At 69.4% G+C, this 54,740-nt stretch carries 63 protein-coding genes and 3 tRNA genes (2 of these 66 running past the window's edge); 60 read left to right on the top strand and 6 right to left on the bottom strand.

The window, feature by feature from the left end:
* Positions 1–900, top strand: the 3' portion of a protein-coding gene (locus MM438_RS12410) for a pyrophosphate--fructose-6-phosphate 1-phosphotransferase (RefSeq protein WP_241452888.1). 303 nt of this gene lie to the left of the window's left edge; only the last 900 of its 1,203 coding nucleotides appear in the window; its start codon lies off the left edge, out of view; the stop codon is at positions 898–900.
* A 151-nt stretch (positions 901–1,051) separates the two neighbouring features.
* Here the strand turns inward: MM438_RS12410 and MM438_RS12405 are convergent, their stop codons facing one another.
* A complete protein-coding gene (locus MM438_RS12405; protein ID WP_241452887.1) occupies positions 1,052–2,140 on the bottom strand; it encodes a 2-oxoacid:ferredoxin oxidoreductase subunit beta in 1,089 nt (362 codons plus the stop codon).
* A complete protein-coding gene (locus tag MM438_RS12400) occupies positions 2,137–4,044 on the bottom strand; it encodes a 2-oxoacid:acceptor oxidoreductase subunit alpha (RefSeq protein WP_241452886.1) in 1,908 nt (635 codons plus the stop codon). Before MM438_RS12400 ends, MM438_RS12405 begins: the two co-directional genes overlap by 4 nt.
* Before the next feature lie 313 nt (positions 4,045–4,357).
* On the opposite strand from MM438_RS12400, the gene MM438_RS12395 reads away from it, so the two are divergent.
* The 6 genes from MM438_RS12395 (at position 4,358) to MM438_RS12370 (ending at position 6,871) form a co-directional block, all read left to right on the top strand.
* Positions 4,358–4,430: transfer RNA gene (locus MM438_RS12395), tRNA-Thr, on the top strand.
* 32 nt (positions 4,431–4,462) lie between these two features.
* Positions 4,463–4,539: transfer RNA gene (locus tag MM438_RS12390), tRNA-Met, on the top strand.
* 58 nt (positions 4,540–4,597) lie between these two features.
* Positions 4,598–4,768, top strand: coding sequence for a 50S ribosomal protein L33 (gene rpmG, locus MM438_RS12385; RefSeq protein WP_338155550.1), 171 nt, complete (start codon positions 4,598–4,600; stop codon positions 4,766–4,768).
* A gap of 114 nt (positions 4,769–4,882) precedes the next feature.
* Positions 4,883–5,335, top strand: coding sequence for an FAS1-like dehydratase domain-containing protein (locus MM438_RS12380; RefSeq protein ID WP_241452885.1), 453 nt, complete (start codon positions 4,883–4,885; stop codon positions 5,333–5,335).
* Entirely contained in the window at positions 5,332–5,778 is a 447-nt protein-coding gene (locus tag MM438_RS12375) for a MaoC/PaaZ C-terminal domain-containing protein (protein ID WP_241452884.1), read from the top strand. Before MM438_RS12380 ends, MM438_RS12375 begins: the two co-directional genes overlap by 4 nt.
* A 19-nt stretch (positions 5,779–5,797) precedes the next feature.
* Complete coding sequence (locus MM438_RS12370; protein WP_241452883.1) at positions 5,798–6,871, top strand: UDP-N-acetylmuramate dehydrogenase; 1,074 nt, start codon at positions 5,798–5,800, stop codon at positions 6,869–6,871.
* A 112-nt stretch (positions 6,872–6,983) separates the two neighbouring features.
* On the opposite strand, the gene MM438_RS12365 is transcribed toward MM438_RS12370, so the two are convergent.
* A complete protein-coding gene (locus tag MM438_RS12365) occupies positions 6,984–8,012 on the bottom strand; it encodes an adenosine deaminase (protein ID WP_241452882.1) in 1,029 nt (342 codons plus the stop codon).
* Between the two features lie 94 nt (positions 8,013–8,106).
* On the opposite strand from MM438_RS12365, the gene MM438_RS12360 reads away from it, so the two are divergent.
* From MM438_RS12360 to MM438_RS12285, 16 genes are all read left to right on the top strand, one after another.
* Positions 8,107–9,237 carry a CapA family protein gene (locus MM438_RS12360; RefSeq protein WP_241452881.1) on the top strand — a complete coding sequence of 377 codons (1,131 nt, stop codon included), beginning with the start codon at positions 8,107–8,109 and terminating at the stop codon, positions 9,235–9,237.
* 89 nt (positions 9,238–9,326) lie between these two features.
* Positions 9,327–9,399, top strand: a tRNA-Trp gene (locus MM438_RS12355).
* Between the two features lie 33 nt (positions 9,400–9,432).
* Positions 9,433–9,675 carry a preprotein translocase subunit SecE gene (gene secE, locus MM438_RS12350; RefSeq protein WP_241452880.1) on the top strand — a complete coding sequence of 81 codons (243 nt, stop codon included), beginning with the start codon at positions 9,433–9,435 and terminating at the stop codon, positions 9,673–9,675.
* 72 nt (positions 9,676–9,747) lie between these two features.
* Complete coding sequence (gene nusG / locus MM438_RS12345) at positions 9,748–10,560, top strand: transcription termination/antitermination protein NusG (RefSeq protein WP_241452879.1); 813 nt, start codon at positions 9,748–9,750, stop codon at positions 10,558–10,560.
* 86 nt (positions 10,561–10,646) lie between these two features.
* Positions 10,647–11,087: a 50S ribosomal protein L11 gene (gene rplK / locus MM438_RS12340; protein ID WP_241452877.1), complete on the top strand. Its 441-nt coding sequence runs from the start codon at positions 10,647–10,649 to the stop codon at positions 11,085–11,087.
* Positions 11,088–11,217: 130 nt separating this feature from the next.
* Positions 11,218–11,937, top strand: coding sequence for a 50S ribosomal protein L1 (gene rplA / locus MM438_RS12335; RefSeq protein WP_277627970.1), 720 nt, complete (start codon positions 11,218–11,220; stop codon positions 11,935–11,937).
* Positions 11,938–12,037: 100 nt separating this feature from the next.
* Positions 12,038–13,117, top strand: coding sequence for a hypothetical protein (locus tag MM438_RS12330; protein WP_241452876.1), 1,080 nt, complete (start codon positions 12,038–12,040; stop codon positions 13,115–13,117).
* A 319-nt stretch (positions 13,118–13,436) separates the two neighbouring features.
* A complete protein-coding gene (rplJ, locus tag MM438_RS12325) occupies positions 13,437–14,045 on the top strand; it encodes a 50S ribosomal protein L10 (protein WP_241452875.1) in 609 nt (202 codons plus the stop codon).
* A gap of 69 nt (positions 14,046–14,114) precedes the next feature.
* On the top strand, positions 14,115–14,507 hold the full coding sequence (gene rplL, locus MM438_RS12320) for a 50S ribosomal protein L7/L12 (protein ID WP_241452874.1): 393 nt from the start codon (positions 14,115–14,117) through the stop codon (positions 14,505–14,507).
* A 543-nt stretch (positions 14,508–15,050) separates the two neighbouring features.
* Positions 15,051–18,536 carry a DNA-directed RNA polymerase subunit beta gene (gene rpoB / locus MM438_RS12315; RefSeq protein WP_241452873.1) on the top strand — a complete coding sequence of 1,162 codons (3,486 nt, stop codon included), beginning with the start codon at positions 15,051–15,053 and terminating at the stop codon, positions 18,534–18,536.
* A 188-nt stretch (positions 18,537–18,724) separates the two neighbouring features.
* Positions 18,725–22,609, top strand: coding sequence for a DNA-directed RNA polymerase subunit beta' (locus MM438_RS12310; protein ID WP_241452872.1), 3,885 nt, complete (start codon positions 18,725–18,727; stop codon positions 22,607–22,609).
* 1,242 nt (positions 22,610–23,851) lie between these two features.
* Positions 23,852–24,226 (top strand): 30S ribosomal protein S12, encoded by a 375-nt coding sequence (rpsL, locus tag MM438_RS12305; RefSeq protein ID WP_050347836.1) that lies wholly within the window; start codon positions 23,852–23,854, stop codon positions 24,224–24,226.
* Complete coding sequence (gene rpsG, locus MM438_RS12300) at positions 24,226–24,696, top strand: 30S ribosomal protein S7 (protein ID WP_241452871.1); 471 nt, start codon at positions 24,226–24,228, stop codon at positions 24,694–24,696. Before rpsL ends, rpsG begins: the two co-directional genes overlap by 1 nt.
* Positions 24,697–24,804: 108 nt before the next feature.
* Positions 24,805–26,907 carry an elongation factor G gene (fusA, locus tag MM438_RS12295; RefSeq protein WP_241452867.1) on the top strand — a complete coding sequence of 701 codons (2,103 nt, stop codon included), beginning with the start codon at positions 24,805–24,807 and terminating at the stop codon, positions 26,905–26,907.
* A gap of 135 nt (positions 26,908–27,042) precedes the next feature.
* Positions 27,043–28,236 (top strand): elongation factor Tu, encoded by a 1,194-nt coding sequence (gene tuf, locus MM438_RS12290; protein WP_241452866.1) that lies wholly within the window; start codon positions 27,043–27,045, stop codon positions 28,234–28,236.
* 150 nt (positions 28,237–28,386) lie between these two features.
* Complete coding sequence (locus MM438_RS12285; RefSeq protein WP_241452865.1) at positions 28,387–29,199, top strand: enoyl-CoA hydratase/isomerase family protein; 813 nt, start codon at positions 28,387–28,389, stop codon at positions 29,197–29,199.
* Between the two features lie 42 nt (positions 29,200–29,241).
* Here the strand turns inward: MM438_RS12285 and MM438_RS16795 are convergent, their stop codons facing one another.
* Together MM438_RS16795 and MM438_RS12275 are read right to left on the bottom strand one after the other, a co-directional pair.
* Positions 29,242–29,661: a DUF2599 domain-containing protein gene (locus MM438_RS16795; RefSeq protein WP_241452864.1), complete on the bottom strand. Its 420-nt coding sequence runs from the start codon at positions 29,659–29,661 to the stop codon at positions 29,242–29,244.
* Between the two features lie 239 nt (positions 29,662–29,900).
* Positions 29,901–30,650, bottom strand: coding sequence for a DUF2785 domain-containing protein (locus tag MM438_RS12275; protein ID WP_241452862.1), 750 nt, complete (start codon positions 30,648–30,650; stop codon positions 29,901–29,903).
* Positions 30,651–31,091: 441 nt separating this feature from the next.
* On the opposite strand from MM438_RS12275, the gene rpsJ reads away from it, so the two are divergent.
* The 32 genes from rpsJ to MM438_RS12115 all read left to right on the top strand — a co-directional run bounded on the left by rpsJ (position 31,092) and on the right by MM438_RS12115 (position 48,930).
* Entirely contained in the window at positions 31,092–31,400 is a 309-nt protein-coding gene (gene rpsJ / locus MM438_RS12270; protein ID WP_012867945.1) for a 30S ribosomal protein S10, read from the top strand.
* A gap of 10 nt (positions 31,401–31,410) precedes the next feature.
* Entirely contained in the window at positions 31,411–32,070 is a 660-nt protein-coding gene (rplC, locus tag MM438_RS12265; RefSeq protein ID WP_241452860.1) for a 50S ribosomal protein L3, read from the top strand.
* 5 nt (positions 32,071–32,075) lie between these two features.
* The gene (rplD, locus tag MM438_RS12260; RefSeq protein ID WP_241452858.1) at positions 32,076–32,735 is read left to right on the top strand and encodes a 50S ribosomal protein L4; all 660 of its coding nucleotides are present in this window, start codon (positions 32,076–32,078) and stop codon (positions 32,733–32,735) included.
* Positions 32,732–33,031: a 50S ribosomal protein L23 gene (rplW, locus tag MM438_RS12255; RefSeq protein WP_241452856.1), complete on the top strand. Its 300-nt coding sequence runs from the start codon at positions 32,732–32,734 to the stop codon at positions 33,029–33,031. The genes rplD and rplW overlap by 4 nt, the downstream gene beginning before the upstream one ends.
* A 42-nt stretch (positions 33,032–33,073) precedes the next feature.
* The gene (gene rplB, locus MM438_RS12250) at positions 33,074–33,910 is read left to right on the top strand and encodes a 50S ribosomal protein L2 (protein WP_241452854.1); all 837 of its coding nucleotides are present in this window, start codon (positions 33,074–33,076) and stop codon (positions 33,908–33,910) included.
* A gap of 15 nt (positions 33,911–33,925) precedes the next feature.
* Positions 33,926–34,207, top strand: a complete 282-nt coding sequence (gene rpsS, locus MM438_RS12245; protein ID WP_050347847.1) for a 30S ribosomal protein S19 — start codon at positions 33,926–33,928, stop codon at positions 34,205–34,207.
* 26 nt (positions 34,208–34,233) lie between these two features.
* Positions 34,234–34,608, top strand: coding sequence for a 50S ribosomal protein L22 (gene rplV, locus MM438_RS12240; RefSeq protein ID WP_241453477.1), 375 nt, complete (start codon positions 34,234–34,236; stop codon positions 34,606–34,608).
* Positions 34,608–35,441 carry a 30S ribosomal protein S3 gene (gene rpsC, locus MM438_RS12235; RefSeq protein ID WP_241452852.1) on the top strand — a complete coding sequence of 278 codons (834 nt, stop codon included), beginning with the start codon at positions 34,608–34,610 and terminating at the stop codon, positions 35,439–35,441. The genes rplV and rpsC overlap by 1 nt, the downstream gene beginning before the upstream one ends.
* Positions 35,441–35,860, top strand: a complete 420-nt coding sequence (rplP, locus tag MM438_RS12230; RefSeq protein ID WP_241452849.1) for a 50S ribosomal protein L16 — start codon at positions 35,441–35,443, stop codon at positions 35,858–35,860. Before rpsC ends, rplP begins: the two co-directional genes overlap by 1 nt.
* Positions 35,860–36,105: a 50S ribosomal protein L29 gene (rpmC, locus tag MM438_RS12225; protein ID WP_241452848.1), complete on the top strand. Its 246-nt coding sequence runs from the start codon at positions 35,860–35,862 to the stop codon at positions 36,103–36,105. The genes rplP and rpmC overlap by 1 nt, the downstream gene beginning before the upstream one ends.
* On the top strand, positions 36,102–36,404 hold the full coding sequence (gene rpsQ, locus MM438_RS12220) for a 30S ribosomal protein S17 (RefSeq protein ID WP_241452846.1): 303 nt from the start codon (positions 36,102–36,104) through the stop codon (positions 36,402–36,404). Before rpmC ends, rpsQ begins: the two co-directional genes overlap by 4 nt.
* 121 nt (positions 36,405–36,525) lie before the next feature.
* Positions 36,526–36,894: a 50S ribosomal protein L14 gene (gene rplN, locus MM438_RS12215; RefSeq protein ID WP_241452843.1), complete on the top strand. Its 369-nt coding sequence runs from the start codon at positions 36,526–36,528 to the stop codon at positions 36,892–36,894.
* Positions 36,895–36,897: 3 nt separating this feature from the next.
* Complete coding sequence (gene rplX / locus MM438_RS12210; RefSeq protein WP_241452841.1) at positions 36,898–37,239, top strand: 50S ribosomal protein L24; 342 nt, start codon at positions 36,898–36,900, stop codon at positions 37,237–37,239.
* A gap of 2 nt (positions 37,240–37,241) precedes the next feature.
* Positions 37,242–37,811, top strand: coding sequence for a 50S ribosomal protein L5 (gene rplE, locus MM438_RS12205; protein WP_241452835.1), 570 nt, complete (start codon positions 37,242–37,244; stop codon positions 37,809–37,811).
* A 2-nt stretch (positions 37,812–37,813) separates the two neighbouring features.
* Positions 37,814–37,999, top strand: coding sequence for a type Z 30S ribosomal protein S14 (locus MM438_RS12200; protein WP_050347855.1), 186 nt, complete (start codon positions 37,814–37,816; stop codon positions 37,997–37,999).
* A 111-nt stretch (positions 38,000–38,110) separates the two neighbouring features.
* Entirely contained in the window at positions 38,111–38,509 is a 399-nt protein-coding gene (gene rpsH, locus MM438_RS12195; protein ID WP_241452834.1) for a 30S ribosomal protein S8, read from the top strand.
* Positions 38,510–38,536: 27 nt separating this feature from the next.
* A complete protein-coding gene (rplF, locus tag MM438_RS12190; protein ID WP_241452833.1) occupies positions 38,537–39,076 on the top strand; it encodes a 50S ribosomal protein L6 in 540 nt (179 codons plus the stop codon).
* Positions 39,077–39,079: 3 nt separating this feature from the next.
* Positions 39,080–39,457 (top strand): 50S ribosomal protein L18, encoded by a 378-nt coding sequence (gene rplR, locus MM438_RS12185; protein WP_241452830.1) that lies wholly within the window; start codon positions 39,080–39,082, stop codon positions 39,455–39,457.
* Between the two features lie 40 nt (positions 39,458–39,497).
* Entirely contained in the window at positions 39,498–40,154 is a 657-nt protein-coding gene (gene rpsE, locus MM438_RS12180; protein ID WP_241452829.1) for a 30S ribosomal protein S5, read from the top strand.
* Positions 40,154–40,336, top strand: coding sequence for a 50S ribosomal protein L30 (rpmD, locus tag MM438_RS12175; protein WP_050347860.1), 183 nt, complete (start codon positions 40,154–40,156; stop codon positions 40,334–40,336). Before rpsE ends, rpmD begins: the two co-directional genes overlap by 1 nt.
* Positions 40,337–40,338: 2 nt before the next feature.
* Entirely contained in the window at positions 40,339–40,839 is a 501-nt protein-coding gene (rplO, locus tag MM438_RS12170) for a 50S ribosomal protein L15 (RefSeq protein WP_241452828.1), read from the top strand.
* Positions 40,840–40,950: 111 nt separating this feature from the next.
* Complete coding sequence (gene secY, locus MM438_RS12165; protein ID WP_241452827.1) at positions 40,951–42,279, top strand: preprotein translocase subunit SecY; 1,329 nt, start codon at positions 40,951–40,953, stop codon at positions 42,277–42,279.
* Complete coding sequence (locus MM438_RS12160; protein ID WP_241452825.1) at positions 42,279–42,842, top strand: adenylate kinase; 564 nt, start codon at positions 42,279–42,281, stop codon at positions 42,840–42,842. The genes secY and MM438_RS12160 overlap by 1 nt, the downstream gene beginning before the upstream one ends.
* The gene (map, locus tag MM438_RS12155) at positions 42,842–43,702 is read left to right on the top strand and encodes a type I methionyl aminopeptidase (protein WP_241452824.1); all 861 of its coding nucleotides are present in this window, start codon (positions 42,842–42,844) and stop codon (positions 43,700–43,702) included. The genes MM438_RS12160 and map overlap by 1 nt, the downstream gene beginning before the upstream one ends.
* 177 nt (positions 43,703–43,879) lie before the next feature.
* On the top strand, positions 43,880–44,101 hold the full coding sequence (gene infA, locus MM438_RS12150) for a translation initiation factor IF-1 (RefSeq protein ID WP_006946284.1): 222 nt from the start codon (positions 43,880–43,882) through the stop codon (positions 44,099–44,101).
* A gap of 88 nt (positions 44,102–44,189) precedes the next feature.
* A complete protein-coding gene (gene rpmJ, locus MM438_RS12145) occupies positions 44,190–44,303 on the top strand; it encodes a 50S ribosomal protein L36 (RefSeq protein WP_019286332.1) in 114 nt (37 codons plus the stop codon).
* A 248-nt stretch (positions 44,304–44,551) separates the two neighbouring features.
* On the top strand, positions 44,552–44,932 hold the full coding sequence (gene rpsM / locus MM438_RS12140; protein WP_241452823.1) for a 30S ribosomal protein S13: 381 nt from the start codon (positions 44,552–44,554) through the stop codon (positions 44,930–44,932).
* Positions 44,933–45,040: 108 nt separating this feature from the next.
* Positions 45,041–45,445, top strand: coding sequence for a 30S ribosomal protein S11 (rpsK, locus tag MM438_RS12135; protein ID WP_241452818.1), 405 nt, complete (start codon positions 45,041–45,043; stop codon positions 45,443–45,445).
* Positions 45,446–45,468: 23 nt separating this feature from the next.
* On the top strand, positions 45,469–46,074 hold the full coding sequence (gene rpsD, locus MM438_RS12130) for a 30S ribosomal protein S4 (protein ID WP_241452814.1): 606 nt from the start codon (positions 45,469–45,471) through the stop codon (positions 46,072–46,074).
* 191 nt (positions 46,075–46,265) lie between these two features.
* Positions 46,266–47,282, top strand: a complete 1,017-nt coding sequence (locus MM438_RS12125) for a DNA-directed RNA polymerase subunit alpha (protein ID WP_241452812.1) — start codon at positions 46,266–46,268, stop codon at positions 47,280–47,282.
* 79 nt (positions 47,283–47,361) lie between these two features.
* Positions 47,362–47,919 (top strand): 50S ribosomal protein L17, encoded by a 558-nt coding sequence (rplQ, locus tag MM438_RS12120; protein WP_241452811.1) that lies wholly within the window; start codon positions 47,362–47,364, stop codon positions 47,917–47,919.
* Between the two features lie 132 nt (positions 47,920–48,051).
* Positions 48,052–48,930, top strand: a complete 879-nt coding sequence (locus MM438_RS12115) for a tRNA pseudouridine synthase A (protein ID WP_241452810.1) — start codon at positions 48,052–48,054, stop codon at positions 48,928–48,930.
* 93 nt (positions 48,931–49,023) lie between these two features.
* On the opposite strand, the gene MM438_RS12110 is transcribed toward MM438_RS12115, so the two are convergent.
* The gene (locus tag MM438_RS12110) at positions 49,024–49,623 is read right to left on the bottom strand and encodes a helix-turn-helix domain-containing protein (RefSeq protein ID WP_241452808.1); all 600 of its coding nucleotides are present in this window, start codon (positions 49,621–49,623) and stop codon (positions 49,024–49,026) included.
* 237 nt (positions 49,624–49,860) lie between these two features.
* Between MM438_RS12110 and rplM the strand changes: the two genes are divergently transcribed.
* From rplM to MM438_RS12085, 5 genes are all read left to right on the top strand, one after another.
* Complete coding sequence (gene rplM / locus MM438_RS12105) at positions 49,861–50,304, top strand: 50S ribosomal protein L13 (protein ID WP_241452806.1); 444 nt, start codon at positions 49,861–49,863, stop codon at positions 50,302–50,304.
* 45 nt (positions 50,305–50,349) lie between these two features.
* Positions 50,350–50,853 (top strand): 30S ribosomal protein S9, encoded by a 504-nt coding sequence (gene rpsI / locus MM438_RS12100; RefSeq protein ID WP_241452804.1) that lies wholly within the window; start codon positions 50,350–50,352, stop codon positions 50,851–50,853.
* A gap of 198 nt (positions 50,854–51,051) precedes the next feature.
* Positions 51,052–52,407, top strand: coding sequence for a phosphoglucosamine mutase (glmM, locus tag MM438_RS12095; RefSeq protein ID WP_241452803.1), 1,356 nt, complete (start codon positions 51,052–51,054; stop codon positions 52,405–52,407).
* A 145-nt stretch (positions 52,408–52,552) separates the two neighbouring features.
* Entirely contained in the window at positions 52,553–53,773 is a 1,221-nt protein-coding gene (locus MM438_RS12090; protein WP_241452799.1) for a thiamine pyrophosphate-dependent dehydrogenase E1 component subunit alpha, read from the top strand.
* Positions 53,770–54,740, top strand: the 5' portion of a protein-coding gene (locus MM438_RS12085) for an alpha-ketoacid dehydrogenase subunit beta (RefSeq protein WP_241452797.1). It continues 112 nt past the right edge of the window; the window shows 971 of its 1,083 coding nt (coding positions 1–971); it begins with the start codon at positions 53,770–53,772; the stop codon falls past the right edge of the window. The genes MM438_RS12090 and MM438_RS12085 overlap by 4 nt, the downstream gene beginning before the upstream one ends.

The following is a 54,740-nucleotide window of genomic DNA, read 5'->3' as shown; positions in this document are numbered from 1 at the left end:
GAGGTCGCCGCCAACCGCCTCAAGGAGGACGGCGTCGACGTCCTGCACACCATCGGCGGCGACGACACCAACACCACCGCGGCCGACCTGGCCGCCTTCCTGCACGAGCAGGGTTACGAGCTGACCGTGGTCGGTCTGCCCAAGACGATCGACAACGACATCGTCCCGATCCGGCAGTCGCTGGGCGCCCAGACGGCCGCCGAGCAGGCGTCGATCTTCGCGCAGAACGTCATCGCCGAGCACGGCTCCAACCCGCGCATGCTCATCGTCCACGAGGTCATGGGCCGCAACTGCGGCTGGCTGACCGCGGCCGCCGCCAAGCACTACATGGAGTGGCACGGGCAGCAGCAGTGGCTCCCGCAGGCCGGCCTGACCCCCGAGCGCTGGGCCATCCACGGCGTCTACGTCCCCGAGGTGCACGTCGACCTGGACCGCGAGGCCGAGCGCCTCAAGAAGGTCATGGACGAGATCGGCAACGTCAACATCTTCCTGTCCGAGGGCGCGGGCGTCGACGACATCGTCACGGCCATGGAGGCCGCGGGCGAGGAGGTCCAGCGCGATCCCTTCGGCCACGTCAAGCTGGACACCATCAACCCCGGCAGCTACTTCGCCAGCCAGTTCGCGGACAAGCTGCAGGCGGAGAAGAAGATGGTCCAGAAGTCCGGCTACTTCTCCCGCTCGGCCAAGGCCAACGACACCGACCTCGCGCTGATCAAGCAGATGTGCGACGTCGCCGTCGAGGCCGCCCGGGCCGGCACCCCCGGCGTCGTGGGTCACGACGAGGAGCGCGGCGACGAGCTGCGGGTCATCGAGTTCCCGCGGATCGCGGGCCACAAGGCCTTCGACGCCTCGCAGCCGTGGTTCCAGGAGCTGCTGCGCCAGATCGGCCAGGAGGCCTGACCCCGCCTCGGGCCCGGTCCTTCGGCGTACGGCGAAGGACCGGGCCCTCGCCATTTCCCCGCCCAGCGGCTCAGGCCACCGGCCTGCCCCACGGCCTGGCGGTGGGCGGCCCGCTGTCCACCGCGCTTGCGGACCGGCCCGAGGAGCGAGGTCAGCCGATGGTCCAGGTGTCCTTGCCGCGCAGCAGCGCCTCGACGTCGGCGTCGCCGGCGGGCCTGCCCACCGATGCCTGGGCGCCGGCGATCTGGCCGCGGACGAGGTCGTCGTACGTGGGCCGGGTCACGGACCTGAAGATCCCCATGGGCACGTGCAGCTGGTCGCCGACGTCCAGGCGGGACAGCGCGAACGCCGCGGTCGGGTCGGCGGCGTCGGTGTGGTGCACCACGATCCGCGAGCGACCCGCCTCGTCCAGGGAGGCCTCGTCGGTCACCTCGAGGGAGCCGTCCTCGCGGCGGACGACGACCTGGTGGGCGCCGACCCGGACCGGCTGGCCGTCCTCGAGGTGCACGAGCCGGACGGCGGCCTCGCCGCGGTCCTTGAGCATCTGGAAGGCGCCGTCGTTGAAGATCGGGCAGTTCTGGTAGATCTCCACGAAGGACGTGCCGCGGTGCTCGGCGGCGGCGCGGAGCACCGCGATCAGGTGCTTGCGGTTGGCGTCCATGGTGCGCGCCACGAAGGTCGCCTCGGCGCCGAGCGCCAGGGAGACCGGGTTGAACGGCGCGTCGACCGACCCCGCGGGCGTGGACTTGGTGACCTTGCCGACCTCGCTGGTGGGGGAGTACTGCCCCTTGGTGAGGCCGTAGATCTGGTTGTTGAACAGCAGGATCGTCATGTTGACGTTGCGGCGCATCGCGTGGATCAGGTGGTTGCCGCCGATGGACAGCGCGTCGCCGTCACCGGTGACGACCCACACCGACAGGTCTGGGCGGGCGGTGGCCAGGCCGGTGGCGATGGCGGGGGCGCGGCCGTGGATCGAGTGCATCCCGTAGGTGTCCAGGTAGTACGGGAACCGCGAGGAGCACCCGATCCCGGACACGAAGGCGATGTTCTCCCGCTTCAGGCCCAGGTCGGGCAGGAAGGACTGCACGGCGGCCAGCACGGCGTAGTCCCCGCACCCGGGGCACCAGCGCACCTCCTGGTCGGAGGTGAAGTCCTTCTTGGACTGGGCGGGCTCGCCGTCGTCCAGGCGCGGGACGCCCGCGAGGCCGTGGTTCGGCATACCGAGGTCGATGGTCGTCATGAGCGGGCCTCCTGCCCAGGGGTCACGCGGGGGGTGTGCTGCGGGTCGAGCTCGCGCAGCGCGTCGTGGACGGCGTCGGCCAGCGCCGCGGCGGTGAACGGCAGACCGCGCACCTGGGTCAACGCCCGGACGTCCACGAGGTATGCCGCGCGCAGCAGCGCGGTGAGCTGCCCGAGGTTCATCTCGGGGCAGATCACCCGGTCGTAGCCGCGCAGCACGTCACCGAGGTTGGCGGGGAAGGGGTTGACGTGCCGCAGGTGGGCCTGGGCGACGGTGGCCCCGGTCGCGCGGGCGTGCCGGATCCCGGCGCTGATCGGGCCGTACGTCGAGCCCCACCCCAGCATCAGCACCCGCGCGTCGCCGGTGGGGTCGTCGACGACCACGTCGGGCACGGTGACGCCGGCGACCTTGGCGGCCCGCAGGCGGGTCATCCGGTCGTGGTTGTCGGGGTCGTAGGAGATCTCCCCGGACACGTCCTTCTTCTCGATCCCGCCGATGCGGTGCTCCAGCCCGGCCGTGCCGGGGATGGCCCACGGGCGGGCGAGGGTCTCGGGGTCGCGCAGGTAGGGGCGGAAGACCGGGACCCCGTCGTCGTCGGTGGCGTTCGGCTCGGTGGCGAACCCGGGGTCGATCGTCGGCAGGTCCGCCAGGGCGGGGATCTGCCAGGGCTCGGACCCGTTGGCGAGGTAGCCGTCCGACAGCAGGATCACCGGCGTCCGGTAGGTCACCGCGATCCGCACGGCCTCGACCGCCGCGTCGAAGCAGTCCGAGGGGGACTGGGCGGCGATCACGGGCACGGGCGCCTCGCCGTTGCGGCCGTACATCGCCTGCATCAGGTCGGCCTGCTCGGTCTTGGTGGGCAGGCCGGTGGAGGGGCCGCCGCGCTGGACGTCCACGACGACCAGCGGGATCTCCAGGGAGACGGCCAGGCCGATGGTCTCGGACTTCAGGGCCAGGCCCGGGCCAGAGGTGGTGGTGACGCCCAGCGCCCCGCCGTAGCTCGCGCCCAGGGCGACGCCGATGCCGGCGATCTCGTCCTCGGCCTGGATCGTGGTCACGCCCAGGCGCTTGAGCCCGGACAGGACGTGCAGGACGTCCGACGCCGGGGTGATCGGGTAGGCCCCGAGCACGAGCGGCAGACCGGCCCGGTGCGCCGCGGTCGCCAGGCCGTACGCCAGCGCCGTGTTGCCGGTGATGTTGCGGTAGAGCCCCTGACGCATCGGCGCCGGTCCGACCTCGTACGACACCGCGAAGTCCTCGGTCGTCTCGCCGTAGGCGAAGCCGGCCCGCAGCGCCGCCAGGTTGGCCGCCAGCATCTCGGGACGGGTGCCGAACTTCGCTGCGAGGAAGCTCTCGGTGGCCTCCAGCGGGCGCGTGTACAGCCAGGACAGCAGCCCGAGGGCGAACATGTTCTTGGAGCGCTGCTTGTCCTTGCGGGTCAGCGGGTGGTCGGCGAGGGCGTCGACGGTGATGGAGGTCAGGGGCAGCGCGTGCACGTGGAAGCTCTCCAGCGTGCCGTCCTCGAGGGGATTGGCGGCATACCCGACCTTGGCCAGGTTGCGGGTCGTGAACTCGTCGCTGTCGGCGATGATCGTCGCGCCGCGCGGCAGGTCACCCAGGTTGGCCTTGAGCGACGCGGGGTTCATCGCGACGAGCACGTCGGGGTTGTCGCCCGGGGTGAGCACGTCGTGGTCGGCGAAGTGCAGCTGGAAGCTCGAGACGCCGTGGATGGTCCCCTGGGGCGCCCGGATCTCCGCGGGGAAGTTCGGCAGCGTGGACAGGTCGTTGCCGAGGATCGCGGTCTGCGACGTGAACCTGTCGCCCGTCAGCTGCATCCCGTCGCCGGAGTCACCGGCGAACCGGATGACGACGCGCTCCAACCGATGGACGTCCTTGCTCGTCATGGGTGCGGTCTCACTTCGCTCTCGGATCAGGTATGCCGCTGCCAGGCTTCGGGGCACGCCGCTCGACGGGTGCCTCCTGGGGGGCACGACGACCCATCGTAGGCGCGCGGACCTGTGCCATCGGTGTTGGTCACCTGGGAGCGACCCCGGACCGGGTGGGGGGAGGGTGCACAGCCCCACGCTGAGGTGTCTGCGCAGGCCAGGGGGCGGTGGTCACCTCGATTTCACTGGGCGGCCAAATCCGTGTACCTTGGTCGTCGCGCTCCAAGAGAGCGTGCAGTGCCGAGCGCCGACCTCCATATCGAGCGTTCGGGCCCCCTTAGCTCAGTCGGCAGAGCGTTTCCATGGTAAGGAAAAGGTCGTCGGTTCGATTCCGACAGGGGGCTCCGCAGGTCTGGCTCATCGCTGGATTTGTCCTGGCGGGGTAGCTCAGCTGGTTAGAGCGCACGACTCATAATCGTGAGGTCGCGGGATCGAGCCCCGCTCCCGCTACCAAGTTCATCCCATCCGATCGGTCACCCCGCCGATCACCACTTCGAGAGCAGGTTGCCCCGTGGCTAGCAAGTCCGCTGACGTCCGCCCCAAGATCACGATGGCGTGCACTGACTGCAAGGAGCGCAACTACATCACCAAGAAGAACCGGCGGAACAACCCCGACCGCATGGAGCTCGCGAAGTTCTGCCCGCGCTGCAAGAAGCACACCGCGCACCGCGAGACCCGCTGAGCGCACCCCGAAGCATCCCGAGCGCCGTCCCTCCACCGGAGGGACGGCGCTCGTCGTATGTCCGAACCCGCTCGGACGCGCGAGTAACCCGAAAGGGTGGCTAGGGTCCCCGCCATGGCAGTCAACGAGTCCTTCGCGGGGCGCCGCTATCCCCCCACCGCCCCCTACCAGGTGGGGCGGGCCAAGATCGCCGAGTTCGCCTCGGCCGTCGGCGCCTGCGACCTGGTGCACACCGACCGCGAGGCCGCCCGTGGGCGCGGCTACGCCGACGTCGTCGCCCCGCCCACCTTCGCCGTCCTGATCGCCCAGCAGGCGGACCGGCAGCTGATCGAGGACCCCGAGGCCGGCATCGACTTCTCCCGCGTGGTCCACGGGGAGCAGCGCTTCGTGCACCACCACCCGCTCACCGCGGGCGACGAGGTGACCGCCGTGCTGCACGTGGACACCGTGCGCCTCGTGGGTGGCCACGCCATGGTCACCACCCGCAGCGAGCTCACCACCGTCGACGGCGACCCCCGCTGCACCGCCACGAGCACCCTGGTGATCCGGGGGGAGGAGCGACCATGACCGCCGCCGAGCCGGCCCCCACCCGTCCGGTCCCCGCCGACCTGGCCACCGTGGAGCCCGGCCACCGGCTGCCCGGCCGCACCGCCCACGTCACCCGGGCCACCCTGGTGGCCTACGCCGGGGCTTCCCTGGACCGCAACCCGATCCACTGGGACGAGCGCTTCGCCCAGGGTGTCGGCCTGCCCGACGTGATCGCCCACGGGATGTGGACGATGGGCGCCGCGATGCAGCTCGTCGTCGACTGGTGCGGGGACGCCGGGCGCGTGATCGAGTGCTCGACCAAGTTCGTCGCGCCCGTGGTGGTCCCGCACGACTCCGGCGCCGACGTCGAACTCGGCGGGGTCGTTCGCTCGGTGGCCGACGGACGGGCTACGGTCGAGGTGTCCGCGACGTGCCAGGGCAAGAAGGTCCTCGGGCGCGCGCTGGCTGTCATACGCCTCTGACCGATCGCGAAGGACCCCCATGCAGGTCGACCACGACGTCCCCCTCGCCACCCTGACGACGATGCGGGTGGGTGGCCCGGCCCAGCGGCTGGTGACCGTCACCACCACCGACGAGCTCGTCGACGCGGTCCGCGAGGTCGACGACGCCGACGAGCCCCTGCTCGTGATCAGCGGTGGGTCCAACCTGGTGATCGCCGACGAGGGCTTCGCCGGCACCGTGGTCGTGGTGCGCACGTCGGGGGCGCAGGTCGAGAGCCAGGACCTCTGCGGCGGCGCCTTCGTCCGGGTCGCGGCGGGGGAGCCCTGGGACGGTCTGGTCGAGCGTGCCGTGGAGGAGGGCTGGGCCGGCATCGAGGCGCTTTCCGGCATCCCGGGCCTGACCGGCGCCACTCCGGTGCAGAACGTCGGCGCCTACGGGCAGGAGGTCGCCCAGACCATCGCCCAGGTGCGGGTCTACGACCGGCACGAGGGGCGGGTGCGCACGTTCACGAGCTCGGACTGTGCCTTCGCCTACCGGCACTCGGCGTTCAAGGGCACCGACCGCTATGTCGTCCTCGACGTCGCCTTCCAGCTGGAGGTGGGGGACCTCTCGCGCCCCGTGGCCTACGCCGCGCTGGCCGACGGGCTCGGTGTCGAGCTCGGCGCCCGGGTTCCCCTGGCCGATGCCCGCGCGGCAGTGCTGGAGCAGCGTCGGCAGCGCGGGATGGTCCTCGACCCGCAGGACCACGACACCTGGTCCTGCGGCTCCTTCTTCACCAACCCGATCCTGGACGAGGAGGGCTGGGAGGAGCTCGCCCGACGCGCCACCGCCCGGCTCGGCGCGCAGGGCCCGGTGCCGCCGCGGTTCGCCGCGGGCGAGGGCCTGGTCAAGACCAGCGCCGCCTGGCTCATCGACAAGGCGGGCTTCGGCAAGGGATTCGGTATGCCGGGGCCTGCGGCCCTGTCCACCAGGCACCCCCTGGCGGTCACCAACCGCGGGCCGGCCTCGGCGGCGGACGTCGTGGCCCTCGCCCGCCAGGTGCGCGACGGTGTGCAGGAGACCTTCGGCGTGACCCTGGTCAACGAGCCCGTCTTCGTCGGCCACTCCCTGTGACCTACCGCCGGTGGTCGGGTCCGCCGGGCTTCGTCGCGCAGGCGGGTCCGACCGCCGCCCGCAGGCCTGCGCGCGCCGCCTCGGCGTCAGGCGCTCCGGGGCGGGCGTCCGCTCAGGCCGGCAGTCGCAGCCACGCGTCGACGTCCGCCTCGGCCCGGGCGACGACCTCCCGCGGCGCCGACGACGCTCGCAGCGACATCCGGGCCAGGGCCGCCAGCTCCTCGTCGTCGAGCCCGTGGACCTCCCGGGCCGTGGCGTACTGGTCGACCAGCCGACTGCCGAAGAGCAGCGGGTCGTCCGCCGCGAGCGCCACGGACACGCCCGCGTCGAGGATCGGTCGCAGCGGCACCGCGTCGGCCGTGTCGTAGACCCCCAGCGACACGTTGCTCCCTGGGCAGACCTCCAGGGCCACCCCCTCTCGCGCCAGCCGGTCCAGGACCCGCGGGTCCTCCGCCGCCCGCACCCCGTGCCCGATCCGGTCGGGGACGAAGGCCTCCAACGTCTGGGTCACCGCCTCGGGGCCACGCAGCTCGCCCCCGTGCGGGACCAGCGCCAGCCCGGCCGCCCGGGCGATCCGGAAGGCCGGCTCGAAGTCCTCGGTGACCCCGCGGTGCTCGTCGTTGGACAGTCCGAAACCCACCACCGTCCCGGCTCCCTCCCCGGCATACCGGCTCGCCAGTCGCGCCAGCGTCCGCGCGTCGAAGGGGTGCCGGATCCGGCTGGCCGCGACCACCACGCCCACCCCGATCCCGGACTCGGCGCTCGCCGCCGCAGCTGCGTCGAGGACCAGCTCCAGCGCCGGCGTCAGGCCCCCGCAGAAGGGCGCATAGCTGGTCGGGTCCACCTGGAGCTCGAGCCAGCGCGACCCCTCGGCCGCGTCGTCGAGGGCCGCCTCGAGCACGATCCGGCGCATCGCCTGGGGGCTGCGCACGCACGCCCGCGCCGCGTCGTACAACCGCTGGAAGCGGAACCAGCCACGCTCGTCCACGTCGGCCAGCCGTGGCGGGTGCCCCTGGGTGAGGGCGTGCGGCAGCCGTTGACCGTGCTCGCGGGCCATCTCGACCAGGGTCTCCGGGCGCATCGATCCGGTGAAGTGCAGGTGCAGGTGGGCCTTGGGCAGCTGGTCGAGAGGTCGGGCCATGCGTCCATCCTGCCCGCCTCGGTCCGCCGTCTGCTCGTACGCCGGGTCCGCGCGCCGGATGGCAGCAGCAGCGAACATGGCTGACAGTTGCCTCATGCCTACGAAGAGGTGCATCGCGAGGTGGTCCGAGGGGATGCCCGCTCTCGCCGTCCTGGCTGCGGCGGTGCTGGCCGCCTGCGCCGGGGCTCCCGCCGCCCAGGACGACCCCACGCGCGCTCCGGCGGGGCGGACAGCCCCCGCGGTGGCCCCTCCCTCGGCCGGGGGAGGGGCGCACCCGACCTCCGGTCGCCCTGGGCCGTCGGCGATCACCCTGGCCTTCGCCGGGGACACCCAGGCCCACGGCGTCGCGGGACGCGTCAACGAGCACGGGCTGGGCGAGGCCGGGAGGGTGTTGGCGCAGGCCGACCTGGCCATGGTCAACCTGGAGACCGTCGTGGCCGAGGACACCTCCGGGCTCGTCCCGCAGCCGAAGCCGTTCACCTTCGTCACCGACCCGCGGATCCTCACGACGCTGCGCCAGTCCGGCGTGGACGTGGTGACGGTGGCCAACAACCACGGCATGGACTTCGGGCAGGAGGGGATGGCGCGGATGCTGCGGGTCAAGGCGTCCTCGCCGCTGCCGATGGTGGGCCTGGGCAAGGACGAGCGTGAGGCGTGGGCTCCCTGGGTGACCTCCGTCCGCGGCCGCCGGGTGGTGGTGCTGGGCGCCACCGACGTGCTGGACGCCCACCTGGACTGGAAGGCCACGGCGACCGCGCCCGGCCTGGCCAAGGTCAAGGACGACAGCGGTATGGCGGGCCTGCTGGAGGGCGTCCGAGCCGCCCGGGCCTCGGGGCCGGACACCGTGGTGGTGGTCTACCTGCACTCGGGCATCGAGAAGCAGCGCTGTCCCACCCCGCGGCAGCGCGAGACCGCCCGGTTGCTGTCGGCGGCGGGCGCCACCGTGGTCGTCGGCAGCCATGCCCACATCACCCAGACGACGACGCGGGTGGGGGAGACGGCCGTGGCCTACGGGCTCGGGAACTTCGTCTTCGGCAGCGGAAGCCCGGAGACCACCGAGACCGGTGTCCTCACGGTCTCCGTCCCCTCGGCGGGACCGCCCGCCCTCGCCTGGTCACCCGCCCGCATCGAGGGCGGGCTGCCGCGCCTGCTGCACGGGGCCGAGCGTGATCGCGGCCTGCGGCGGTGGGAGCGCCGAGGGGAGGGGTGTCCGGACGTCGGTTAGCGTCGGGGCCCGCGGGTGACGTATGCTCGTCTCTTGGATGGTCGGCGGCGCATCCGGGTGCTCAGCTCCCGCGCCGGCGAGCCTTTCCTAGGGTAGTAGCTCAATTGGTAGAGCACCGGTCTCCAAAACCGGCGGTTGGGGGTTCGAGTCCCTCCTGCCCTGCTGAGTAGGCAACGTCTGACGAAGGCAGGGACTGTGAGCGAGGTCAACACCACCCGTGGTGCCACTCCCGCGGCCCGGCGTGGCTTCTTCGGGCGCATCGCTCTCTTCATCGCCCAGGTGATGGACGAGCTCCGCAAGGTCGTCCGACCCACGCGGGACGAGCTCATCACCTACACCACGGTCGTCCTGGTCTTCGTCATCGCGATCATGCTGTTCTGCGCGGTGGTCGACTTCGGCGTCGGCAAGCTCGTCTTCTGGGCCTTCGCCGGGAGCTGACGGCGATCCGGGCGCCGTGTCCAGCGCCCTGGGCGACCAGCCCGACCACCAGCAAGGAAGTAGGCCCGCACCGTGTCCGACCAGCCCTCGCACGACCCCTTCGCCCCCAGCGACGAGGCCGAGGACCTCGACGTGTCTGCGGAGACCGAGGCGACCGCTGACGAGCCCGAGCAGCCGGTCGCCGAGCCCGCCACCGCCGAGGCCGAGGCCGAGGAGCCCACGACGGACAGCCCGGCGATCACCGACGCGCCCGCGGTGAACCCTCTCGAGGAGTTCAAGCGAGACCTGCGCATGCTCGAGGGCGACTGGTACGTCGTGCACTCCTACGCGGGCTACGAGAACCGCGTCAAGACCAACCTGGAGACCCGCGTCACCAGCCTCAACATGGAGCCCTACATCTTCCAGGTGGAGGTTCCCATGGAGGAGGTCGTGGAGATCAAGAACGGTCAGCGCAAGACCGTTCGTCGCGTCCGGATGCCTGGTTACGTGCTCGTCCGCATGGACCTCACCGACGAGAGCTGGGGCGCGGTCCGCCATACCCCCGGTGTCACCGGCTTCGTCGGCCACACCCACCAGCCGGTGCCGCTGAGCCTCGACGAGGTCGTCACCATGCTCGCGCCCAAGTTCGAGGAGCCGGCCGCACCTGCCGCGCCCGGCGGCTCCCCCGCGGACCAGGGTGCCGGTGGCCTCCAGCCCGCCCGCCCCGCGGTGGACGTCGACTTCGAGGTCGGCGAGTCCGTCACGGTCATGGAGGGCCCCTTCGAGACCCTCGACGCCACGGTCTCCGAGATCAACGTGGAGACCCAGAAGCTCAAGGTGCTCGTCTCGATCTTCGGCCGGGAGACCCCGGTCGAGCTGGGCTTCAACCAGGTCGCCAAGATCTGATCGAGTCCCACCGTCCTGCGGCAGACCGCAGGGCTGCAACCGGGTCATCGCCCACGGCGTCGGCCCACCACCTAAGGAAGTAGCACATGCCTCCCAAGAAGAAGGTCTCCGGCTTCATCAAGCTGCAGATCCAGGCCGGCGCAGCGACGCCCGCCCCGCCCGTCGGCCCGGCCCTCGGTCAGCACGGCGTCAACATCATGGAGTTCGTCAAGGCCTACAACGCCGCGACGGAGTCCCAGCGTGGCAACGTCATCCCGGTCGAGATCACGGTCTACGAGGACCGCTCGTTCACCTTCATCACCAAGACCCCGCCGGCCGCCGAGCTGATCAAGAAGGCCGCGGGCGTCCCCAAGGGTTCCGGCGTGCCCAACAAGACCAAGGTCGCCACCCTGACGGCCGACCAGATCCGTGAGATCGCCCAGCAGAAGATGGAAGACCTCAACGCCAACGACATCGAGATGGCTGCCCGCATCATCGCCGGCACCGCTCGCTCGATGGGCATCAACACCCCCGGTTACGAGTCCTGATCTCGTGACCTTTCCGGCCGCGTCCTGCAGGGCGCGGCCGGAAGCCGTGGCAGGGCCAGGCGCTGGCCCGACGACCACACCTCCACAGGGCGATCTCCCGGGACGCCCACCACACCAGCAGGAGCAGATCATGAAGCGCAGCAAGACCTACCGCGCCGCCGCCGAGCGGATCGACGCCGACACCCTGTACTCCCCGCTCGAGGCCGTCCGCCTCGCCAAGGAGTCGGCCACCACGAAGTTCGACTCCACCGTCGAGGTCGCGTTCCGCCTCGGCGTCGACCCCCGCAAGGCCGACCAGATGGTCCGCGGCACCGTCAACCTCCCGCACGGCACGGGCAAGACCGCTCGGGTCCTCGTCTTCGCCAACGGCGACAAGGCCGAGGCCGCCCGCGCCGCCGGCGCCGACTTCGTCGGCTCCGACGACATGCTGGAGAAGGTCCAGGGCGGTTGGCTCGACTTCGACGCCGTCGTCGCGACCCCGGACCTCATGGGCAAGGTCGGCCGTCTGGGCAAGGTGCTCGGCCCCCGTGGCCTGATGCCCAACCCCAAGACCGGCACCGTCACCATGGACGTCGTCAAGGCCGTCAACGACATCAAGGGCGGCAAGATCGAGTTCCGCGTCGACAAGCACGCCAACCTTCACTTCATCATCGGCAAGGTCTCCTTCGACGAGAAGGCCCTGGTCGAGAACTACGCCACGGCGCTCGAGGAGGTCCTCCGCCTCAAGCCGTCCGCGTCCAAGGGCCGCTACATCACCAAGGCGACCATGGCGACCACGATGGGCCCCGGCATCCAGCTGGACCCCAACCGCACCCGCAACCTCACCTCCGAGGAGGAGGGCCAGGCCTGAGCCTGATCCTCGCATGATCGACGCCCGGACCGTTCGCCGCGGTCCGGGCGTCGTCGTGCCTGGGCCGTAGGACGCCGCTGCGCGGATAGGATCGGCGATCATGCGCCGTTCCCCTGCCGCCTCCACCCGCCGGCCCGGGCCGTGGCTCGTGGCGACGGCCGTCGTGCTGGCCCTGTCGGGATGCGTCGCCGGTTCGCACACGACGCGTTCCACCTTCGGAGCCACCTCGTCGAGCGCGTCCGGCACGCCGACCACCCGGCTGCCCGTGGAGGGCGCCAGCCTCGCGGGCAGCACGCCGGACCCCAACGCCCAGCCCATCCCCACGGGGGAGGGCGTCCCGGGGGACGAGCTGGCGCAGCAGATCCGCACCCAGGTGGCGGCCAAGGGCTCGGTGCGGATGTCGATGTCCACCGTGGCCGGCGCGGGTGAGGCGCGGGTGGACACCCGGACCAGGGCCGCGCAGGTGTCGGTGACGACCGGGGGCCGGACCGTCACCCTGGTCACCCTGGGCGGGCGGACCTGGGTCAAGGGCGCAGGAACTGTCGAGGTGGCGCTGCCGGCACCGACCAGCACGGCTGCCGGAGCTCCGCCTGCTCGCCCACGCACGGACACCCGCCACTGGCTGCTGCTCGATCCGGGCGGGGCCGATGCGATCAGCCGAGCCCTCGGCACCCAGGCGCAGGCGGCGTCCCAGGTCGATCCCGGTCGCTTCACCACGATGCTCCCCGGTCTCCTCGGGGACCGCACCCCCCGCGGCGAGGGCACCCAGACGGCATTCTCGGTGCCGCCGACGCAGTACCTCGATGCCGTGGGTGCCCCCGCGGCGCTGCGCAGCGCCGTGACCCGCCAGGTGCGGCTGGTGGTGGTGCAGGACCGGCAGGGGGTGCTCACCTCGGTCGTCGCCACCGTCCCCACGGCTCGCGGGGAGATCGTGGACCGGACCGAGTACTCCCGCTGGGGGGAGCCGGCCGAGATCGAGGAGCCGCCGTCCGACGACGTGGCCCCGGCTCCGGGCAGCCCGGTGGCTCAGGACCGCAGCACGACGGCACCCACCGGGTCCAGCACTCCCGGCGGTCTGGCGTCTGCCTCGTCCGGTGACGCTCCCGGGCCGGAGGCATCCCCGTCGACGGACAGCCCTGCCACCACCGGGTCGCCGACGACCGGGCCTGCCCCTCGCTGAGCACGCGGCCCCGCTCCCACCCCGCGCTGGGGCAGGACGCGGTGGGGACTGCCTGGCGCCCGGCGACACCTGCGCGGCGGGCCGACGATTTGGTCGCCGACCCTGACTGCCCGTACTCTTGCCAGGACCAATGACCGCCGGTCTGCCGTCCCGCCGCCTTCGGGCGACGTGCGGCACGAAGGTCCCACGAGGGGCGTCCAGCGTAGGTGACCGTGACCGATGCCCGGCGGCTTGTCCGTCAACGTCATTCGAGCCCCGTGCGCCTGCGCCGGGGCTCTTCTCATGTGGCTACCGGCTTCACGCTACGGAAGGAGGCCACATGGCAACCGCTGACAAGCAGACTGCCATCGCCGAGATCACGGACAAGTTCCGTGGCTCGAGCGCGGCCGTGCTGACGGAGTACCGCGGTCTGACCGTGAAGCAGCTCTCCGAGCTGCGCGGATCGATCCGTGAGCACGCGACCTATGCCGTGGTCAAGAACACGCTGACCCGGATCGCTGCGAAGGAGGCCGGAATCACGGCCTTCGACGAGCACCTCTCGGGCCCGAGCGCCATCGTCTTCGTGACGGGCGACCCGGTCGAGACGGCCAAGAGTCTGCGTGACTTCGCCAAGGCCAACCCGGCCCTTGTCATCAAGGCCGGTGTGCTCGACGGGAAGCCGTTGAGCACGGAGGAGATCACCAAGCTCGCGGACCTCGAGTCCCGCGAGGTGCTCCTCGCCAAGCTGGCGGGCGCCATGAACGCCTCGCTCAGCAAGGCTGTCTACCTCTTCGCCGCACCCCTGTCGCAGACGGCCCGCGTGGTCGACGCCCTGCGCCAGAAGGTCGAGGCCGAGGGTCCCGTCGCGGCTGCTCCGGCGGCCGACGACTCCGCCGAGGCCCCGGCCGAGGCTACCGACGACGTCGCCGCGGGTGGCGACGAGAGCTGATCTGCCTCACGGCAGCTCGCTCGCACCACACACCAGCCACTCACGGCACAGACTAGGAAGGAAGCCACCATGGCTAAGCTCACCACCGACGAGCTCCTTGACGCCTTCAAGGAGATGACCCTGATCGAGCTCTCCGAGTTCGTCAAGCAGTTCGAGGACACCTTCGGCGTGACCGCCGCCGCCCCGGTCGCGGTTGCCGCCGCCGGCGCCCCCGCCGCGGGCGGTGGCGACGCCGCCGCTGCCGAGGAGAAGGACGAGTTCGACGTCATCCTCACCGCTGCCGGCGACAAGAAGATCCAGGTCATCAAGGAGGTCCGCGCGCTGACCTCTCTCGGCCTCAAGGAGGCCAAGGACCTCGTCGACGGCGCTCCCAAGCCCGTTCTCGAGGGTGCCAACAAGGAGACCGCCGAGAAGGCCAAGGCTGCCCTCGAGGGCGCCGGCGCCACCGTCGAGCTCAAGTGATCCGAGGCCGGATCACCTCCGGCTGACGCTCTGCCACGGGGCGGGTCCCACCTTCGGGTGGGGCCCGCCTCGCTGCGTCCCGACTGCTTCCCGGCTGTGGGGCGGCAGGGCGGCAAGGGGCCGGGGCGAGGCCCCGGACGCCGGGACGGCGCCCTCGCCCGCCCTCGGCATACCGTCTCCGGGCCAGGGGAAGGCTCGCAGACCGCGTCGACCTGGGTGTGTCAGGAGGCGATCCGCTTGACGGCGACCGCTCGCCGACCCATAGTGATGGGGCGTCGGCCACCGCCGAGGTCGAGCCCGGGTGTCACACCTGCGCGTGCTCCCTCCGATGTGGCAGATTGGACGTGTCTACGTCCATCGACTATGCTGACGCTTTGCGCTGCCTTGTCGCTGCGCGCCCCGCCTTCGCCCGCGCCCCAGACCCTACGACACATGGCCTGACCTGCCATGACGTCGCACCCGGTCCGACTTGCACAGGCTGAGCAGGAGCGCAACGCGAGCTCGCTTCGACTCCATAGCTCCAGGCCCGTGGAAGGACCCTCCTTGGCTGCCTCGCGACCCGCGACCCAGACTGTGTCCACAGCTCAGACGGCTTCCGGCCGCCTGTCCTTCGCAAAGATCAAGGAGCCCCTGGAGGTCCCGGACCTCCTGGCGCTCCAGACGGAGAGCTTCGACTGGCTGCTCGGCAACGAGCGGTGGCAGGCCCGGGTGGCCGCCGCCAAGGAGGCCGGCCGCAACGACGTCCCCGACCGGTCCGGGCTGGAGGAGATCTTCGAGGAGATCTCTCCCATCGAGGACTTCTCCGGCTCCATGTCCCTCTCGTTCCGCAACCACCGGTTCGAGGAGGAGAAGCACTCGATCGAGGAGTGCAAGGAGCGGGACATGACCTACTCCGCCCCGCTGTTCGTGACCGCCGAGTTCATGAACACCAACACGGGCGAGATCAAGTCCCAGACCGTGTTCATGGGCGACTTCCCGCTCATGACCGAGCGCGGGACCTTCATCATCAACGGCACCGAGCGTGTCGTGGTCTCCCAGCTCGTCCGCTCCCCGGGAGTCTACTTCGAGCGCACGCCGGACAAGACGTCCGACAAGGACATCTACTCGGCCAAGGTCATCCCGAGCCGTGGCGCCTGGCTGGAGTTCGAGATCGACAAGCGCGACATGGTCGGCGTGCGCGTCGACCGCAAGCGCAAGCAGTCGGTCACCGTGCTGCTCAAGGCGCTCGGCTGGACCGAGGCGCAGATCCTCGAGGAGTTCGGCGACTACGAGTCGATGCGCCAGACCCTGGAGAAGGACCACACCGCGGGCCAGGACGACGCGCTGCTCGACATCTACCGCAAGCTGCGTCCGGGCGAGCCCCCGACCAAGGAGGCCGCGCAGGCGCTCCTGGACAACCTGTACTTCAACCCCAAGCGCTACGACCTGGCCAAGGTCGGTCGCTACAAGATCAACAAGAAGCTCGGTATCGAGGCGGAGCTGTCCGAGTCCGTGCTGCGCATCGAGGACGTCGTCGCGACGATCAAGTACCTCGTGGCCCTGCACAACGGCGACCTGGCCCTGCCCGGCAGCCGCAACGGCGAGGCCGTCGACGTCCGGGTCGAGGTCGACGACATCGACCACTTCGGCAACCGTCGGCTGCGCAACGTCGGCGAGCTGATCCAGAACCAGGTCCGCACCGGTCTGTCCCGCATGGAGCGCGTCGTCCGCGAGCGGATGACCACCCAGGACGTCGAGGCGATCACCCCGCAGACCCTGATCAACATCCGCCCCGTCGTGGCGTCGATCAAGGAGTTCTTCGGCACCTCGCAGCTGTCGCAGTTCATGGACCAGAACAACCCGCTCTCGGGCCTGACGCACAAGCGTCGTCTCTCGGCCCTGGGCCCGGGTGGTCTGTCCCGTGACCGCGCCGGTATGGAGGTGCGTGACGTCCACCCCTCGCACTACGGCCGCATGTGCCCGATCGAGACTCCTGAGGGTCCCAACATCGGTCTGATCGGCTCGCTCGCGTCCTACGGGCGGATCAACCCCTTCGGCTTCGTCGAGACGCCCTACCGCAAGGTCAACGAGGGCATCGTCTCCGACGAGGTGCACTACCTCTCGGCCGACGAGGAGGACGAGTTCGTCATCGCGCAGGCCAACGCCCCCATGGAGGCGGACGGCCGCTTCGCCGAGGAGCGCGTCCTGGTGCGCACCAAGGGCGGCGAGGTCGACTTCGTGCCCGCGGCCGACGTGGACTACATGGACGTCTCGCCCCGCCAGATGGTGTCGGCCGCGACCGCGCTGATCCCCTTCCTGGAGCACGACGACGCCAACCGCGCCCTCATGGGCTCCAACATGATGCGCCAGGCCGTGCCGCTGGTCCGCGCGGAGGCCCCGCTGGTGGGCACCGGCATGGAGCACCGTGCAGCGCTGGACTCCGGCGACGTCGTGCTGGCCCAGAAGGCCGGGGTGGTCCAGGAGGTCTCCGCCGAGCTGGTGACCGTGGCCGCCGACGACGGGTCCTACCAGACCTACCGGATCATGAAGTTCAGCCGGTCCAACCAGGGCAACTGCTACAACCAGCGGGTCATGGTGGATGCGGGTGACCGGGTCGAGGTCGGCCAGCTCATCGCGGACGGTCCGGCGACCGACGGCGGCGAGATGGCGCTGGGCAAGAACCTCCTCGTGGCGTTCATGCCCTGGGAGGGTCACAACTACGAGGACGCGATCATCCTGTCGCAGCGCCTCGTCCAGGACGACACCCTCTCCTCGATCCACATCGAGGAGCACGAGGTCGACGCCCGCGACACCAAGCTCGGTGCCGAGGAGATCACCCGGGACATCCCGAACGTCTCCGAGGAGGTCCTCGCCGACCTCGACGAGCGCGGCATCATCCGCATCGGCGCCGAGGTCCGCGACGGCGACCTCCTCGTCGGCAAGGTCACCCCCAAGGGCGAGACCGAGCTGACGCCCGAGGAGCGCCTGCTCCGGGCGATCTTCGGCGAGAAGGCCCGCGAGGTGCGCGACACCTCCCTCAAGGTGCCTCACGGCGAGACCGGCACGGTCATCGGTGTCAAGGTGTTCGACCGCGAGGAAGGCGACGAGCTCCCGCCGGGCGTCAACCAGCTCGTCCGGGTCTACGTCGCCAACAAGCGCAAGATCACCGACGGCGACAAGCTCGCCGGCCGTCACGGCAACAAGGGTGTCATCTCCAAGATCCTCCCGATCGAGGACATGCCCTTCCTCGAGGACGGCACCCCGGTCGACGTGGTGCTCAACCCCCTCGGTGTGCCGGGTCGTATGAACGTCGGTCAGATCCTGGAGATCCACCTCGGCTGGGCCGCCAGCCGTGGCTGGAACATCGCCGAGGGTGCCGAGTGGGCGACGAAGATCCCGCAGGACGCGCACTCGGCCCCGGCCGGCTCGCGCGTGGCCACGCCGGTCTTCGACGGCGCCAAGGAGGCCGAGATCAAGGGCCTGCTCGACTCGACCAACGTGACTCGCGACGGTCAGCGCCTCATCGGCGAGACCGGCAAGACGCGGCTGTTCGACGGCCGGTCCGGAGAGCCCTTCCCGGAGCCGGTGTCCGTCGGCTACATGTACATCCTGAAGCTGCACCACCTGGTCGACGACAAGATCCACGCACGCTCGACGGGCCCGTACTCGATGATCACGCAGCAGCCGCTGGGTGGTAAGGCCCAGTTCGGTGGTCAGCGCTTCGGCGAGATGGAGGTGTGGGCCCTCGAGGCCTACGGCGCCGCCTACACGCTGCAGGAGCTGCTCACCATCAAGTCCGACGACGTGCCTGGCCGCGTCAAGGTCTACGAGGCCATCGTCAAGGGCGAGAACATCCCCGACTCGGGCATCCCGGAGTCCTTCAAGGTGCTCCTGAAGGAGATGCAGTCCCTGTGTCTCAACGTCGAGGTCCTGTCGAGCGACGGCAGCGCCATCGAGATGCGCGACGCGGACGACGAGGTCTTCCGTGCCGCCGAGGAGCTGGGGATCGACCTGTCGCGGCGCGAGCCGAGCAGCGTCGAGGAGGTCTGACGGTTTCCGGACGTATGGCGGGGCGCGGCTGACCAGCCGGCACAGGCAGCAGCCGCGCCCGCCATACGGGCTCGAGGCCCGAAGGCATCGATCGCCGCCCCGCTGGGGTCGGCCACAACCGATCAGACCCACAGACTTAGCCACGGTCCTCCCGGACCTGGAGTCGTAAAGACGAGAGAAGGACACACGTGCTCGACGTCAACTTCTTTGACGAGCTGCGTATCGGCCTCGCCACCGCGGATGACATCCGCCAGTGGTCGCACGGCGAGGTCAAGAAGCCCGAGACCATCAACTACCGCACGCTCAAGCCGGAGAAGGACGGCCTCTTCTGCGAGAAGATCTTCGGCCCCACCCGGGACTGGGAGTGCTACTGCGGCAAGTACAAGCGGGTCCGCTTCAAGGGCATCATCTGCGAGCGCTGCGGCGTCGAGGTGACCCGGGCCAAGGTGCGTCGTGAGCGCATGGGCCACATCGAGCTGGCCGCGCCGGTCACCCACATCTGGTACTTCAAGGGCGTCCCGAGCCGTCTGGGCTACCTGCTCGACCTGGCGCCGAAGGACCTCGAGAAGGTCATCTACTTCGCGGCCTACATGATCACCTCCGTCGACGTCGACGCCCGCCACCGCGACCTGCCCTCCCTGGAGGCGCAGATCGAGGTGGAGAAGAAGGAGCACGGCAACCGCCGTGACGCCGACGTCGAGGCTCGCGCCAAGCGCCTCGAGGAGGACCTGGCGGCCCTGGAGGCCGAGGGTGCCAAGAGCGACGTCAAGCGCAAGCTGAAGGACTCGGCCGAGCGTGAGATGAACGCCATCCGCAAGCGCGCGGACGTGCAGATCGAGCGGCTCGAGCAGGTCTGGGACCGGTTCAAGAACCTCAAGGTCCAGGACCTCGAGGGCGACGAGATGCTCTACCGCGAGATGCGCGACCGCTTCGGTCTGTACTTCGAGGGCGGGATGGGCGCCGCGGCGATCCAGAAGCGCCTGGAGACCTTCGACCTCGAGGCCGAGGCCGAGCTGCTGCGCGAGATCATCGCGACCGGCAAGGGCCAGAAGAAGACCCGCGCCCTCAAGCGCCTCAAGGTCGTCACGGCCTTCCAGACCACGAGCAACCACCCGACCGCGATGGTGCTCGACTGCGTGCCGGTGATCCCGCCGGACCTGCGCCCGATGGTGCAGCTGGACGGTGGCCGCTTCGCGACCTCCGACCTCAACGACCTCTACCGCCGGGTCATCAACCGCAACAACCGCCTCAAGCGCCTCCTCGACCTCGGTGCACCCGAGATCATCGTCAACAACGAGAAGCGCATGCTCCAGGAGGCCGTCGACGCACTGTTCGACAACGGCCGTCGTGGTCGCCCGGTGACGGGCCCCGGCAACCGCCCGCTGAAGTCGCTGTCCGACATGCTCAAGGGCAAGCAGGGTCGCTTCCGTCAGAACCTCCTCGGCAAGCGCGTCGACTACTCCGGCCGTTCGGTCATCGTCGTCGGCCCCCAGCTCAAGCTGCACCAGTGCGGTCTGCCCAAGCAGATGGCGCTGGAGCTGTTCAAGCCCTTCGTGATGAAGCGTCTGGTCGACCTGGACCACGCGCAGAACATCAAGTCGGCCAAGCGCATGGTCGAGCGCGCCCGCCCGGTGGTGTGGGACGTCCTCGAGGAGGTCATCACCGAGCACCCGGTGCTGCTCAACCGTGCGCCCACGCTGCACCGACTCGGCATCCAGGCCTTCGAGCCGCAGCTCGTCGAGGGCAAGGCCATCCAGCTGCACCCGCTCGTCTGCGGCGCCTTCAACGCCGACTTCGACGGTGACCAGATGGCCGTGCACGTGCCGCTGTCGGCCGAGGCCCAGGCCGAGGCCCGCATCCTGATGCTGTCGTCCAACAACATCCTCAAGCCCGCCGACGGCCGGCCCGTGACCATGCCCACCCAGGACATGATCATCGGCCTGTTCCACCTCACCTCCGAGGTCGAGGACGGCAAGGGTGCCGGTCGGGCCTTCCGTACGGCGGAGGAGGCGCGGATGGCCTTCGACGCCGGCGAGATCGAGCTGGGCTCGCCCATCAAGCTCCGCCTGCGCGACACCGTGCCACCGGTCGGCTACGAGCTGCCCGAGGGCCTGGAGGCCAACGCCGAGGGGCGCTACGACTTCGTGCTGGAGAGCACGCTGGGCCGGGCGATCTTCAACCTCACGCTGCCGCTGGACTACCCCTTCGTCAACGAGCCCGTGGACAAGAAGCGGCTGTCGGGGATCGTCAACGACCTCGCGGAGCGCTACCCCAAGGTCCTCGTGGCGACCTCCCTGGACGCCCTCAAGGAGACCGGTTTCCACTGGGCGACCCGGTCGGGCACCACGGTGGCCATCTCCGATGTCGTGACTCCGTCCAACAAGGACGAGATCCTCGAGGGCTACGAGAGCAAGGCCGCCAAGGTCCAGGTGCAGTTCGAGCGTGGTCTGACGACCGACGACGAGCGGCGCCAGGAGCTCATCGAGATCTGGCAGCAGGCCACCAACGAGGTGTCCAAGGAGATGGAGGCGAACTTCCCGCGTCGCAACCCCATCTTCCGGATGGTCAGCTCGGGCGCCCGAGGCAACTGGTTCCAGCTGCGTCAGATCGCCGGCATGCGTGGCCTGATGGCCAACCCCAAGGGCGAGATCATCCCGCGCCCGATCAAGTCGAACTTCCGCGAGGGCCTGTCCGTGCTGGAGTTCTTCATCTCCACGCACGGTGCCCGCAAGGGTCTGGCCGACACCGCCCTGCGTACCGCCGACTCGGGCTACCTCACCCGTCGTCTGGTCGACGTGTCCCAGGACGTCATCATCCGCGAGGACGACTGCGGCACCGACCGTGGCCTGATGATGCCGATCGCGGTGCGCAACGCCTCCGGTGCCCTGGTCCAGCACGAGGACGTGGAGTCGAGCGTCTACGCCCGCACCCTCGCCGAGCACGTCGTCAAGGACGGCGAGGTGCTGGCCGAGGCCGGCATCGACCTCGGGGACGTGGTCATCGGTGCGCTCGTCGCCCACGGCGTCGAGGAGGTGCGCGTCCGGTCGGTCCTGACCTGCGACTCGCGCGTGGGCACCTGCGCCAAGTGCTACGGCCGCTCCCTGGCGACCGGCAAGCTCGTGGACATCGGCGAGGCCGTCGGCATCATCGCGGCCCAGTCGATCGGTGAGCCCGGCACCCAGCTGACGATGCGTACCTTCCACACCGGTGGTGTGGCCGGGGACGACATCACCCAGGGTCTGCCCCGAGTCGTGGAGCTCTTCGAGGCCCGCACCCCGCGCGGTGTGGCCCCGATCGCCGAGGCGACGGGTCGGATCCAGGTCGAGGACACCGACAAGGCCCGGCGCATCATCCTCACCCCGGACGACGGGTCCGAGGAGCACGCCTACCCGGTGAGCAAGCGTTCGCGCCTGCTCGTCGGCGACGGGGACCACGTCGAGGTCGGCACGCAGCTGGTCCAGGGTGCGATCGACCCCAAGCAGGTCCTGCGCATCCTCGGCCCGCGCGCGGTGCAGATGCACCTCGTGGACCAGGTGCAGTCGGTCTACCGCCAGCAGGGTGTGTCCATCCACGACAAGCACATCGAGGTCATCGTCCGGCAGATGCTGCGTCGGGTGACGATCATCGAGGCGGGAGACGCCGAGCTGCTCCCCGGCGAGCTGGCCGAGCGGGGTCGCTTCGAGTCGGAGAACCGTCGCGTCGTCGCCGAGGGTGGCCGTCCGGCCTCCGGTCGTCCGGAGCTCATGGGTATCACCAAGGCCTCCCTGGCCACGGAGTCCTGGCTCTCGGCCGCGTCCTTCCAGGAGACCACGCGCGTCCTCACCGAGGCCGCGATGCACGCCAAGAGCGACCCGCTGCTGGGCCTCAAGGAGAACGTCATCCTCGGAAAGCTCATCCCGGCCGGCACCGGTCTGCCGCGCTACCGGAACGTCAAGGTCAACCCCACCGAGGAGGCCAAGGCGGCGATGTACTCCATGCCCGGGTACGACCAGTTCGACTACACGGCCTTCGGGCCGGGGTCGGGCGAGGCGATCCGCCTGGACGACATCACGCTGGGCTTCGACACCCACTGAGCCGCGTCCACCGGCTGTCGAGCGGGCCGCTCCTTCCTTCGGGGAGGTGCGGCCCGCTCCGTCGTGCCCGAGCGGTCGGGGTAACCGACGGTCCGTTCTAGGTGGTGTCACGACCTGGTCGTGGGGCCCGAGCGTCAGGCGCCATGGCTGCGCGGGGTCCTCGCCCTCTCCGTCCTGGCCGTGCTCGACCGGGAGGAGGAGGCCTACGCCACTCCCTGCTCCAGGCTCTCGACCGGGTCGGCCTGCGCGACCTCGAGGGGCCCGATCCATCCCTTGCTGGACCGGCTGGCGAGAGACGGGCACCCCACGTGCTTCGGGCGGGCAGGGGAGTCGGGTCCGGCCGCGAGGACTTCACCGTCACCTCGGACGGGCGTCACGCGTCGGGGGCAGGTGTCGCGGCGCGCGCGGACCTCGCCGGGACGGTCGTCGCGATCCTCTCCCCACGGCCGAGGCGATCCCGCTGACGACGGCCGGGCAACAGGTGCAGGCCGACGAGCTACGTGGGGCGCTGGTCCGCCTCGGCGTCCCCGAGCCCGGCGCGAGCGGATCGTCGTCGAGGTGGAGGCCCACGCCCCGGACACGGGGGAGCGGCCGGTCGAGGCCTCCGGGCCCGCGGGGCCTGCGGCGCGCGGAGCATGCCGGCCTGGCCGGGCGCTACCGGTGCCCACCGGCGTGCGACCGCCCCGCGCGAGGAGGCCGACGTGGGCGACGGTGGGGGCCGTCGCTCCGGTGGTGCTCGGAGTCCTGGTGCTGCCCGTCGCCATACCCCTGATCGCGGTGCCGGAGGGCTCGGGGGAGGGCCGTGATCACCATCCCCTCCAGCCCATCTCACCGAGCTGGTGTGATCGGGTGCCCTCGCGCTCGTGCCGCTGCCGCTCACCGGCTGCCTGGTGCGGTTCTGGGTGCGGAGCAGGAGGCCCCGGCACGCGACCTGAGAGTGCTGGTGAGGCCCGCCGCGGGGTGATTTGGAGCGGCTCCGTTCAGCCGGTAATCTTGTTCTCTGTGTCGTGCTTGACATGGACACACCGTGCCCTCTCCGCCGAGGGAGCGGCGGAGCCGGACGGGCTCTCGTCGCCCCGAGACGGATGACCACAACCCTCGCGCCTGGCGCCCACGACATCGTCGGGGGAGTGCGGGTGCGAGCACCGCCGACACGCCCGACCTCGGGTTGCGGAGGCGGCATGACAAGGAGTCTTCCCGCCCCAGGCGGGTGGGCTGACCATCAGAACGTACGGAGACTACGTGCCAACCATCAACCAGCTCGTCCGCAAGGGCCGGCAGGACAAGGTCGACAAGAACAAGACCCCTGCCCTCAAGGGCAGCCCGCAGCGCCGTGGCGTCTGCACCCGCGTCTACACCACCACCCCCAAGAAGCCGAACTCCGCGCTGCGCAAGGTCGCCCGCGTGAAGCTGACCTCCGGCATCGAGGTCACGGCCTACATCCCGGGTGTCGGTCACAACCTGCAGGAGCACTCGATCGTGCTCGTGCGCGGTGGCCGTGTGAAGGACCTCCCTGGCGTCCGCTACAAGATCATCCGCGGCTCCCTCGACACCCAGGGTGTCAAGAACCGCAAGCAGGCTCGCTCCCGCTACGGCGCCAAGAAGGAGAAGAAGTAATGCCTCGTAAGGGCCCCGCTCCGAAGCGCCCCCTCGTCGTCGACCCGGTCTACGGCTCGCCGCTGGTGACCCAGCTGGTCAACAAGATCCTCCTGGACGGCAAGAAGTCCATCGCCGAGAACATCGTCTACGGCGCCCTCGAGGGCTGCCGCGAGAAGACCGGCACGGACCCCGTCCTCACCCTCAAGCGCGCGCTGGACAACGTCAAGCCCGCCCTCGAGGTGCGTTCCCGCCGCGTCGGTGGCGCGACCTACCAGGTCCCGGTCGAGGTCAAGCCCGGCCGCTCCACCACGCTGGCGCTGCGCTGGCTCGTCGGCTACTCGCGGCAGCGTCGCGAGAAGACCATGACCGAGCGTCTGATGAACGAGATCCTGGACGCGAGCAACGGCCTGGGTGCCGCGGTCAAGCGTCGCGAGGACACGCACAAGATGGCCGAGTCCAACAAGGCCTTCGCGCACTACCGCTGGTAAGACCCGAACGCCGGCGGCTCGGCTGACCGAGCCGCCGGCATCGCCGGTCCTCCCCCTGGAGCGTGCCGGACTGCTGCACCACCGACTCGAAGAGATGAGAAAACAGACGTGGCACTCGACGTCCTCACGGACCTGAAAAAGGTCCGCAACATCGGCATCATGGCGCACATCGATGCTGGCAAGACGACGGCGACCGAGCGGATCCTGTTCTACACCGGCATCAACTACAAGATCGGTGAGACGCACGACGGCTCCGCGACGATGGACTGGATGGAGCAGGAGCAGGAGCGCGGCATCACGATCACGTCCGCCGCGACGACGTGCTTCTGGGAAGGCCACCAGATCAACATCATCGACACCCCCGGCCACGTCGACTTCACGGTCGAGGTCGAGCGCTCCCTGCGCGTGCTCGACGGCGCGGTCGCCGTCTTCGACGGCAAGGAGGGCGTCGAGCCCCAGTCCGAGACCGTGTGGCGCCAGGCCGACAAGTACGGCGTCCCGCGCATGTGCTTCGTCAACAAGATGGACAAGCTCGGTGCGGACTTCTACTACACCGTGCAGACCATCGTCGACCGCCTCGGTGCGGAGCCGCTGGTGCTGCAGATCCCGATCGGCGCCGAGAACGACTTCGTCGGCGTGATCGACCTCGTCTACAACCGCGCGCTGGTGTGGCACGGCGACGTGAAGATCGGCCAGGACTACGAGATCGAGGAGATCCCGGCCGACCTTGCCGACAAGGCCGAGGAGTGGCGCGGCAAGCTCATCGAGCGGGTCGCCGAGTCCGACGAGGAGCTTCTGGAGAAGTACCTCGGCGGCGAGGAGCTGACGCCCGAGGAGATCAAGGGCGCCATCCGCAAGATCACCCTCGCGGGCGAGGTCAACCCGGTCCTGTGCGGTACGGCGTTCAAGAACAAGGGCGTCCAGCCCCTGCTCGACGCCATCGTCGACTACCTTCCGTCCCCCCTGGACGTGCCGGCCATCCAGGCGCACGACCCCAAGGACGAGGAGAAGATCATCGAGCGTCACTCCGACGCGAGCGAGCCCTTCTCCGCCCTGGCCTTCAAGGTCGTGTCGCACCCCTTCTTCGGCCGTCTCACCTACGTCCGCGTCTACTCCGGCGAGGTCAAGCAGGGCGACATGATGCTGAACGCGACCAAGGGCAAGAAGGAGCGCGTCGGCAAGCTCTTCCAGATGCACGCCAACAAGGAGAACCCGGTCGACCACGCGACCGCCGGGCACATCTACGCCATGATCGGCCTCAAGGACACCACCACCGGTGACACCCTGGCTGCTCAGGACGCCCCGGTGATCCTCGAGTCGATGACCTTCCCCGAGCCGGTCATCAACGTGGCCATCGAGCCCAAGACCAAGGGTGACCAGGAGAAGCTCTCCACGGCCATCCAGAAGCTCGCCGAGGAAGACCCGACCTTCCGGGTCGAGCTCGACGAGGAGACCGGCCAGACCATCATCAAGGGCATGGGCGAGCTCCACCTGGACATCCTCGTCGACCGCATGCGTCGCGAGTTCAAGGTCGAGGCCAACGTGGGCAAGCCGCAGGTCGCCTACCGCGAGACCATCCGTCGCGCCGTGGAGAAGTACGACTACACCCACAAGAAGCAGACGGGTGGCTCGGGCCAGTACGCGAAGGTCCAGATCACCTTCTCGCCGATGGACACGGCCGAGGGCAAGATGTACGAGTTCGAGAACAAGGTCACCGGTGGCCGCGTTCCCCGCGAGTACATCCCCTCCGTGGGGAACGGCATCGAGGAGGCCATGGGCCAGGGCGTGCTTGCCGGCTACCCGATGGTCGGTGTCCGCGCGACGCTGCTCGACGGTGCCTACCACGACGTCGACTCCTCGGAGATGGCGTTCAAGATCGCCGGTTCGATGGCCTTCAAGGAGGCCGCCCGCAAGGCCGACCCGGCCCTGCTCGAGCCGATGATGGCTGTCGAGGTCCGCACCCCCGAGGACTACATGGGTGACGTGATCGGCGACCTCAACTCCCGACGAGGCCAGATCCAGGCCATGGAGGACATCAGCGGCGCCAAGATCGTTCGCGCTCTCGTGCCGCTGTCGGAGATGTTCGGATACGTTGGCGACCTGCGTTCCAAGACTCAGGGCCGCGCCAACTACACGATGCAGTTCGACTCGTACGCCGAGGTTCCCAAGAACGTCGCCGAGGAGATCATCAAGAAGACCCGAGGCGAGTAATCCGATTCGGAAGTCCGGCGCCCCGGGCGCTAGACTTCCGGATCGCGTCTCAAACTGCACCACCCCCAGAAGACGACGCCACGTCCTGCTTGGTCGTACGGCGTAACACCTTAAAAGTCCTGAGGAGGACCCCAAGTGGCGAAGGCTAAGTTCGAGCGGACCAAGCCGCACGTCAACATCGGCACCATTGGTCACATCGACCACGGTAAGACGACGCTGACGGCTGCGATCTCCAAGGTTCTGCACGACGAGTACCCGGACCTGAACCCCCAGTTCGCGTTCGAGGACATCGACAAGGCTCCTGAGGAGCGCCAGCGCGGTATCACCATCTCCATCGCGCACATCGAGTACCAGACCGAGGGTCGTCACTACGCCCACGTCGACTGTCCCGGTCACGCGGACTACGTGAAGAACATGATCACCGGTGCGGCCCAGATGGACGGCGCGATCCTGGTCGTCGCCGCCACCGACGGCCCGATGCCGCAGACGAAGGAGCACGTCCTCCTGGCCCGCCAGGTCGGCGTCCCCTACATCGTCGTGGCGCTCAACAAGACCGACATGGTCGACGACGAGGAGATCCTCGAGCTCGTCGAGATGGAGGTCCGCGAGCTGCTGACCGAGTACGAGTTCCCGGGTGACGACCTGCCGGTCGTCCGCATCTCCGCGCTCAAGGCCCTCGAGGGCGACGCCGAGTGGGGCAAGAGCGTGGTCGAGCTCATGAAGACGGTCGACGAGTACATCCCGGAGCCGGAGCGCGACACCGACAAGCCGTTCATGATGCCGATCGAGGACGTCTTCACGATCACCGGTCGTGGCACCGTCGTCACCGGTCGTATCGAGCGCGGCATCCTCAAGGTCAACGAGGAGGTCGAGATCGTCGGTATCCGCGAGAAGACCCAGAAGACCACGGTCACCGGCATCGAGATGTTCCGCAAGCTGCTGGACGAGGGTCGCGCCGGCGAGAACGTCGGTCTGCTGCTCCGCGGCACCAAGCGCGAGGAGGTGGAGCGCGGCCAGGTCGTCTGCAAGCCGGGCTCGATCACCCCGCACACCGAGTTCGAGGCTTCGGCGTACATCCTGTCCAAGGACGAGGGTGGCCGTCACACGCCGTTCTACGACAACTACCGTCCCCAGTTCTACTTCCGTACGACTGACGTGACCGGTGTCGTCCACCTGCCCGAGGGCACCGAGATGATCATGCCCGGCGACAACACCTCCATGAAGGTTGACCTGATTCAGCCCATCGCCATGGAGGAGGGCCTGAAGTTCAACATCCGTGAGGGTGGCCGCACCGTCGGTGCCGGTCAGGTCACGAAGATCATCAAGTGATCTGAGCTCCTTCGGGAGCGACTGATCCCGCGAGGGCGGGGTCCGGGATTCCCGGGCCCCGCCCTCTGCACATCTGCGGGCCAGGTCGCAGGCACTGCTCGGCATACGGCAGGCTGGTGCGGACACCAGACCGCAACCCCGGGAGGAATCATGGACCTCGGCACCTTCGACACGCTGCTCGTCGAGCAGGACGGCGACGCCCTCGTCGTCACCGTCAACCGGCCCCAGGCGATGAACGCACTCGCCATGCAGGTGGTCACCGACCTGGGGGAGCTGCTGAGCTCCCTCGAGGACCGGGTCGGTCAGGACGGACGCTGGCCCCTCCGCGGGGTCATCATCACGGGCGCGGGGGAGAAGGCCTTCGTGGCTGGGGCCGACATCGTCGAGATGCAGTCCATGTCGCCGGCGGAGGGTGAGGAGTACTCCCGTCGCATGCAGGGGGTGACCGAGCGCCTGGAGGCCCTTCCGGTGCCGGTCATCGCCGCGGTCAACGGGTTCGCCCTGGGCGGCGGGTGCGAGCTGGCCATGGCGTGCGACTGGATCTACGCGTCGACCCGGGCTCGGTTCGGCCAGCCGGAGGTCAACCTGGGCCTGGTGCCGGGGTTCGGCGGCTCGGTGCGGCTGAGCCGCCGCGTGGGTCTCGGTATGGCCCGGGAGCTGATCTTCACGGGGCGGATGATCGACGCCCCGGAGGCGCTGCGCATCGGCCTGGTCAACCAGGTGTTCGACGACCGCGAGTCCCTGATCGCCGGGGCCAAGGCCACCGTGGCCGAGCTGGCGGGGAAGAGCGCCGTCGCCGTCGCGGCCTCCAAGCGGCTGCTGAACGACGTCGAGCCCCTCACCGTCCACGAGGGCCTGGACCAGGAGGCGCAAGCCTTCCGGGCGGCCTTCGAGACGCAGGACAAGGCCGAGGGCGTGCGGGCCTTCGTCGCCAAGGAGACCCCTACCTTTCCCGGTCGCTGAAGCCCGGGTCGAGCGCACGTCGACGGTCGGCGGCCCCTCGGGTCATCGACCGTCGGGGTCCCGCTCGTCACCGGGATTGCACCGGGCCGCGATCGTGGCCGCGAGGCCGACGTCGGGGCGGGCCGGCTCCAGGTGCCACACCCGCTTCGCCGGCGCGAAGAGCACGTGGCACCGCAGCTGGTCCTGCATGACCGGCAGCTCCATCTCCCGGTGATGGCCGCGCAGCTCGGCCAGCACCGCGTCGGCCGCACCGGCCCACCCGGCCCCCGCCCAGGTCGGTGTGACGGCCAGCGAGCGAGCCGAGCCCCGAGTGATCCAGCGCGCAGCGGCGACCGTGCGGGTCACCCGATCGACCACCCGCACTTCCGGGGTGCGGGAGCACGGGCGCCCGTTGCCGACCTCGAGCTGGGCACGCGCCGGCGCGACTCGCACCCCACCCACGAAGGTCGTGCCAAGGAGCACGATCCATCGACCCTCCCCGCGGGGGACGACCGCGGCTCCCGGCCCCGGGTCCGTGAGGTCCCGGACGGGGACGCAGGCAGTGGCTGCCGAGGTCCGGGTGTCGATCGAGTCCCGAGGGGGCGAGGTGGAGTCCTGACGGAGGCCGCCGGCCGTCGGCCCGGTCCGGCGGCTGTCGGAAGCCGGTGGTGCCTGGCAGGCGACGAGCAGCAGGACGATCGCGCCCAGAGCGGCGGTAGGCCTCACCGACTCGCCGCGAGCCATGGCTCGACCACCACGAGGAGGCGGCGGATCTCCTCCTGCACCCGGCCGGCGTGCTTGACCGCCCGCGCCCGCTCCGCAGGGACCTCACCGTCCACCACGACGTAGAGACTGCGCATGGTGCGGCAGGTGTTGATCGTGGTCGCGGGAATCGGGGCCTCACCGGTGGCCATGCGGTCCGAGAGCTGACGGATCCACCCGGTGGCGTCGGAGGCGCCCAGGTCGTCCTGCAGCAGCACCTGGGCGACGGCCAGGGCCAGCCGGTCCTCCTCCTGGTCACGCCAGACGGTGGAGCTCGGGTGGGCAAGTCGGCGGGCGACGGCGTCCAGCAGGACACCGGCCGGCACGGTGCTGGTCTGGCCCAGCTCCCCGAGGACGTCGGCCCCGTGGGCGACGGCGTGCACCCAGCCGATCTCGGCCACGAAGCCACGCTGGTCCGGCTCTTGCACCCACCAGTCGAGGAACCTCGGCGTCCACGAGCGCCGCCACACCATGACGCTGGCGAGATAGGCGAGCGGCACCGTGGCGAAGGATCGCGTATGTCCGTCCGGGGCCTCGAGGAGCTCCACCAGGGCGTCGCCGAGAGCCTGACGTTCCTTGCGTGCGAGTTGCTGCGCCCCGCGGACCACGGTGGCAAGAGCAGCCTCCCTCGCGGAGCCGTCGCGCGCCGCCAGGCCCTCCAGAGCCGCCCGCAGATCGTCCGGGAGCAGGGTGGAGTCGCGCTTCGCCATACCCCGATGGTCCCAGAGGCCTGGCTCCCGCCGACGGTCGGTGGGAGGGGCGTCGGCGTGTCGTCTGGATTCGGACACCGCGAATTTGGATCCTGTCCCGCTGTCTGTCACACTAGGGAAGTTGCTTGACGCGTGGCCGAGGCATACTCGTACGCCCCCAGGATCTCCTGCCGAGGTGGACGAGGGTGCGGCTGCCATCGTCCCTCGCGAGAGGTTACTAGCACCACCGGACCGTCCACGGACTGGCCGATGGCACTGTGACTCCTCGTGTGAGGAGCGCAAGCCCCGGCCCAGACGGACCGGCCCAGAATCGGGGTAGCCCGCATCTTTAGCGTGCCCCCGTAAGCGGAGCAAGGGCGACACGCCCGACCGCGTGGGTCGGAGACGCACCTGGTTCGGCCACCGGACCAGCAGGACAGACGAGAGAGAGTCAACGAAGCGATGGCGGGACAGAAGATCCGCATCCGGCTTAAGTCGTACGACCACGAGGTCATCGACAGCTCGGCGCGCAAGATCGTGGACACCGTGACCCGTGCGGGCGCGACGGTCGTGGGCCCCGTGCCCCTGCCGACGGAGAAGAATGTCTTCTGCGTCATTCGTTCGCCGCACAAGTATAAGGACAGCCGCGAGCACTTCGAGATGCGGACGCACAAGCGTCTCATCGACATCATCGACCCGACGCCCAAGGCCGTCGACTCGCTGATGCGTCTCGACCTGCCGGCGGACGTCAACATCGAGATCAAGCTCTGAGGAACCCCACATGACTAACGCTGCTATCGAGCGCAACGTCAAGGGCGTCCTTGGCGAGAAGCTCGGCATGACCCAGGTCTGGGACGCGGACAACCGCCTCGTCCCCGTGACCGTCATCAAGGCGGGCCCCTGCGTCGTCACGCAGGTCCGCGACGCCGAGACGGATGGCTACCACGCCGTCCAGATCGCCTTCGGCGCGATCGACCCGCGCAAGGTCAACAAGCCCATGGCCGGCCACTTCGAGAAGGCCGGTGTGTCGCCGCGCCGCCACCTCGTCGAGCTCCGCACCGGCGATGCCGCCGAGTACACCATCGGCCAGGAGATCACCGTCGCGGCCTTCGAGGCCGGCACGACCGTCGACGTCACCGGCACCACCAAGGGCAAGGGCTTCGCCGGCGTCATGAAGCGTCACGGCTTCAAGGGCGTCTCGTCCTCCCACGGTGCGCACCGCAACCACCGCAAGCCGGGCTCGATCGGTGGCTGCTCCACCCCGGGCCGCGTCTTCAAGGGTCTGCGCATGGCCGGTCGCATGGGCGGCGTGCGCCAGACCACCCAGAACCTCACGATCCACGCCGTGGACGCCGACAAGGGTCTGCTCGTCATCAAGGGTGCCGTTCCCGGTCCCCGCGGTGCCGTCGTCCTGGTCCGCACGGCCGCCAAGGGGGCCTGAGCCTAATGACGACCATCGACATCCTGGACGCCAAGGGCGCCAAGGCGGGCTCCGTCGAGCTGCCCGCCGAGGTCTTCGACGTCCAGACCAATATCCCGCTGATCCACCAGGTCGTGGTGGCCCAGCTCGCGGCTGCCCGTCAGGGCACCCACAAGGCCAAGACCCGCGCGGAGGTGTCCGGCGGTGGCGCCAAGCCCTACCGCCAGAAGGGCACCGGTCGCGCCCGTCAGGGGTCGACCCGTGCGCCGCAGTTCGCCGGCGGTGGGACGGTCCACGGCCCGGTGCCGCGCGACTACAGCCAGCGCACCCCCAAGAAGATGAAGGCCGCTGCCCTGCGTGGGGCCCTCTCCGACCGCGCCCGCCACGGCCGCGTTCACGTCATGTCCTCGCTCGTCGAGGGCGGCACTCCGTCCACCAAGGCCGTCGCCTCGGTGCTGGGTGCGCTGACCGAGCGCAAGAACCTCCTGGTGGTCGTCGAGCGCGAGGACACCCTCGGCCTGGCGTCGGTGCGCAACATCGCCAACGTGCACACCCTGGTCGCCGACCAGCTGAACACCTACGACGTGCTTTGCGCCGACGACGTGGTCTTCACCCAGGGCGCCCTCGAGTCCTTCCTGGCTCGTGGCACTCAGTCGGCCGACAAGGCTGAGGAGGACACCAAGTGACCACCATCAAGGACCCTCGCGACATCCTGCTCGCGCCGGTCGTCTCCGAGAAGTCGTACGGACTGATGGATCAGGGCAAGTACACCTTCGTGGTGGACCCCCGGGCCAACAAGACCGAGATCAAGATCGCCATCGAGCAGGTCTTCAAGGTCAAGGTGGACTCCGTGCACACGCTCAACCGCCAGGGCAAGACCCGCCGCACGCGGTTCGGTCTCGGCAAGCGCAAGGACACCAAGCGCGCGATCGTCACCCTCAAGGAAGGGTCGATCGACATCTTCGGAGGCGCTGGCGTCTGACGCCGGCGACCGAGGATCGACTAGGACACTGAGGGACTAGACATGGCTATCCGTAAGTACAAGCCCACGACTCCGGGTCGTCGCGGCTCGAGCGTGGCGGACTTCGTCGAGGTCACGCGCAGCACGCCCGAGAAGTCGCTGGTGCGCCCGCTGCCCAAGACCGGTGGACGCAACTCGAGCGGTCGCATCACCACCCGCCACATCGGTGGTGGGCACAAGCGCGCCTACCGCGTGATCGACTTCCGTCGTCACGACAAGGACGGCGTGCCCGCGAAGGTCGCGCACATCGAGTACGACCCCAACCGCACCGCGCGCATCGCGCTCCTGCACTACGCCGACGGGGAGAAGCGCTACATCCTCGCCCCCAACCGGCTGAGCCAGGGCGATATCATCGAGAACGGCCCCGGCGCCGACATCAAGCCGGGCAACGCGATGCCGCTCAAGAACATCCCCGTGGGTACCGTCATCCACGCGATCGAGCTCAAGCCCGGCGGCGGCGCCAAGATCGCCCGCTCCGCCGGTGCGCGGGTTCAGCTCGTCGCCAAGGACGGCCCCTACGCCCAGCTGCGTATGCCGTCCGGCGAGATCCGCAACGTCGACCTGCGCTGCCGCGCCACGGTCGGCGAGGTGGGCAACGCCGAGCAGAGCAACATCAACTGGGGCAAGGCCGGCCGCATGCGCTGGAAGGGCAAGCGCCCCACGGTCCGTGGTGTCGCCATGAACCCCATCGACCACCCGCACGGTGGTGGTGAGGGGAAGACCTCCGGTGGTCGCCACCCGGTCAGCCCCTGGGGTCAGCCCGAGGGCCGCACCCGCAAGCCGGGCAAGCCGAGCGACAAGCTCATCGTCCGTCGTCGTCGCACTGGCAAGAAGCGCTGATAGGAGCCTTTGGACATGCCTCGTAGCCTGAAGAAGGGCCCCTTCATCGACGACCACCTTCAGAAGAAGGTGGACGCCCAGAACGAAGCGGGCACCAAGAACGTCATCAAGACCTGGTCGCGTCGATCCGTGATCAGCCCCGACATGCTCGGCCACACCCTTGCCGTGCACGACGGTCGCAAGCACGTCCCGGTCTTCGTGACCGAGTCGATGGTCGGCCACAAGCTCGGCGAGTTCGCCCCCACCCGTACCTTCAAGGGTCACGAGAAGGACGACAAGAAGGGGCGTCGTCGCTGATGGCCACCAACCACAAGGAGTTCCAGATGGAGGCCAAGGCCGTCGCGCGTCACGTCCGCGTCACGCCGATGAAGGCCCGTCGCGTCGTCAACCTGGTCCGGGGCAAGAACGTCACCGAGGCCATCGCGACGCTGCAGTTCGCCCCGCAGTCCGCGAGCGACCCGGTCCTGAAGGTGCTGCAGAGCGCCATCGCCAACGCCCGTGTCAAGGCTGACCAGGCCTCCGAGGCCTTCGACGAGCGCAACCTCGTCGTCACGCAGGCCTTCGTGGACGAGGGCCAGACCATGAAGCGGTTCCAGCCCCGCGCCCAGGGCCGTGCGTTCCGGGTCCGCAAGCGCACGAGCCACATCACCGTCTTCGTTGGCCAGCCGGTGGCCGCGAGCAAGGGAGGCACCCGCTAATGGGTCAGAAGGTCAACCCGCACGGTTTCCGCCTCGGGATCACCACCGACCACCGCAGCCGCTGGTTCGCCGACTCGACCAAGCCGGGTCAGCGCTACCGCGACTACGTCAAGGAGGACGTGGCGATCCGTCGCCTCCTGTCCGAGGGCATGGAGCGCGCCGGCATCGCCCGCGTCGAGATCGAGCGCACGCGTGACCGCGTCCGCGTCGACATCCACACCGCCCGCCCGGGCATCGTCATCGGTCGCCGTGGCGCCGAGGCCGACCGCATCCGTGGCGAGCTGGAGAAGCTCACGGGCAAGCAGGTCCAGCTGAACATCCTCGAGGTCAAGAACCCCGAGGTCGACGCCCAGCTGGTCGCCCAGGGGATCGCCGAGCAGCTGTCTGCCCGTGTGTCCTTCCGCCGCGCCATGCGCAAGGGCATGCAGTCCGCCCAGCGCGCTGGTGCCCTCGGCATCCGGGTCATGTGCGCCGGTCGTCTCGGCGGCGCCGAGATGTCCCGCTCGGAGTTCTACCGCGAGGGACGCGTCCCGCTGCACACCCTGCGCGCCAACATCGACTATGGCTTCTACGAGGCTCGTACGACCTTCGGTCGCATCGGTGTCAAGGTGTGGATCTACAAGGGTGACATCACTGCCAAGGAGCTCGCGGCCCAGCAGGCTGCCGCGCCGCGCCCGTCACGCGGCCCGCGCCGTGACGGTGCGGACCGCCCCGGCCGTGGTGGTGGCCGCGGCCCCCGTCGTGACCACCGCGACGCAGCCCCGGCCGCCGAGGCCCCCGCTGCGTCCGACACCGCGCAGGCCCAGCCTGCGGAGCAGGGAGCTGAGTCCTGATGCTGATTCCCCGTCGTGTGAAGCACCGCAAGCAGCACCACCCCAAGCGGAGTGGCGCGGCCAAGGGTGGCACCACGATCTCCTTCGGTGACTACGGGATCCAGGCTCTCGAGCCGGCCTATGTCACCAACCGGCAGATCGAGTCCGCCCGTATCGCCATGACCCGCTACATCAAGCGTGGCGGAAAGGTCTGGATCAACATCTACCCGGACCGTCCCCTGACGAAGAAGCCTGCCGAGACCCGCATGGGTTCCGGTAAGGGCTCGCCCGAGTGGTGGGTGGCCAACGTCAAGCCCGGCCGCATCATGTTCGAGCTGGCCGGCGTCCCGGAGCCCGTCGCCCGTGAGGCCATGCGCCTCGCCATGCACAAGCTCCCGATGAAGTGCCGTTTCGTGGCGCGCGAAGGTGGTGACATCTGATGGCAGTCGGTTCCAAGGACCTGACGTCCGAGCAGCTCCGTGGTCTGGGCGACGACCGTCTGGTCGACGAGCTGAAGAAGGCCAAGGAGGAGCTGTTCAACCTCCGCTTCCAGTCCGCCACCGGTCAGCTGGAGAACCACGGCCGTCTGCGTGCGGTCCGCAAGGACATCGCCCGCATCTACACCGAGATGCGTGAGCGTGAGCTCGGCATCGGCGCCGCCCCCGCGAAGGGTGCCAAGGCATGAGCGACAACCAGAAGGAAGCTGCGAACACCGTGAGCGAGACGACTCTCGAGCGCAACTACCGCAAGACCCGCCAGGGCTACGTGGTGAGCGACAAGATGGACAAGACCGTCGTCGTCGAGGTCGAGGACCGCGTCAAGCACGCCCTGTACGGCAAGGTCCTGCGCCGCAGCAGCAAGGTCAAGGCGCACGACGAGCAGAACTCGGCCGGTATCGGCGACCGCGTCCTCATCATGGAGACCCGACCCCTGTCCGCCAGCAAGCGCTGGCGCGTGGTCGAGATCCTCGAGCGCGCGAAGTAATTCGCCACCGCTCACCGCAAGCATCGGTCTCGGGACGACCTGAGGCCAGCCCCACCAACAGTTCGGCAAGGCTCGACCGGAGGAATCCGGAGAGAACCGGCTCGACGACAGGAGTTCGACAGTGATCCAGCAGGAGTCGCGACTGCGCGTCGCCGACAACACCGGTGCCAAGGAGATCCTTTGCATCCGTGTGCTCGGCGGTTCGGGTCGTCGGTATGCCGGCATCGGCGACGTCATCGTCGCCACCGTCAAGGACGCGATCCCCGGTGGCAACGTGAAGAAGGGCGACGTGGTCAAGGCCGTCATCGTCCGCACCACCAAGGAGCGTCGTCGCGTCGACGGTTCTTACATCAAGTTCGACGAGAACGCGGCCGTCATCCTCAAGAACGACGGGGACCCGCGTGGCACGCGCATCTTCGGCCCGGTCGGCCGCGAGCTGCGCGAGAAGAAGTTCATGAAGATCATCTCTCTGGCGCCGGAGGTGCTGTAACCCATGGCGAAGATGAAGATCAAGAAGGGTGACCTCGTGCAGGTCATCACCGGTCCCGACAAGGGCCTGCAGGGCAAGGTCATCAGCGTCAACACCGAGACCCAGCGCGTGCTGGTCGAGGGTGTCAACCGGGTGACCAAGCACACCAAGGCTGGCCAGGGAACGGGCCGCACCGGTGGCATCGTCCACACCGAGGCGCCGATCCACGTGTCCAACGTGCAGGTCGTCGACGCCGAGACCAAGAAGCCGACCCGCATCAAGACGCGCGTCGAGACTGTGGAGCGCGACGGTCGCACCAAGACCCTCCGCACCCGCGTCTCGGTCCGCTCGGGCAAGGACCTGTGACCATGACCGCTACCACCTCTGAGAAGACGCAGCCCCGCCTCAAGGCGCGCTACGCCGCGGAGATCAAGCCTGCCCTGCAGGAGCAGTTCTCCTACGCCAACGTGATGCAGGTGCCCGGCGTGACCAAGGTCATCGTCAACATGGGTGTGGGCGAGGCCGCTCGCGACTCCAAGCTCATCGAGGGCGCAGTCCGCGACCTCACGGCGATCACTGGCCAGAAGCCCGTGGTGACCAAGGCCCGCAAGTCCATCGCGCAGTTCAAGCTGCGCGAGGGCATGCCGATCGGTGCGCACGTCACGCTGCGCGGTGACCGCATGTGGGAGTTCCTGGACCGTCTGCTGTCCGTGGCGCTCCCGCGCATCCGCGACTTCCGTGGTCTGTCGGGCAAGCAGTTCGACGGGCGCGGCAACTACACCTTCGGCCTCAACGAGCAGTCCATGTTCCACGAGATCGACCAGGACAAGATCGACCGCGTGCGTGGTATGGACATCACGATCGTGACGACCGCCACCAACGACGACGAGGGTCGCGCCCTGCTGAAGCAGCTCGGCTTCCCCTTCAAGGAGAACTGACCGTGGCCAAGACCGCCCTGATCAACAAGGCCAACGCCAAGCCCAAGTTCAAGGTTCGCGCCTACACGCGTTGCCAGCGTTGCGGCCGTCCGCACTCGGTCTACCGCAAGTTCGGCCTGTGCCGCGTCTGCCTGCGCGAGATGGCTCACCGGGGCGAGCTCCCCGGCGTCACCAAGAGCAGCTGGTAATCCACCCCTCGAATTTCCACTCCGTTCTACATCGCAGGTCGGGGACGAGCCGCCGGGGGACCGGCATACGGCTCAGACCTGAAACCGCGGTGAGGAAGGGCAAGCAGCCCAATGACAATGACTGACCCGATTGCGGACATGCTGACCCGCGTCCGGAACGCCAACTCGGCGCACCACGACGCTGTCTCCATGCCGTTCTCGAAGCTCAAGAAGAACATCGCGGACATCCTCGAGGCGGAGGGCTACATCGCCGGCTCCAAGATCGAGGACGCCGAGGTGGGTCAGACCCTGACCATCACCCTCAAGTACGGACCCAACCGGGAGCGTTCCATCGCCGGTGTCCGCCGGGTGTCCAAGCCGGGTCTTCGCGTCTACGCGAAGTCCACCAATCTCCCCAAGGTTCTCGGAGGCCTGGGCGTGGCGATCATCTCCACGTCCTCCGGTCTCCTCACGGACAAGCAGGCCGCTCAGAAGGGCGTGGGTGGGGAAGTCCTCGCCTACGTCTGGTAATCCCAGGCACTCGGAAAGGAAGATCGCATGTCCCGCATCGGACGTCTCCCTGTCTCCGTGCCCATGGGTGTGGAGGTCACCATCGACGGTCAGACCGTGACCGTCAAGAAGAACAACAACGAGCTGACCCACGTGGTCAAGGAGCCGATCTCGGTCGCCAAGGCCGAGGACGGCACCATCCAGGTCAGCCGCCCCAACGACGAGCGTGAGGCCCGTGCCCTGCACGGCCTGACCCGGTCGCTCATCGCCAACATGGTCGAGGGCGTGACCAACGGCTACGAGAAGAAGCTCGAGATCCACGGCACGGGTTACCGCGTCGTCGCCAAGGGCTCCAACCTCGAGTTCGCGCTCGGCTTCTCGCACCCGGTCCTGATCGAGCCCCCGGCCGGCATCACCTTCCAGGTGGAGAGCCCGACCAAGTTCTCGGTCAAGGGCATCGACAAGCAGCTGGTCGGCGAGGTCGCTGCCAACATCCGCAAGCTCCGCAAGCCCGACCCCTACAAGGGCAAGGGTGTCCGCTACGCGGGCGAGCAGATCCGCCGCAAGGTCGGAAAGGCTGGTAAGTAAGCCATGGCACGTCTCATCGTCAAGCGCGGCAAGGGCAAGTCGGCCGCTCGCTCGCGTCGCCACCTGCGTCTGCGCAAGCGCGTTACCGGCACCGCTGTGCGACCCCGCCTCGTGGTCAACCGTTCGGCGCGCCACATGTTCGTCCAGATCGTCGACGACACCGAGGGCAAGACGCTGGCCAGCGCCTCCACCATGGAAGCCGACCTGCGCTCCTTCGACGGCGACAAGACGGCCAAGGCCAAGCGGGTCGGCGAGCTGATCGCCGAGCGTGCCAAGGCTGCGGGTGTCTCGGCCGTCGTCTTCGACCGTGGTGGCAACCAGTACCACGGTCGGGTCGCCGCGATCGCTGACGGCGCCCGTGAGGGTGGTCTGGACCTGTGACCGCTCACCAGTCGTACGTTTCAGGAAAGAGGAACATCTGATGCCAGGACCTCAGCGCCGCGGAACCGGCGCCGGCACCGGCCAGAACGGTGGCGAGCGCAACAACGACCGCCGTGACCGTCGCGAGCGCAACGACCGCCGCGACTCCGCCGAGAAGAGCCAGTACATCGAGCGCGTCGTGGCGATCAACCGCGTCGCCAAGGTGGTCAAGGGTGGTCGTCGCTTCAGCTTCACCGCGCTCGTCGTGGTGGGCGATGGTGACGGCACCGTGGGCGTCGGTTACGGCAAGGCCAAGGAGGTGCCCGCGGCGATTGCCAAGGGTGTCGAGGAGGCCAAGAAGGCCTTCTTCCGTGTGCCCCGTATCGCCGGCACCATCCCCCACCCCGTCCAGGGTGAGGCCGCCGCAGGCGTCGTCCTGCTCCGCCCGGCCGCCCCTGGTACCGGTGTCATCGCCGGTGGCCCGGTGCGCGCCGTGCTCGAGTGCGCGGGCATCCACGACGTCCTGTCCAAGTCCCTGGGCTCGGACAACTCGATCAACGTGGTGCACGCCGCCGTCGCCGCCCTCAAGGGTCTGGAGCGTCCGGAGGCCGTCGCGGCCCGCCGTGGCAAGTCCCTTGAGGACGTCGCCCCGGCCGCCCTGCTCCGGGCCCGCGCCGCCGGCATGGCGTCGTCCGCCCCCGCGGAGGTGACTGCGTGATGGCACGCCTCAAGGTGACCCAGACGCGCGGCCACGTCGGCTGCAAGCAGAACCAGCGCGAGACCCTGCGCACGCTCGGTCTCAAGCGCATCGGCGACGTCGTCGTCAAGGAGGACCGCCCCGAGATCCGCGGCATGGTCCGCACGGTCGCCCACCTGGTGGCCGTCGAGGAGGTTGACTGATCATGGCTACGACCAAGAAGGCTGCGGCCGGCGAGCAGGAGCTTCCTGCCGACGGCACCACGCACGCCCTCAAGGTGCACCACCTGCGTCCCGCCCCGGGTGCCAAGACCGCCAAGACCCGCGTCGGTCGTGGTGAGGGCTCCAAGGGCAAGACCGCAGGCCGTGGCACCAAGGGCACCAGCTCGCGCTACCAGGTTCCCGAGCGCTTCGAGGGTGGTCAGACGCCGCTGCACATGCGTCTGCCCAAGCTCCGCGGCTTCAAGAACCCTTTCAAGACCGAGTACCAGGTCGTGAACCTCGACAAGATCTCGGCGCTGTTCCCCGAGGGTGGCACGGTCACCGTCGCGGACCTCGTCGAGAAGGGTGCCGTCCGCAAGGGCTCGCTCGTCAAGGTGCTCGGCACCGGGGAGATCTCTGTCAAGGTCGACGTGACCGCTGACAAGTTCTCCGGCTCGGCCAAGACCAAGATCGAGGCGGCCGGCGGCACCACCACCGAGGCCTGACCTCTCACACGAACGACCCCGGAAGCCACCCAGCTTCCGGGGTCGTCGTACGTTCTGGGCTTACGGCGCCCGGATGCTACTCTCGGCAGGTTGCGTCCCCGAGGAGGACCTGTGCTCACGGCCTTTGCCCGGGCGTTCAAGACGCCTGACCTTCGCAAGAAGATCTTGTTCACCCTGATGATCATGGCGCTGTTCCGGGTGGGCTCGTTGGTGCCCACGCCTGGCGTGGACTATGCCGACGTTCAGCAGTGCCTGGCGGGCGCCAGCTCGACCTCCGGCGTGCTGGGGATGATGAATCTCTTCAGCGGCGGCGCCCTGCTCCACCTGTCGATCTTCGCGCTCGGCATCATGCCGTACATCACCGCGAGCATCATCGTGCAGCTGCTGACCGTCGTGATCCCGCGCTTCGAGGCCCTGAAGGAAGAGGGTCAGTCGGGCCAGACCAAGCTGACGCAGTACACGCGCTACCTGACGATCGGGCTGGCGATCCTGCAGTCCGCCACGTACGTGACGTTCGCGCGCAACCCGCAGCAGCTGTTCGGCGGCCAGTGCACGTCGATCATGCCGGACGAGTCGTGGACGGCCCTGCTGATCATGGTGATCACCATGACTGCCGGGACCGGCCTGGTCATGTGGATGGGAGAGCTCATCACCGACCGCGGTGTCGGCAACGGCATGTCGTTGCTGATCTTCACCTCGATCGTCGCCGGCTTCCCCACCGCCATGTGGTCGGGCGTCGCGGCCAACGGGCGGCAGATGGGTCGCTTCGCGATGGTGATGGCGCTCGGCATCCTGATCGTCGCCGCGGTGGTGTTCGTGGAGCAGTCCCAGCGGCGCGTTCCGGTGCAGTACGCCAAGCGCCTCGTCGGCCGTCAGGTCTACGGCGGCTCCAGCACCTACATCCCGCTGAAGATCAACATGGCCAACGTGATCCCGGTGATCTTCGCGTCGTCCCTGCTGCAGCTGCCGATGATGGTGGCGCAGTTCCAGCAGGGCCGGGCCAAGGACGGCTCCATCCCCGGGTGGGCGGAGTGGATCATGACGCACCTGGGCCGCGGCAGTGGGCTGTGGTATGGCGTGATCTTCTTCGTGCTCATCGTGTTCTTCACGTTCTTCTACGTGTCGATCACGTTCAACCCCAAGGAGGTCTCGGACAACATGAAGCGCTACGGCGGCTTCATCCCGGGCATCCGCGCCGGCCGCCCCACCGAGCAGTACCTCGACTACATCCTGACCAGGCTCACGGTCGTGGGGGCGCTCTATCTCGGGATGCTCTCGCTGATCCCGATCCTCGCCCTCGAGGGGATGGGCGACGGGGTCGCTCAGAACTTCCCGTTCGGTGGCACCTCTCTGCTCATCATGGTCGGTGTGGGTCTGGAGACCGTGAAGCAGATCGAGGCACAGCTCGAGCAGCGCAACTATGAAGGGTTCCTCCGCTAATGCAGCTGATCATCATGGGCCCCCCTGGGGCTGGTAAGGGCACGCAGGCCGCCAAGATCGCCGACGAGCTCGGCGTCCCCGCCATCTCGACGGGCGACATCTTCCGCGCCAACATCAAGAACGAGACCGAGCTGGGTCTCAAGGTCAAGGAGATCACCGCGGCGGGTCAGTACGTGCCCGACGAGATCACCAACGCCATCGTCGCGGACCGTCTCGCCCAGCCCGACTGCGAGCCGGGCTTCCTGCTCGACGGCTACCCGCGAACCGTGGGCCAGGTCGAGGCCCTCGACGGCATGCTGGCCGAGGCCGGCCGCTCCATTGACGCGGTCCTGGTCCTGACGGTCGACACCGACGCCGTCGTCCAGCGCCTGCTGAAGCGCGCCGAGATCGAGGGGCGCGCCGACGACACCGAGGACGTCATCCGTGAGCGGATGGCGGTCTACGCCCGCGAGACGGCCCCGCTGGTCGACGTCTACCGCAGTCGCGGCCTGCTCCGCGAGATCGACGGCATGGGTGCGGTCGACGAGGTCACCACCCGCCTCCTGACGACCGTGAAGGCCTGATGTTCGGCCGCTCCAAGCTCCAGGGCAAGACCGACGACCAGATCCGGGCCATGCGGCGCGCGGGTCTGGTCGTCGGCCAGACGCTCGAGATGCTGAGCCGTGAGCTGCGTCCGGGCATGACCACGGGGGAGCTCGACCGGTTGGCCGAGACCTTCATCCGGGACCACGGGATGCGCCCGAACTTCTCCGAGGTCCCCGGCTACCGGCATACGCTCTGCGTCTCGGTCGGTCCCGAGATCGTGCACGGCATCCCCGGTGAGCGCGTGCTGCGCGAGGGTGATCTCGTGTCCGTCGACTGCGGCTGCTACGTCGTGCAGGACGGCACGCCCTGGCACGGGGACGCCGCCCGCACCTTCGTCGTCGGTGGTCGCGAGGCGGGTCGTCCGGCGGAGCTGGCGCTGTCCGATGCGACGGAGGCGTCGTTGTGGGCGGGGATCGCGGCGCTGCGCGTCGGGGGCCGGCTGCACGACGTCGGTGCGGCCGTCGAGGACTCCGTCGAGGCCGCCGGCGCCAGGGACGGGGTCGACTACGGGATCGTCGAGGACTACGTCGGTCACGGGATCGGCACTGCGATGCACATGGAGCCCCAGGTCTACAACTACCGGGTCCGCGAGCGGGGCCCGGTCGTGCGTAGCGGCGTGACGATCGCCATCGAGCCGATGGTCACGCTGGGCTCGCCGGAGAGCCACGTCCTCCAGGACGGGTGGACCGTGGTCACCGACGACGGCTCGGCCGCCAGCCACTGGGAGAACTCCGTCGCGGTCACCGACGCCGGTGTGTGGGTGCTCACCGAGGTGGACGGTGGGGAGGCACGCCTCTCGGCCCTCGGAGCGTCGTTCGCCCCGCTCGACCGGGGATGACCGGCCGGGGGCCCGTCCCCGCGGATTTCGCCGGGTGCGGCTTCTTGGCGTAGGCTGGTGCGTCGGCTCACGAGCAACTTGAACGTGAGTCAGGCTGGCGTGTCGAGCGTCGGCCGATGTGTGCCATGGCGGTCGCGCTGCGTCCCTGCAGGACCGCCCCGACGGAATGTGGAGGACATGGCCAAGAAGGACGGTGTCATCGAGATCGAGGGCACGATCGTGGAAGCTCTCCCGAACGCGATGTTCCGGGTCGAGCTCACCAACGGTCACAAGGTGCTCGCCCACATCTCCGGGAAGATGCGTCAGCACTACATCCGCATCCTGCCCGAGGACCGGGTCGTCGTCGAGCTCAGCCCGTATGACCTGACCCGAGGGCGCATCGTCTTCCGGTACCGCTGACCGGTTCCCGGTCGGCGCGGAGGCACATCCCGTTCCACCCGCCTGGTGCACGTCCGTGTGCCGGGCCCGATCTGAAGACAGTAGGCAGATGAAGGTTCAGCCGAGCGTCAAGAAGATCTGCGACAAGTGCAAGGTGATCCGCCGCAACGGTCGGGTCATGGTGATCTGCGAGAACGCCCGCCACAAGCAGCGTCAGGGCTGATCACCGACCGGGAGCTCCGGCCCCCGGTCCCGCACGGCGCGCAGGCTTTCGCCGCACGCAATGCAGCAGGACAGCAGCACCCGGCACCAGGCCTCGACCTGGACGTCACCCCCGGCACGGAGGCCGGGGACCGCAGCCGGCACCCGAGCGAGGGGCCCGACCACTGACAGGGCTCCGAGCCACGACGGTGCAGGTATGGCGGAACGGTGTTGCTCCAGACCTCCGTACACACCAGGAGAACCAACCACATGGCTCGTCTCGTTGGAGTCGACCTGCCGCGCGAGAAGCGCGTCGAGGTCGCACTGACGTACATCTTCGGCGTGGGTCGCACCCGCGCCGTGCAGACGCTCGCCGCCACGGGTGTTGACCCGTCCACGCGCGTCAAGGACCTCACCGAGGAGGAGCTGGTCAAGCTCCGCGACCACCTCGAGGAGAACTTCCAGATCGAGGGTGACCTCCGCCGCGAGATCGCTGCCGACATCCGCCGCAAGGTCGAGATCGGTTCCTACGAGGGTCTGCGCCACCGTCGTGGCCTGCCCGTCCGCGGTCAGCGCACCAAGACCAACGCCCGTACCCGCAAGGGTCCGAAGCGCACGGTCGCCGGCAAGAAGAAGGCCGGCAAGAAGTAACCCCTGATGTGAACCGAGCCTGCCCGGGGCGAACCTCGGCGCACGGCACATCAGTCGGTCCACTTCACGCACAGTCTTCACTTTCCGAGCACAAGGAGTACCAGGCACATGCCTCCCAAGGGCCGTCAGGCTGCGGCGAAGAAGATTCGCCGCAAGGAAAAGAAGAACGTCGCCCACGGGCACGCTCACATCAAGAGCACGTTCAACAACACGATCGTCTCCATCACCGACCCGACCGGCGCGGTCATCTCGTGGGCGTCTGCCGGCCAGGTCGGCTTCAAGGGCTCCCGCAAGTCCACGCCGTTCGCTGCGCAGATGGCCGCGGAGGCCGCTGCCCGCCGGGCGATGGACCACGGCATGCGCAAGGTCGACGTCTTCGTCAAGGGCCCGGGCTCGGGCCGCGAGACGGCGATCCGCTCGCTGACCGCCACCGGCCTCGAGGTCGGCGCCATCAGCGACGTCACGCCCACCCCCCACAACGGCGTGCGCCCGCCCAAGCGCCGTCGCGTCTGAGACACGGAAGGAGTTACTGACTTATGGCTCGTTACACCGGACCCATGAGCAAGAAGTCCCGTCGTCTCAAGACCGACCTCGTCGGTGGCGACCGGAACTTCGAGAACCGCCCCTACCCGCCCGGCATGCACGGCCGCGGTCGCGTGCAGGAGAAGGAGTACCTCCTCCAGCTGCGCGAGAAGCAGAAGGCCCGCTACATGTACGGGGTTCTGGAGAAGCAGTTCCGCAACTACTACGAGACGGCTTCCCGCCGTCCCGGCAAGACCGGCGAGAACCTGCTCCAGATCCTGGAGTCCCGTCTGGACAACGTGATCTACCGCGCCGGTCTGGCCCGCACCCGTCGTGCGGCCCGTCAGCTGGTGAGCCACGGCCACTTCCTGGTCAACGGCGTCCGCGTGGACATCCCGTCCTACCAGGTGACGCAGTACGACATCATCGACGTCCGACCGAAGTCGGTGAACACCTTCCCGATCGAGCTGGCGCGCCAGACCTTCGGTGAGCGTCCCGTCCCGGCGTGGATGCAGGTCGTGCCCAGCACGCTGCGCATCCTGATCCACCAGCTTCCCGTGCGCGAGCAGATCGACGTGCCGGTCGAGGAGCAGCTGATCGTGGAGCTCTACTCCAAGTAACAGGCCCCGACGGATGGCGGTGGGCCGGGTCTCGGCCTGGCCTGCCGCCATCCTTCTGAGGTCGGCGATCTGGCAGGCTTGGCCTGCAGGATCACCTGGGCCGGTCCAGAGACAGAGCTGGATCGGTCGTCCCCGTCGCGGGGAAGTCATGAGACGTCATATGGCGGGCGTCCATGGGAAGGAATCACACCGTGCTGATCGCACAGCGTCCGGTGCTCTCGGAGGAGCAGGTCTCCGAGTCGCGCTCCCGCTTCACCATCGAGCCCCTCGAGCCGGGCTTCGGCTACACCCTCGGAAACTCGCTGCGGCGCACGCTGCTGTCGAGCATCCCGGGTGCCGCCGTCACCAGCCTGCGGATCGACGGGGTCCTCCACGAGTTCTCCACCGTCCCCGGGGTCAAGGAGGACGTGACCGAGTTCATCCTGAACATCAAGGGTCTCGTCGTCTCCTCCGAGCACGACGAGCCCGTGGTGATGTACCTGCGCAAGCAGGGACCGGGCGCCGTCACGGCGGCCGACATCACTCCGCCGGCGGGGGTCGAGGTGCACAACCCCGACCTGCACATCGCGACGCTCAACGAGAACGGCAAGTTGGAGATGGAGCTGACCGTCGAGCGCGGTCGCGGCTACGTCTCGAGCCACCAGAACAAGTCCGGTGACCAGGAGATCGGGCGCATCCCGGTCGACTCGATCTACTCGCCGGTGCTCGCCGTGACCTACAAGGTCGAGGCGACGCGTGTCGAGCAGCGTACGGACTTCGACCGCCTCGTGGTCGACGTGGAGACCAAGAACTCCATGACCCCCCGCGACGCCATGGCCTCTGCCGGCAAGACGCTGGTCGAGCTCTTCGGGCTGGCCCGCGAGCTCAACGTCGAGGCCGAGGGCATCGACATGGGCCCGTCCCCGACGGACGCGGCGCTGGCCGCCGACCTGGCCCTGCCGATCGAGGATCTCGACCTCACGGTCCGGTCCTACAACTGCCTCAAGCGCGAGGGCATCCACACCGTGGGCGAGCTCGTGGGGCGCAGCGAAGCCGACCTGCTCGACATCCGCAACTTCGGTGCGAAGTCGATCGACGAGGTCAAGGCCAAGCTCGTGGGCATGGGCCTGCAGCTCAAGGACAGCCCGCCCGGGTTCGACCCGGCCAGCATCGCCGAGGCCTACGACAGCTACGAGGACGACATCGCCCTCGAGGACGAGCAGTACTGATACCCCCTGACGGGCCGCAGCCTGACCTCACGACGCCGTCGGCGTCACCTGCGGCCGGTCGGAAGACCTAGGAGAAACCATGCCTACCCCTACCAAGGGTCCCCGTCTCGGCGGCGGTCCGGCTCACGAGCGTCTGATCCTGGCCAACCTGGCCACCTCGCTCTTCGAGCACGACCGCATCACCACCACCGAGGCGAAGGCCAAGCGCCTGCGCCCGCTCGCCGAGCGCATGATCACCTTCGCCAAGCGCGGTGACCTGCACGCCCGTCGCCGTGTCCTCACGGTGATCCGGGACAAGGGCGTCGTGCACCGCCTCTTCGTCGAGATCGCTCCTGACATGGCCGAGCGCCAGGGCGGCTACACCCGCATCACGAAGGTCGGCGCCCGCAAGGGTGACAACGCGCCCATGGCGGTCATCGAGCTCGTCCGCGAGCCCGTCGCCAAGCGCGCCACCGTCAAGGAGGCCGAGGCGGCCACCCGCCGTGCGGCCAAGGACGCCGAGCCCACCCCGGCGGCTGCCAAGGTCGAGCCGGCCGAGGAGACCGCGCCGGTGTCCACCGACGCCGCCGAGGCCGAGGCCCCGGTGGAGGACGCGCCGGCCACCAAGGCTGCCGAGGCTGCGACCGACGAGAAGTGACCCACACGACCGGGTGACCGGTCGACCTGGGACCCGCGAGGGCCCACCTGCTCCCAGGAGCAGGTGGGCCCTTCGGCATACCTGCTGGTCCTGACCCGGGTGATCGGCGAGGCGCGGCTAGGATCGACCCTCATGGAGACTCCCGGTGCGACGACCCGGCTGCGGGTGGACTTCGCGTATGACGGGACGGACTTCAGCGGGTGGGCCGCTCAACCGGGGCTTCGGACCGTGGAGGAGACCCTGGCCGAGGCCTGGCGAACGATCCTGCGCACCTCGCAGACCCCGCGGCTGACGGTCGCCGGGCGCACCGACGCCGGGGTCCACGCGCGCGGCGCGGTCTGCCACCTCGACGTGGGGGACGCGGAGCTGTCCCGCTTGCCTGGTCGATCGGACCGGCCCCCGACCCAGGCCGCGGTGACCCGGCTCAACGGGGTGCTGCCCGGCGACCTGGTGGTGCGTGCCGTCCGGGTGGCGCCGGGGGGCTTCGACGCCCGGTTCTCCGCGATGGAGCGGAGGTATCGCTATCGCCTCCTTGACGACCCTTCCCGGCTGGACCCGCTGCGGCGCCGGGACACGACGGTGGTGCGGCGCCCGCTCGACCTGGCCCGCATGCAGGACGCGTGCGCGGAGCTCGTGGGGCTGCACGACTTCGGGGCCTTCTGCAAGCAGCGCGAGGGAGCGACCACGATCCGCACGCTGCTGGAGTACTCCTGGCGGCGCGAGGACGACGGCGTGCTCGTCGCGACCGTGCGGGCCGACGCCTTCTGCCACTCCATGGTCCGCGCCCTGATCGGTGGGGCCGTGCCGGTGGGGGAGGGGCGACGGGACGCGGCGTGGCTGCACGGGGTGCTGATCGGCGCCCGCCGCGACCCCGGTGTCGCGGTGATGCCGCCGCAGGGGCTCAGCCTGGAGGAGGTCGTCTATCCCCCGGACGAGGAGCTGGCCGCCCGGGCGGCGGCGGCCCGCAGCGTCCGCACCCTGCCCGGCGCCGACCAGCCCCGCGACGCGTGACCTGGCCGTCCTGGGTCAGCGCCGGTGTGGCGGGGCCCGCTGAGCCTGCCGCCCGCGGGCGACGGGCCCCGACCGGCGCACCCGGCCGAGGGGTCATCGGCGGCGTGGGGGCTTGTCCATGTCGATGGGATAGGCCACGTAGTAGTAGTTGACCCGTTTGGCCTCGGGATTGCCCTGACCCACGGTGCTGTAGGACTCGACGAGCTCGCCGACCCGCTGCTGCAGCTCGCGGAGCTGGACGTCGGTGACCACGATCATCCGGTCGCCCATGCCGGCCGCGTCCTGCCACGCGCGCGGCCAGCGGTGCCGGGCGTCGAGCCAGGCGCCGAACTTGTCGGCGAAGTGCCGCAGCCAGTCGCGCTCCAGCCAGCCGAGCGCGGTGTCGGCGTCCTCGTCGTCGGCGACGTCGCTCGGGTCGAAGCGCGTGAGGTCGGCCGAGGCCGCCCACAGCCGGATCCGGCCCTGGCGATCGCCCACCTCGGTCACCAGCCCCACCTCGGCGAGCTTGCGCAGGTGGTAGGACGTGGCGCCGCTATTGGTGCCCATGACCTTGGCGAGAGCTGTTGCGGTGGAGGGGCCTTCGCGTCGGAGGGCGCCCACGAGGCGGGAGCGCAGCGGGTGGGCCATGACCTTGACGGCGGCCGCGGTGAGCCGGACCGAGGACAGCGGGGGAGGGGGTGATTGGTCTGTCACAGCATACACACTATCTTTGCATAGTTTCTTTGCACAAGAGGTGTGCGTAGATCCATCCGCGGCGCATCGTCGCAGGTCAGAGGTGGTATGGCGGGTGCGTCTCGGTCGTTTGGGGGTCGGGGCCCTGCCCGGTAGACTGGATGACTGTTGTGCCGTGCGCCCTCTGCTGGGCGTGCCCCCGCCGGGAGCCCACGGCATACGCCTCAGAAGCAATCGTCAACGTAAGGCAGAACCACTGTGCGTACGTACACCCCGAAGCCGGGCGAGGTCACTCGCACCTGGCACGTGATCGACGCGACCGACGTCGTGCTCGGCCGTCTGGCCGTCCAGGCCGCCACCCTCCTGCGCGGCAAGCACAAGGCGACCTTCGCGCCGCACATCGACACCGGTGACTTCGTCATCATCATCAACGCCGAGAAGGTCGCCCTCACCGGCGCCAAGCTCGAGCAGAAGCGCGCCTACCGTCACTCGGGCTACCCGGGCGGTCTGAAGAGCACGTCCTACGCCGAGCTCCTGGAGAAGGACCCGACGCGCGCCGTCGAGAAGGCCATCCGGGGCATGCTGCCCAAGAACTCCCTCTCCCGTCAGCAGCTGACCAAGCTCAAGGTCTACCGCGGCGCCGAGCACCCGCACCAGGCTCAGCAGCCTGTTCCCTTCGAGATCACCCAGGTCGCGCAGTAATCGCCTCGCGCGCGACGCTGCCAGTACAGATTCAAGGATTGACACATGGCTGACACCAGCACCGACTTCGAGGCCCAGCTCGACACCGACGAGCCCGAGCTCACCGAGTACACCAGCGAGTCCTCGGCCCCCGTCGAGGCCGCCCGCAAGCCCTCCGCCTCCGCCCCCGGCGCCGGCACCGGCCGTCGCAAGCAGGCCATCGCCCGCGTGCGCATCGTCCCCGGCACCGGCGAGTGGAAGATCAACGGCCGCACCCTGGAGCAGTACTTCCCCAACAAGGTGCACCAGCAGATCGTCAACGAGCCCCTCAAGGTGCTCGAGCTCGACGGCGCCTACGACGTGCTCGTCCGCGTCCACGGCGGTGGCCCCTCCGGCCAGGCCGGTGCGGTTCGCCTCGGCGTGGCCCGCTCGCTCAACGAGGTCGACGAGGAGCTGAACCGTCCGGTCCTGAAGAAGGCCGGCTTCCTCACCCGTGACGCCCGCGTCCCCGAGCGCAAGAAGGCCGGTCTCAAGAAGGCCCGCAAGGCGCCTCAGTACTCCAAGCGCTGATCCGGCACCCGCGCTCGTCGCGGGACCGGTCGGAGCCTCGGCTCCCCGCACCACCACCGCACGGCGGTCTCCTCGGCACGAGGAGGCCGCCGTGCGGTGGTGTCACCCGGCGGTCTTGTCGTCGCGCGAGGGCCACGTAGTACGGTCGTGTCGCACCTCACCCCTGGGCGACATGCGCCCGACGACGAAAGGCCACCTGTGGGACGACTCTTCGGCACGGACGGGGTCCGCGGACTCGCCAACCGTGACATCACCGCCGACCTGGCGCTGCGGCTGTCCGCAGCCGGGGCCCGGGCACTGGGGGACCGGGGCGCCTTCGGCGGTCACCGGTCCGTCGCGGTCGTGGGTCGTGACCCCCGCGCCTCCGGTGAGTTCCTCGGTGCGGCCGTGTGCGCGGGTCTGGCCTCGGCGGGCGTCGACGTGCTCGACGCGGGCGTCCTGCCGACCCCGGCCATCGCCTACCTCACCGGGCGGATGAACGCCTCCATCGGCGCGGTGCTGTCCGCGTCGCACAACGCCATGCCCGACAACGGCATCAAGTTCCTCGCCAAGGGCGGGCACAAGCTGTCCGACGCGGAGGAGGACGAGATCCTCGCGCAGCTGGAGAACGAGGGCTCGGTCGACGACCTCCCCACGGGGGCCGGCGTCGGCCGGATCCGCCCCTTCCCGCAGGGCGCGGAGTTCTACATGGAGCACCTGCTCGCGGCCGTGCCCACGCGCCTCGACGGTCTGCACGTCGTGGTGGACGCCGCCCACGGCGCCGCCAGCCAGGTCGGGCCGCAGGTCTTCGAGCGGGCCGGTGCGACGGTCGACGTGATCGGCGCCTCGCCCGACGGGCTCAACATCAACGACGGCTACGGCTCCACCCACCTGGAGGGCCTGTGCGAGGCTGTCGTGGCCCGCGGTGCCGACCTCGGGGTCGCCTGGGACGGGGACGCCGACCGCTGCCTGGCCTGCGACGCCGAGGGCAACGTCGTCGACGGCGACCAGATCATGGCGATCCTGGCCCTGTCGCTGCGCGAGCAGGGCCGCCTGGCCGAGGACTCCCTCGTCATCACCGTGATGAGCAACCTCGGCCTGCTGCAGGCCATGGAGCGCGAGGGCATCACCACCCGCCAGACCGCCGTCGGCGACCGCTATGTCCTGGAGGACATGCGCGCCAACGGGCTCTCGCTCGGCGGCGAGCAGTCCGGCCACGTCATCATGCTCGACCACGGCACCACCGGTGACGGCGTGCTGACGGCCCTGATGCTCGCCTCCCGCGTCGTCCAGTCCGGCCGGTCGCTCGCCGATCTCGCCTCGGTGATGACCCGCCTGCCCCAGACGCTCATCAACGTCAAGGGCGTCGACAAGGACCGGGTCGGCGCCGACGAGGGCGTCCAGGACGCGGTTCGTGAGGCCGAGCAGGAGCTGCAGGGGACCGGGCGCGTGCTGCTGCGCAAGTCCGGCACCGAGCCCCTCGTGCGGGTCATGGTCGAGGCGCAGACCCAGGAGCAGGCCCAGGCGGTCGCCGAGCGCCTGGCGGGCGTCGTCAAGGACCGGCTCTGCCTCTGAGCGAGCTCGCACGGCTGCGGCCGGGACCGGCGTCACACCGGTCCCGGCCGAATTGCTTTCCCGCCCCGGATGGGCGGACGATGACGAGGCACACGGCGGGCGGCGACGAGGCCGCTCGTCCCGACATACGTGGAGGTCGTCGACGATGACACCCGAGCAGGCCCCGACCGGGCCCGCCGCCGCGGACCGGGTCGCCGGGAGGGCTGCCGCACAGGCGGCCCGGACCGGGGGGTCCGAGCAGGAGCAGCACCACGAGCCCTTCCAGCGAGGACTGATCCCGGCCCCGGAGCCGGTGCGCTTCCTGGACGACGCGGGCAACCGGGTGGAGCCGATCACGGACGACTACACCGAGCCCGAGCCGGAGCAGCTCGTCGAGGCCTACCGCAAGATGGTGGTCGGCCGGCGCTTCGACATCCAGGCGACGGCGCTGACCAAGCAGGGGCGCCTCGCGGTCTACCCCTCCTCCCGCGGCCAGGAGGCCTGCCAGGTGGGGGCGATGCTCGCGTTGCAGGACGGCGACTGGGTCTTCCCGACCTACCGCGACTCGGTCGCCCTGGTCTCCCGCGGCATCGACCCGGTCGAGGTCCTGACGCTGCTGCGCGGCGACCAGCACTGCGGGTATGACGTCGCGAAGACGCACGTGGCCGCCCAGTGCACCCCGCTGTCCACCCAGCTGCTGCACGCGGCCGGCGTCGCCCACGGCGAGCAGCGCCGCGGACGGGACACGGTGGCGCTGGCCTTCATCGGGGACGGCGCGACGAGCGAGGGCGACTTCCACGAGGGGCTGAACTTCGCCGCGGTCTTCCAGGTGCCCGCGGTCTTCGTGGTGCAGAACAACGGCTGGGCCATCTCGGTACCGCTCAGCAAGCAGACCAAGGCGCCGTCGCTGGCCTACAAGGGGATCGGCTACGGCGTGGTCTGCGAGCAGGTCGACGGCAACGACGCGGTCGCCACCCTCGCGGTGCTCAACAAGGCCGTGGCCTGGGCCCGGGCGGGCAAGGGACCGGTGCTCGTCGAGCTGCACACCACCCGCCTCGAGGCGCACACCAACGCCGACGACCACCTGCGCTACCGCACCCCCGAGGAGCTGGAGGCGATCGCGCACGAGGACGCGGTGGCCCGGCTCGAGGCCTACCTGCGCAGCCGGGGTCTGGTCGACGACGCCTTCGTCGAGGAGTGCAAGGCCGAGGGCGAGCGCCTTGCCGCCGACCTGCGCGAGCGGATGAACGCCGACCCGGTGACCAGCCCCGACGACCTGTTCGTCCACGTCTACTCCGAGCCGACGCCGCAGCTGCGCGAGCAGCAGGAGATGCTGCACGCCGAGCTGGCCGCCGAGGCCGACACCGACGAGGAGGGCGCCCGATGAGCGCCGCGACCTTTGCCTCCGCGCTCAACCGGGCGCTCGCCGACGCCATCGTCGCCTCCGAGGACGTCCTCGTCTTCGGCGAGGACGTGGGCGTGGCCGGCGGCGTCTTCCGGATCACCGACGGCCTCGCCGCGACCTACGGCGAGGAGCGGTGCTTCGACACCCCGCTCGCCGAGTCCGGCATCGTGGGCTTCGGGATCGGGCTGTGCCTCGCCGGGTTCCGGCCCGTCGTGGAGATGCAGTTCGACGCCTTCGCCTACCCGGCCTTCGAGCAGATCGCCTCGCACGTCGCCAAGATGCGCAACCGCACCCGCGCCTCGGTGACCGTGCCGATGACGATCCGGGTCCCCTTCGCCGGCGGCATCGGGGGAGTGGAGCACCACTGCGACTCCTCCGAGGCGTACTACGTCGCGACCCCCGGGCTCAAGGTCGTCACCCCCGCCACGGTCGAGGACGCCTACCTGCTCCTCCGGGCAGCCATCGACTGCCCCGATCCCGTGGTCTTCATGGAGCCCAAGCGGCTCTACTGGTCCAAGGACGACGTCGACCTCGACGACCTGTCCGCCCGCTGGGGCACCGGCGAGCTCACCTGGGACCAGGTCATGGGGCGGGCGGCCGTGCGGCGACCCGCGACGACCGACCGGGCGGTGACCCTCGTCGCCTACGGCCCGACCCTGTCGGTCGCGCTGGAGACCGCTGACGCGGCCCGCGAGGAGGGCTGGGACGTCGAGGTGGTCGACGTGCGGTCCCTCGTGCCCTTCGACGACGAGACGATCGTGGCCTCGGTGCGGCGCACCGGTCGCTGCGTGGTGCTGCAGGAGGCGCAGGGCTTCGCCGGGGTCGGCGCCGAGATCGCCGCGCGCGTGCAGGAGCGCGCCTTCCACTCCCTGGCCGCGCCCGTCCTGCGGGTGACCGGCTTCGACGTGCCCTATCCCGCACCCAAGATCGAGCACCTGCACCTGCCGTC

The organism is Arsenicicoccus dermatophilus, assembly GCF_022568795.1.
Taxonomy (GTDB): Bacteria; Actinomycetota; Actinomycetes; order Actinomycetales; family Dermatophilaceae; genus Arsenicicoccus; species Arsenicicoccus dermatophilus.
This window is presented reverse-complemented; position numbering and strand designations above follow the sequence as displayed.

What these genes read in the sequence shown, in the direction of transcription:
- MM438_RS12405 (WP_241452887.1), bottom strand. Translation starts at nt 2,140, where the DNA reads ATGACGACCATCGACCTCGGTATGCCGAACCACGGCCTCGCGGGCGTC.
- MM438_RS12400 (WP_241452886.1), bottom strand. Translation starts at nt 4,044, where the DNA reads ATGACGAGCAAGGACGTCCATCGGTTGGAGCGCGTCGTCATCCGGTTC.
- MM438_RS12380 (WP_241452885.1), top strand. Translation starts at nt 4,883, where the DNA reads ATGGCAGTCAACGAGTCCTTCGCGGGGCGCCGCTATCCCCCCACCGCC.
- MM438_RS12375 (WP_241452884.1), top strand. Translation starts at nt 5,332, where the DNA reads ATGACCGCCGCCGAGCCGGCCCCCACCCGTCCGGTCCCCGCCGACCTG.
- MM438_RS12370 (WP_241452883.1), top strand. Translation starts at nt 5,798, where the DNA reads ATGCAGGTCGACCACGACGTCCCCCTCGCCACCCTGACGACGATGCGG.
- MM438_RS12365 (WP_241452882.1), bottom strand. Translation starts at nt 8,012, where the DNA reads ATGGCCCGACCTCTCGACCAGCTGCCCAAGGCCCACCTGCACCTGCAC.
- MM438_RS12360 (WP_241452881.1), top strand. Translation starts at nt 8,107, where the DNA reads ATGCCTACGAAGAGGTGCATCGCGAGGTGGTCCGAGGGGATGCCCGCT.
- rplK (WP_241452877.1), top strand. Translation starts at nt 10,647, where the DNA reads ATGCCTCCCAAGAAGAAGGTCTCCGGCTTCATCAAGCTGCAGATCCAG.
- rplA (WP_277627970.1), top strand. Translation starts at nt 11,218, where the DNA reads ATGAAGCGCAGCAAGACCTACCGCGCCGCCGCCGAGCGGATCGACGCC.
- MM438_RS12330 (WP_241452876.1), top strand. Translation starts at nt 12,038, where the DNA reads ATGCGCCGTTCCCCTGCCGCCTCCACCCGCCGGCCCGGGCCGTGGCTC.
- rplJ (WP_241452875.1), top strand. Translation starts at nt 13,437, where the DNA reads ATGGCAACCGCTGACAAGCAGACTGCCATCGCCGAGATCACGGACAAG.
- rplL (WP_241452874.1), top strand. Translation starts at nt 14,115, where the DNA reads ATGGCTAAGCTCACCACCGACGAGCTCCTTGACGCCTTCAAGGAGATG.
- rpsG (WP_241452871.1), top strand. Translation starts at nt 24,226, where the DNA reads ATGCCTCGTAAGGGCCCCGCTCCGAAGCGCCCCCTCGTCGTCGACCCG.
- MM438_RS12285 (WP_241452865.1), top strand. Translation starts at nt 28,387, where the DNA reads ATGGACCTCGGCACCTTCGACACGCTGCTCGTCGAGCAGGACGGCGAC.
- MM438_RS12275 (WP_241452862.1), bottom strand. Translation starts at nt 30,650, where the DNA reads ATGGCGAAGCGCGACTCCACCCTGCTCCCGGACGATCTGCGGGCGGCT.
- rpsJ (WP_012867945.1), top strand. Translation starts at nt 31,092, where the DNA reads ATGGCGGGACAGAAGATCCGCATCCGGCTTAAGTCGTACGACCACGAG.
- rplC (WP_241452860.1), top strand. Translation starts at nt 31,411, where the DNA reads ATGACTAACGCTGCTATCGAGCGCAACGTCAAGGGCGTCCTTGGCGAG.
- rplD (WP_241452858.1), top strand. Translation starts at nt 32,076, where the DNA reads ATGACGACCATCGACATCCTGGACGCCAAGGGCGCCAAGGCGGGCTCC.
- rplB (WP_241452854.1), top strand. Translation starts at nt 33,074, where the DNA reads ATGGCTATCCGTAAGTACAAGCCCACGACTCCGGGTCGTCGCGGCTCG.
- rpsS (WP_050347847.1), top strand. Translation starts at nt 33,926, where the DNA reads ATGCCTCGTAGCCTGAAGAAGGGCCCCTTCATCGACGACCACCTTCAG.
- rplV (WP_241453477.1), top strand. Translation starts at nt 34,234, where the DNA reads ATGGAGGCCAAGGCCGTCGCGCGTCACGTCCGCGTCACGCCGATGAAG.
- rpsC (WP_241452852.1), top strand. Translation starts at nt 34,608, where the DNA reads ATGGGTCAGAAGGTCAACCCGCACGGTTTCCGCCTCGGGATCACCACC.
- rplP (WP_241452849.1), top strand. Translation starts at nt 35,441, where the DNA reads ATGCTGATTCCCCGTCGTGTGAAGCACCGCAAGCAGCACCACCCCAAG.
- rpmC (WP_241452848.1), top strand. Translation starts at nt 35,860, where the DNA reads ATGGCAGTCGGTTCCAAGGACCTGACGTCCGAGCAGCTCCGTGGTCTG.
- rpsQ (WP_241452846.1), top strand. Translation starts at nt 36,102, where the DNA reads ATGAGCGACAACCAGAAGGAAGCTGCGAACACCGTGAGCGAGACGACT.
- rplX (WP_241452841.1), top strand. Translation starts at nt 36,898, where the DNA reads ATGGCGAAGATGAAGATCAAGAAGGGTGACCTCGTGCAGGTCATCACC.
- rplE (WP_241452835.1), top strand. Translation starts at nt 37,242, where the DNA reads ATGACCGCTACCACCTCTGAGAAGACGCAGCCCCGCCTCAAGGCGCGC.
- rpsH (WP_241452834.1), top strand. Translation starts at nt 38,111, where the DNA reads ATGACAATGACTGACCCGATTGCGGACATGCTGACCCGCGTCCGGAAC.
- rplF (WP_241452833.1), top strand. Translation starts at nt 38,537, where the DNA reads ATGTCCCGCATCGGACGTCTCCCTGTCTCCGTGCCCATGGGTGTGGAG.
- rplR (WP_241452830.1), top strand. Translation starts at nt 39,080, where the DNA reads ATGGCACGTCTCATCGTCAAGCGCGGCAAGGGCAAGTCGGCCGCTCGC.
- rpsE (WP_241452829.1), top strand. Translation starts at nt 39,498, where the DNA reads ATGCCAGGACCTCAGCGCCGCGGAACCGGCGCCGGCACCGGCCAGAAC.
- rpmD (WP_050347860.1), top strand. Translation starts at nt 40,154, where the DNA reads ATGGCACGCCTCAAGGTGACCCAGACGCGCGGCCACGTCGGCTGCAAG.
- rplO (WP_241452828.1), top strand. Translation starts at nt 40,339, where the DNA reads ATGGCTACGACCAAGAAGGCTGCGGCCGGCGAGCAGGAGCTTCCTGCC.
- MM438_RS12160 (WP_241452825.1), top strand. Translation starts at nt 42,279, where the DNA reads ATGCAGCTGATCATCATGGGCCCCCCTGGGGCTGGTAAGGGCACGCAG.
- map (WP_241452824.1), top strand. Translation starts at nt 42,842, where the DNA reads ATGTTCGGCCGCTCCAAGCTCCAGGGCAAGACCGACGACCAGATCCGG.
- infA (WP_006946284.1), top strand. Translation starts at nt 43,880, where the DNA reads ATGGCCAAGAAGGACGGTGTCATCGAGATCGAGGGCACGATCGTGGAA.
- rpmJ (WP_019286332.1), top strand. Translation starts at nt 44,190, where the DNA reads ATGAAGGTTCAGCCGAGCGTCAAGAAGATCTGCGACAAGTGCAAGGTG.
- rpsM (WP_241452823.1), top strand. Translation starts at nt 44,552, where the DNA reads ATGGCTCGTCTCGTTGGAGTCGACCTGCCGCGCGAGAAGCGCGTCGAG.
- rpsK (WP_241452818.1), top strand. Translation starts at nt 45,041, where the DNA reads ATGCCTCCCAAGGGCCGTCAGGCTGCGGCGAAGAAGATTCGCCGCAAG.
- rpsD (WP_241452814.1), top strand. Translation starts at nt 45,469, where the DNA reads ATGGCTCGTTACACCGGACCCATGAGCAAGAAGTCCCGTCGTCTCAAG.
- rplQ (WP_241452811.1), top strand. Translation starts at nt 47,362, where the DNA reads ATGCCTACCCCTACCAAGGGTCCCCGTCTCGGCGGCGGTCCGGCTCAC.
- MM438_RS12115 (WP_241452810.1), top strand. Translation starts at nt 48,052, where the DNA reads ATGGAGACTCCCGGTGCGACGACCCGGCTGCGGGTGGACTTCGCGTAT.
- rpsI (WP_241452804.1), top strand. Translation starts at nt 50,350, where the DNA reads ATGGCTGACACCAGCACCGACTTCGAGGCCCAGCTCGACACCGACGAG.
- MM438_RS12090 (WP_241452799.1), top strand. Translation starts at nt 52,553, where the DNA reads ATGACACCCGAGCAGGCCCCGACCGGGCCCGCCGCCGCGGACCGGGTC.